The sequence below is a fragment of the Sphingobium xenophagum NBRC 107872 genome, assembly GCF_000367345.1.
GTDB lineage: Bacteria > Pseudomonadota > Alphaproteobacteria > Sphingomonadales > Sphingomonadaceae > Sphingobium > Sphingobium xenophagum.
This window is the reverse complement of the sequence record NZ_BARE01000017.1, coordinates 57672-111577: the sequence shown is the minus strand read 5'-3', so window position 1 is coordinate 111577 and position 53906 is coordinate 57672. Positions and strand designations below refer to the sequence as shown.

The 53906-nt window shown below is 63.8% G+C and carries 64 protein-coding genes (2 of these 64 cut by a window edge); 25 read left to right on the top strand and 39 right to left on the bottom strand.

Going from position 1 to position 53906, the window contains the following annotated elements; translation table 11 throughout:
• The 4 genes from tuf to rpsL all read right to left on the bottom strand — a co-directional run.
• Positions 1–136: the beginning of an elongation factor Tu gene (tuf, locus tag SX1_RS10205; RefSeq protein ID WP_017184028.1), read on the bottom strand. The gene continues 1055 nt to the left of window position 1, outside the view; the window shows 136 of its 1191 coding nt (coding positions 1–136); its start codon is at positions 134–136; the stop codon falls past the left edge of the window.
• Between the two features lie 131 nt (positions 137–267).
• Positions 268–2340, bottom strand: a complete 2073-nt coding sequence (fusA, locus tag SX1_RS10200) for an elongation factor G (RefSeq protein ID WP_019052930.1) — start codon at positions 2338–2340, stop codon at positions 268–270.
• Between the two features lie 160 nt (positions 2341–2500).
• Positions 2501–2971 carry a 30S ribosomal protein S7 gene (gene rpsG / locus SX1_RS10195; protein WP_017184026.1) on the bottom strand — a complete coding sequence of 157 codons (471 nt, stop codon included), beginning with the start codon at positions 2969–2971 and terminating at the stop codon, positions 2501–2503.
• A gap of 14 nt (positions 2972–2985) precedes the next feature.
• Positions 2986–3357 carry a 30S ribosomal protein S12 gene (rpsL, locus tag SX1_RS10190; RefSeq protein WP_026002556.1) on the bottom strand — a complete coding sequence of 124 codons (372 nt, stop codon included), beginning with the start codon at positions 3355–3357 and terminating at the stop codon, positions 2986–2988.
• Positions 3358–3725: 368 nt separating this feature from the next.
• Here rpsL and SX1_RS10185 point away from each other — a divergent pair, with 368 nt between their 5' ends.
• From SX1_RS10185 to SX1_RS10175, 3 genes are all read left to right on the top strand, one after another.
• Positions 3726–6014, top strand: a complete 2289-nt coding sequence (locus SX1_RS10185) for a putative bifunctional diguanylate cyclase/phosphodiesterase (protein WP_026149654.1) — start codon at positions 3726–3728, stop codon at positions 6012–6014.
• A gap of 261 nt (positions 6015–6275) precedes the next feature.
• Entirely contained in the window at positions 6276–7361 is a 1086-nt protein-coding gene (locus tag SX1_RS10180) for a M23 family metallopeptidase (RefSeq protein WP_019052929.1), read from the top strand.
• Complete coding sequence (locus tag SX1_RS10175) at positions 7342–7722, top strand: bactofilin family protein (RefSeq protein WP_017184024.1); 381 nt, start codon at positions 7342–7344, stop codon at positions 7720–7722. Before SX1_RS10180 ends, SX1_RS10175 begins: the two co-directional genes overlap by 20 nt.
• A 204-nt stretch (positions 7723–7926) precedes the next feature.
• On the opposite strand, the gene SX1_RS10165 is transcribed toward SX1_RS10175, so the two are convergent.
• Genes SX1_RS10165 through SX1_RS10150 form a run of 4 tightly spaced genes read right to left on the bottom strand, consistent with a single transcriptional unit; the run spans position 7927 to position 11689 of the window.
• Positions 7927–8295: a YkvA family protein gene (locus tag SX1_RS10165; protein ID WP_019052927.1), complete on the bottom strand. Its 369-nt coding sequence runs from the start codon at positions 8293–8295 to the stop codon at positions 7927–7929.
• Between the two features lie 7 nt (positions 8296–8302).
• Positions 8303–9811 carry a YifB family Mg chelatase-like AAA ATPase gene (locus SX1_RS10160; protein ID WP_019052926.1) on the bottom strand — a complete coding sequence of 503 codons (1509 nt, stop codon included), beginning with the start codon at positions 9809–9811 and terminating at the stop codon, positions 8303–8305.
• A 41-nt stretch (positions 9812–9852) separates the two neighbouring features.
• Entirely contained in the window at positions 9853–10557 is a 705-nt protein-coding gene (locus tag SX1_RS10155; protein WP_019052925.1) for an RlmE family RNA methyltransferase, read from the bottom strand.
• 10 nt (positions 10558–10567) lie between these two features.
• Positions 10568–11689, bottom strand: a complete 1122-nt coding sequence (locus tag SX1_RS10150; RefSeq protein ID WP_017184019.1) for a Ppx/GppA phosphatase family protein — start codon at positions 11687–11689, stop codon at positions 10568–10570.
• A gap of 284 nt (positions 11690–11973) precedes the next feature.
• On the opposite strand from SX1_RS10150, the gene lgt reads away from it, so the two are divergent.
• Positions 11974–12840 carry a prolipoprotein diacylglyceryl transferase gene (gene lgt / locus SX1_RS10145; RefSeq protein ID WP_026149652.1) on the top strand — a complete coding sequence of 289 codons (867 nt, stop codon included), beginning with the start codon at positions 11974–11976 and terminating at the stop codon, positions 12838–12840.
• Positions 12830–13888 (top strand): class I SAM-dependent methyltransferase, encoded by a 1059-nt coding sequence (locus SX1_RS10140; RefSeq protein ID WP_019052923.1) that lies wholly within the window; start codon positions 12830–12832, stop codon positions 13886–13888. Before lgt ends, SX1_RS10140 begins: the two co-directional genes overlap by 11 nt.
• Positions 13889–13901: 13 nt before the next feature.
• Here the strand turns inward: SX1_RS10140 and gmk are convergent, their stop codons facing one another.
• Entirely contained in the window at positions 13902–14567 is a 666-nt protein-coding gene (gene gmk / locus SX1_RS10135) for a guanylate kinase (protein ID WP_019052922.1), read from the bottom strand.
• A 51-nt stretch (positions 14568–14618) separates the two neighbouring features.
• Between gmk and SX1_RS10130 the strand changes: the two genes are divergently transcribed.
• Positions 14619–15188, top strand: coding sequence for a DUF2585 domain-containing protein (locus SX1_RS10130; protein WP_043145546.1), 570 nt, complete (start codon positions 14619–14621; stop codon positions 15186–15188).
• Here the strand turns inward: SX1_RS10130 and SX1_RS10125 are convergent.
• From SX1_RS10125 to SX1_RS10110, 4 genes are all read right to left on the bottom strand, one after another.
• The gene (locus SX1_RS10125) at positions 15185–15529 is read right to left on the bottom strand and encodes a hypothetical protein (protein ID WP_019052920.1); all 345 of its coding nucleotides are present in this window, start codon (positions 15527–15529) and stop codon (positions 15185–15187) included. The two genes, SX1_RS10130 and SX1_RS10125, sit on opposite strands and share 4 nt — an antisense overlap.
• A 49-nt stretch (positions 15530–15578) precedes the next feature.
• Complete coding sequence (fumC, locus tag SX1_RS10120; RefSeq protein ID WP_019052919.1) at positions 15579–16964, bottom strand: class II fumarate hydratase; 1386 nt, start codon at positions 16962–16964, stop codon at positions 15579–15581.
• A 339-nt stretch (positions 16965–17303) separates the two neighbouring features.
• Entirely contained in the window at positions 17304–17849 is a 546-nt protein-coding gene (locus SX1_RS24225) for a hypothetical protein (RefSeq protein ID WP_157410175.1), read from the bottom strand.
• A gap of 354 nt (positions 17850–18203) precedes the next feature.
• On the bottom strand, positions 18204–18680 hold the full coding sequence (locus tag SX1_RS10110; protein WP_019052917.1) for an SspB family protein: 477 nt from the start codon (positions 18678–18680) through the stop codon (positions 18204–18206).
• A gap of 98 nt (positions 18681–18778) precedes the next feature.
• On the opposite strand from SX1_RS10110, the gene hisB reads away from it, so the two are divergent.
• The 3 genes from hisB to hisA all read left to right on the top strand — a co-directional run bounded on the left by hisB (position 18779) and on the right by hisA (position 20823).
• Positions 18779–19366: an imidazoleglycerol-phosphate dehydratase HisB gene (gene hisB / locus SX1_RS10105; RefSeq protein WP_026002551.1), complete on the top strand. Its 588-nt coding sequence runs from the start codon at positions 18779–18781 to the stop codon at positions 19364–19366.
• Positions 19363–19980 (top strand): imidazole glycerol phosphate synthase subunit HisH, encoded by a 618-nt coding sequence (gene hisH, locus SX1_RS10100; RefSeq protein WP_019052915.1) that lies wholly within the window; start codon positions 19363–19365, stop codon positions 19978–19980. Before hisB ends, hisH begins: the two co-directional genes overlap by 4 nt.
• A gap of 105 nt (positions 19981–20085) precedes the next feature.
• Positions 20086–20823, top strand: a complete 738-nt coding sequence (gene hisA / locus SX1_RS10095) for a 1-(5-phosphoribosyl)-5-[(5-phosphoribosylamino)methylideneamino]imidazole-4-carboxamide isomerase (RefSeq protein WP_019052914.1) — start codon at positions 20086–20088, stop codon at positions 20821–20823.
• On the opposite strand, the gene SX1_RS24665 is transcribed toward hisA, so the two are convergent.
• Genes SX1_RS24665 through SX1_RS23790 form a run of 3 tightly spaced genes read right to left on the bottom strand, consistent with a single transcriptional unit; the run spans position 20824 to position 21901 of the window.
• Complete coding sequence (locus tag SX1_RS24665; protein ID WP_217996411.1) at positions 20824–20994, bottom strand: hypothetical protein; 171 nt, start codon at positions 20992–20994, stop codon at positions 20824–20826.
• 36 nt (positions 20995–21030) lie between these two features.
• Positions 21031–21297 (bottom strand): PIN-like domain-containing protein, encoded by a 267-nt coding sequence (locus tag SX1_RS25050; RefSeq protein WP_370670734.1) that lies wholly within the window; start codon positions 21295–21297, stop codon positions 21031–21033.
• Positions 21194–21901, bottom strand: a complete 708-nt coding sequence (locus tag SX1_RS23790; RefSeq protein WP_081609952.1) for a DUF433 domain-containing protein — start codon at positions 21899–21901, stop codon at positions 21194–21196. The genes SX1_RS25050 and SX1_RS23790 overlap by 104 nt, the downstream gene beginning before the upstream one ends.
• Positions 21902–21958: 57 nt before the next feature.
• Here SX1_RS23790 and hisF point away from each other — a divergent pair, with 57 nt between their 5' ends.
• The 4 genes from hisF to SX1_RS10065 all read left to right on the top strand — a co-directional run bounded on the left by hisF (position 21959) and on the right by SX1_RS10065 (position 24156).
• The gene (hisF, locus tag SX1_RS10080) at positions 21959–22723 is read left to right on the top strand and encodes an imidazole glycerol phosphate synthase subunit HisF (protein WP_026149651.1); all 765 of its coding nucleotides are present in this window, start codon (positions 21959–21961) and stop codon (positions 22721–22723) included.
• 166 nt (positions 22724–22889) lie between these two features.
• On the top strand, positions 22890–23153 hold the full coding sequence (locus SX1_RS10075; protein WP_017184002.1) for a PEP-CTERM sorting domain-containing protein: 264 nt from the start codon (positions 22890–22892) through the stop codon (positions 23151–23153).
• A gap of 44 nt (positions 23154–23197) precedes the next feature.
• Positions 23198–23518, top strand: coding sequence for a phosphoribosyl-ATP diphosphatase (locus SX1_RS10070; protein WP_017184001.1), 321 nt, complete (start codon positions 23198–23200; stop codon positions 23516–23518).
• 71 nt (positions 23519–23589) lie between these two features.
• A complete protein-coding gene (locus SX1_RS10065) occupies positions 23590–24156 on the top strand; it encodes a hypothetical protein (RefSeq protein ID WP_017184000.1) in 567 nt (188 codons plus the stop codon).
• Positions 24157–24189: 33 nt separating this feature from the next.
• Here SX1_RS10065 and SX1_RS10060 read toward each other — a convergent pair whose 3' ends face one another.
• Positions 24190–25089: a histone deacetylase family protein gene (locus tag SX1_RS10060; protein WP_019052909.1), complete on the bottom strand. Its 900-nt coding sequence runs from the start codon at positions 25087–25089 to the stop codon at positions 24190–24192.
• A 71-nt stretch (positions 25090–25160) separates the two neighbouring features.
• Here SX1_RS10060 and SX1_RS10055 point away from each other — a divergent pair, with 71 nt between their 5' ends.
• From SX1_RS10055 to SX1_RS10045, 3 genes are read left to right on the top strand one after another with little or no spacing between them, the layout of a single operon-like run.
• On the top strand, positions 25161–26624 hold the full coding sequence (locus SX1_RS10055) for a L,D-transpeptidase family protein (protein WP_026149650.1): 1464 nt from the start codon (positions 25161–25163) through the stop codon (positions 26622–26624).
• A 6-nt stretch (positions 26625–26630) separates the two neighbouring features.
• Complete coding sequence (locus SX1_RS10050) at positions 26631–26939, top strand: hypothetical protein (protein ID WP_019052907.1); 309 nt, start codon at positions 26631–26633, stop codon at positions 26937–26939.
• Between the two features lie 52 nt (positions 26940–26991).
• Positions 26992–27666 carry a murein L,D-transpeptidase catalytic domain family protein gene (locus SX1_RS10045; protein ID WP_019052906.1) on the top strand — a complete coding sequence of 225 codons (675 nt, stop codon included), beginning with the start codon at positions 26992–26994 and terminating at the stop codon, positions 27664–27666.
• Positions 27667–27766: 100 nt separating this feature from the next.
• Here the strand turns inward: SX1_RS10045 and SX1_RS10040 are convergent, their stop codons facing one another.
• From SX1_RS10040 to SX1_RS10010, 7 genes are all read right to left on the bottom strand, one after another.
• Positions 27767–28540 (bottom strand): hypothetical protein, encoded by a 774-nt coding sequence (locus SX1_RS10040; protein ID WP_017183995.1) that lies wholly within the window; start codon positions 28538–28540, stop codon positions 27767–27769.
• A gap of 101 nt (positions 28541–28641) precedes the next feature.
• Positions 28642–29337 carry an ATP12 family chaperone protein gene (locus tag SX1_RS10035; protein ID WP_019052905.1) on the bottom strand — a complete coding sequence of 232 codons (696 nt, stop codon included), beginning with the start codon at positions 29335–29337 and terminating at the stop codon, positions 28642–28644.
• Positions 29334–29588 carry a hypothetical protein gene (locus SX1_RS10030; protein ID WP_017183993.1) on the bottom strand — a complete coding sequence of 85 codons (255 nt, stop codon included), beginning with the start codon at positions 29586–29588 and terminating at the stop codon, positions 29334–29336. The genes SX1_RS10035 and SX1_RS10030 overlap by 4 nt, the downstream gene beginning before the upstream one ends.
• Complete coding sequence (locus tag SX1_RS10025; protein ID WP_026149649.1) at positions 29585–30244, bottom strand: HAD-IA family hydrolase; 660 nt, start codon at positions 30242–30244, stop codon at positions 29585–29587. The genes SX1_RS10030 and SX1_RS10025 overlap by 4 nt, the downstream gene beginning before the upstream one ends.
• A gap of 11 nt (positions 30245–30255) precedes the next feature.
• Entirely contained in the window at positions 30256–31623 is a 1368-nt protein-coding gene (locus tag SX1_RS10020) for an RluA family pseudouridine synthase (protein WP_019052903.1), read from the bottom strand.
• Complete coding sequence (gene crcB, locus SX1_RS10015) at positions 31620–32006, bottom strand: fluoride efflux transporter CrcB (RefSeq protein ID WP_019052902.1); 387 nt, start codon at positions 32004–32006, stop codon at positions 31620–31622. Before crcB ends, SX1_RS10020 begins: the two co-directional genes overlap by 4 nt.
• 65 nt (positions 32007–32071) lie before the next feature.
• A complete protein-coding gene (locus SX1_RS10010) occupies positions 32072–32815 on the bottom strand; it encodes a hypothetical protein (RefSeq protein WP_017183989.1) in 744 nt (247 codons plus the stop codon).
• Between the two features lie 159 nt (positions 32816–32974).
• Here SX1_RS10010 and SX1_RS10005 point away from each other — a divergent pair, with 159 nt between their 5' ends.
• Positions 32975–33196: a hypothetical protein gene (locus SX1_RS10005; protein ID WP_019052901.1), complete on the top strand. Its 222-nt coding sequence runs from the start codon at positions 32975–32977 to the stop codon at positions 33194–33196.
• Positions 33193–34095 (top strand): EamA family transporter RarD, encoded by a 903-nt coding sequence (rarD, locus tag SX1_RS10000; protein WP_081609953.1) that lies wholly within the window; start codon positions 33193–33195, stop codon positions 34093–34095. Before SX1_RS10005 ends, rarD begins: the two co-directional genes overlap by 4 nt.
• A gap of 248 nt (positions 34096–34343) precedes the next feature.
• On the opposite strand, the gene SX1_RS09995 is transcribed toward rarD, so the two are convergent.
• Entirely contained in the window at positions 34344–35675 is a 1332-nt protein-coding gene (locus tag SX1_RS09995) for a dihydroorotase (protein WP_026149647.1), read from the bottom strand.
• Between the two features lie 149 nt (positions 35676–35824).
• Between SX1_RS09995 and ygfZ the strand changes: the two genes are divergently transcribed.
• Both ygfZ and SX1_RS09985 read left to right on the top strand, forming a co-directional pair.
• Positions 35825–36565, top strand: coding sequence for a CAF17-like 4Fe-4S cluster assembly/insertion protein YgfZ (gene ygfZ, locus SX1_RS09990; RefSeq protein WP_019052898.1), 741 nt, complete (start codon positions 35825–35827; stop codon positions 36563–36565).
• A complete protein-coding gene (locus SX1_RS09985) occupies positions 36562–37308 on the top strand; it encodes a glutaminyl-peptide cyclotransferase (protein WP_019052897.1) in 747 nt (248 codons plus the stop codon). Before ygfZ ends, SX1_RS09985 begins: the two co-directional genes overlap by 4 nt.
• 118 nt (positions 37309–37426) lie before the next feature.
• Here the strand turns inward: SX1_RS09985 and SX1_RS09980 are convergent, their stop codons facing one another.
• The 10 genes from SX1_RS09980 to coxB form a co-directional block, all read right to left on the bottom strand.
• Complete coding sequence (locus SX1_RS09980) at positions 37427–38296, bottom strand: class I SAM-dependent methyltransferase (RefSeq protein WP_017183983.1); 870 nt, start codon at positions 38294–38296, stop codon at positions 37427–37429.
• Positions 38297–38407: 111 nt separating this feature from the next.
• Entirely contained in the window at positions 38408–39808 is a 1401-nt protein-coding gene (thrC, locus tag SX1_RS09975; protein WP_019052896.1) for a threonine synthase, read from the bottom strand.
• 44 nt (positions 39809–39852) lie between these two features.
• A complete protein-coding gene (locus SX1_RS09970) occupies positions 39853–40488 on the bottom strand; it encodes an SURF1 family protein (RefSeq protein WP_019052895.1) in 636 nt (211 codons plus the stop codon).
• Complete coding sequence (locus SX1_RS22600; RefSeq protein ID WP_052310907.1) at positions 40485–40883, bottom strand: DUF983 domain-containing protein; 399 nt, start codon at positions 40881–40883, stop codon at positions 40485–40487. Before SX1_RS22600 ends, SX1_RS09970 begins: the two co-directional genes overlap by 4 nt.
• 87 nt (positions 40884–40970) lie before the next feature.
• Complete coding sequence (locus SX1_RS09960; RefSeq protein ID WP_017183979.1) at positions 40971–41801, bottom strand: cytochrome c oxidase subunit 3; 831 nt, start codon at positions 41799–41801, stop codon at positions 40971–40973.
• Positions 41802–41845: 44 nt separating this feature from the next.
• Positions 41846–42421: a cytochrome c oxidase assembly protein gene (locus SX1_RS09955; protein WP_019052893.1), complete on the bottom strand. Its 576-nt coding sequence runs from the start codon at positions 42419–42421 to the stop codon at positions 41846–41848.
• Positions 42421–42558, bottom strand: coding sequence for a cytochrome c oxidase system small membrane protein (locus tag SX1_RS24500; protein ID WP_017183977.1), 138 nt, complete (start codon positions 42556–42558; stop codon positions 42421–42423). The genes SX1_RS09955 and SX1_RS24500 overlap by 1 nt, the downstream gene beginning before the upstream one ends.
• Positions 42555–43463 carry a heme o synthase gene (locus SX1_RS09945; RefSeq protein ID WP_019052892.1) on the bottom strand — a complete coding sequence of 303 codons (909 nt, stop codon included), beginning with the start codon at positions 43461–43463 and terminating at the stop codon, positions 42555–42557. The genes SX1_RS24500 and SX1_RS09945 overlap by 4 nt, the downstream gene beginning before the upstream one ends.
• Positions 43464–43553: 90 nt before the next feature.
• On the bottom strand, positions 43554–45248 hold the full coding sequence (gene ctaD / locus SX1_RS09940) for a cytochrome c oxidase subunit I (protein WP_017183975.1): 1695 nt from the start codon (positions 45246–45248) through the stop codon (positions 43554–43556).
• Between the two features lie 18 nt (positions 45249–45266).
• On the bottom strand, positions 45267–46283 hold the full coding sequence (coxB, locus tag SX1_RS09935; protein ID WP_019052891.1) for a cytochrome c oxidase subunit II: 1017 nt from the start codon (positions 46281–46283) through the stop codon (positions 45267–45269).
• A gap of 284 nt (positions 46284–46567) precedes the next feature.
• On the opposite strand from coxB, the gene pyrE reads away from it, so the two are divergent.
• The 5 genes from pyrE to SX1_RS09910 are packed head-to-tail and all read left to right on the top strand — an operon-like array spanning position 46568 to position 50303.
• A complete protein-coding gene (gene pyrE, locus SX1_RS09930) occupies positions 46568–47149 on the top strand; it encodes an orotate phosphoribosyltransferase (protein ID WP_026149645.1) in 582 nt (193 codons plus the stop codon).
• Between the two features lie 3 nt (positions 47150–47152).
• Positions 47153–47890, top strand: a complete 738-nt coding sequence (locus SX1_RS09925) for a pyridoxine 5'-phosphate synthase (RefSeq protein ID WP_019052889.1) — start codon at positions 47153–47155, stop codon at positions 47888–47890.
• The gene (gene acpS, locus SX1_RS09920; RefSeq protein ID WP_019052888.1) at positions 47887–48288 is read left to right on the top strand and encodes a holo-ACP synthase; all 402 of its coding nucleotides are present in this window, start codon (positions 47887–47889) and stop codon (positions 48286–48288) included. The genes SX1_RS09925 and acpS overlap by 4 nt, the downstream gene beginning before the upstream one ends.
• A 35-nt stretch (positions 48289–48323) precedes the next feature.
• Positions 48324–49196 carry a signal peptidase I gene (gene lepB, locus SX1_RS09915; protein WP_026149644.1) on the top strand — a complete coding sequence of 291 codons (873 nt, stop codon included), beginning with the start codon at positions 48324–48326 and terminating at the stop codon, positions 49194–49196.
• 24 nt (positions 49197–49220) lie between these two features.
• Positions 49221–50303, top strand: coding sequence for an AI-2E family transporter (locus SX1_RS09910; protein WP_019052886.1), 1083 nt, complete (start codon positions 49221–49223; stop codon positions 50301–50303).
• 23 nt (positions 50304–50326) lie between these two features.
• On the opposite strand, the gene SX1_RS09905 is transcribed toward SX1_RS09910, so the two are convergent.
• The 4 genes from SX1_RS09905 to SX1_RS25015 form a co-directional block, all read right to left on the bottom strand.
• Positions 50327–51682: a sensor histidine kinase gene (locus SX1_RS09905; protein ID WP_019052885.1), complete on the bottom strand. Its 1356-nt coding sequence runs from the start codon at positions 51680–51682 to the stop codon at positions 50327–50329.
• Positions 51682–52401 carry a response regulator gene (locus tag SX1_RS09900; RefSeq protein WP_017183967.1) on the bottom strand — a complete coding sequence of 240 codons (720 nt, stop codon included), beginning with the start codon at positions 52399–52401 and terminating at the stop codon, positions 51682–51684. The genes SX1_RS09905 and SX1_RS09900 overlap by 1 nt, the downstream gene beginning before the upstream one ends.
• 135 nt (positions 52402–52536) lie before the next feature.
• Positions 52537–53160 (bottom strand): EF-hand domain-containing protein, encoded by a 624-nt coding sequence (locus SX1_RS09895; RefSeq protein ID WP_019052884.1) that lies wholly within the window; start codon positions 53158–53160, stop codon positions 52537–52539.
• Between the two features lie 126 nt (positions 53161–53286).
• Positions 53287–53906 carry the 3' portion of a methyl-accepting chemotaxis protein gene (locus SX1_RS25015; protein ID WP_303620896.1) on the bottom strand. Its footprint extends 34 nt past the window's final position, so the window shows 620 of its 654 coding nt (coding positions 35–654); its start codon lies off the right edge, out of view; the stop codon is at positions 53287–53289.

The window sequence follows — 53906 nt, the reverse complement described above, 5'->3', positions numbered from 1 at the left end:
AGGTGAAGGTCGCACCGCCGGTTTCGGCCAGCACCTTCGTGATCGCTGCGGTCAGCGAGGTCTTGCCATGGTCGACGTGACCGATGGTGCCGATGTTGCAATGCGGCTTCGTCCGCTCAAACTTAGCTTTCGCCATTTTATCCTACCTTCTAATCAAATCCGATGGGTTTGACCGCTCGGCCGCGCCTTGCGAAGGCGCGTCCATAGCAGCAAATTTGCATAATGAAAGCCCTAACCGCCCCGTTCGCACAGGGCGGATCAGGATTTTCAGGCCATCTTGGCCTTCACCTCGTCAGCGACATTCTGCGGCACTTCGTCATAGTGCGAGAACGACATGGAATAGCTGGCCCGACCCTGGGTGAAAGAGCGCAGCGTATTCACATAACCGAACATGTTGGCCAGCGGGACCATGGCATCGACGGTCTGTGCGTTGCCACGGCTGTCGGTGCCCTGAATCTGGCCACGACGGCTGTTCATGTCGCCGATGACGTCGCCCAGATAATCTTCCGGGGTGACGACTTCGACCTTCATGATCGGTTCCAGCAGCTTGATGCCCGCCTTCTGAGCCGCTTCGCGCATGGCACCGCGGGCGCAGATTTCGAACGCCAGAGCCGACGAGTCGACGTCGTGATAGGCGCCGTCATAGAGATGGACTTCAAAGTCGATGATCGGGAAGCCAATTAGCTGACCGGTCAGCGCGGTTTCACGGAAGCCCTTTTCGACCGAGGGGATATATTCCTTGGGAATATTGCCGCCCTTGATCTCGTCGAAGAACTGATAGCCCGAACCACGCTCGCCAGGAATGACGGTCGCCTTGATGCGGCCGAACTGACCCGAACCACCCGACTGCTTCTTGTGGGTGTAGTCGATGTCGACCTTCTTCGCGAGATATTCGCGATAGGCCACCTGCGGCGCGCCGACATTGGCTTCGACCTTGAATTCGCGACGCATGCGGTCGACGAGGATTTCCAGGTGAAGTTCGCCCATGCCCTTGATGATGGTCTGGCCCGATTCATGATCAGTCGACACGCGGAAGCTGGGATCTTCGGCCGACAGGCGATTGAGCGCGATGCCCATCTTTTCCTGGTCCGCCTTGGTCTTGGGCTCCACCGACAGTTCGATAACCGGTTCAGGGAATTCCATCCGCTCCAGCACGATCGGCTGGCGCTCGGCGCACAGCGTGTCGCCAGTGGTGGTTTCCTTCATGCCGGCCAGCGCGATGATGTCGCCTGCAAATGCCTCTTCAACGTCCTTACGTTCGTTGGCGTGCATTTCGAGCATGCGCCCGACCTTTTCCTTCTTGTCCTTCACCGAGTTCAGGTAAGTGCCCTTGACGAGCGTACCCGAATAGATGCGGATGAAGGTGAGCGAGCCCACGAACGGGTCGTTCATCACCTTGAACGCGAGCGCGCTGAAGGGCGCATCGTCGGTCGCGGGACGGCTGTCGGGCTCGTTGCTGTCCATCTTGACGCCCTGCACGTCCTCAATGTCGAGCGGGCTGGGCATGTAGTCGACGACGGCGTCGAGCAGGGGCTGAACGCCCTTGTTCTTGAACGCCGAACCGCAAACGACCGGTACGAACGACTGGTTGAGCGCGCCCTTGCGGATCAGCGACTTCAGCGTCGCCGTGTCGGGCTCAGTGCCTTCGAGATAGGCTTCCATCGCCGCATCGTCCTGCTCGACGGCCAGCTCGATCAGGTCGCTGCGATATTTCGCCGCCTTGTCGGCCATGTCGGCGGGGATTTCTTCAAAGAAGAATTCAGCGCCCAGCGACTCATCCTTCCAGATGATCGCGCGGTTCTCGACCAAGTCGACCAGACCCTTGAAATCGCTTTCCGTGCCGATCGGCAGATACAGAACGGCAGGACGCGCGCCCAGACGATCGATGATCGACTGCACGCAATAATAGAAGTCGGCCCCGGTGCGGTCGAGCTTGTTGATGAAGCACATGCGCGGAACTTTATACTTGTCCGCCTGGCGCCACACGGTTTCAGACTGCGGCTCAACGCCGGCAACGCCGTCGAAGCAGGCAACCGCGCCGTCGAGCACGCGCAGCGAACGTTCGACTTCGATCGTGAAGTCGACGTGGCCGGGGGTGTCGATGATGTTGATGCGGTGGCCGTTCCAGAAACAGGTCGTCGCAGCCGAGGTGATCGTGATCCCGCGCTCCTGCTCCTGCTCCATCCAGTCCATCGTCGCGGCGCCGTCATGGACTTCGCCGATCTTGTAGGACTTGCCGGTATAATAAAGAATACGCTCGGTCGTCGTCGTCTTGCCGGCGTCGATATGGGCCATAATGCCGATATTGCGATACAGTTTGAGCGGATGGCTGCGGGCCATGATGCTTCTCCGTTGCCGGCGCACCGGCGGTTGGGGATTCGTGTTCTTGCGTGGCCCCTAAACCAATCCGTCCGCCATGGGTAGGCCCACGACGAACGGATGGATTTTTAAGAGCGATAGGCGGGGCAGCGGCCGATTGAACGCCGCCCCGCCAATCTTTTTACCAGCGATAGTGCGAGAAGGCGCGGTTCGCTTCCGCCATGCGGTGCGTGTCTTCGCGCTTCTTGACCGCGTTGCCGCGGTTGTTGGCTGCATCCATCAGTTCACCCGACAGGCGGGCGGCCATGGTGGTTTCGCTGCGGTTACGCGCTGCGGCGATCAGCCAGCGAATGGCCAGGGCCTGCGAACGCTCAGGACGCACTTCGACGGGAACCTGATAGGTCGCACCGCCAACGCGGCGGCTGCGAACTTCGATGCCCGGCTTGATGTTGTTCAGCGCGTCATGGAACATGCCGATCGGATCCTTCTTGGCGCGGGCCTCGACGGTTTCCAGGGCGCCATAAACGATCGATTCAGCAACAGCCTTCTTGCCGTCCTGCATGATGGAGTTCATGAATTTCGACAGAACCTGATCGCCATATTTGGGATCGGGCAGGATGATGCGCTTTTCGGGGCGACGACGACGTGACATAGGTTGTTCTCCCCTTACTTAGGACGCTTGGCGCCGTACTTGGAACGGCTCTGCTTGCGATCCTTGACGCCCTGGGTATCCAGAACGCCGCGAAGAACGTGGTAACGCACGCCCGGAAGATCTCGCACACGACCGCCGCGGATCAGTACGACGCTATGTTCCTGAAGGTTGTGACCTTCACCCGGAATATAGGTGATGACTTCGCGCTGGTTGACCAGGCGAACCTTGGCAACCTTGCGGAGCGCCGAGTTCGGCTTTTTCGGGGTCGTGGTATAGACGCGGGTGCAAACGCCACGCTTTTGCGGGTTCGCATCCATGGCAGGGACCTTCGATTTGGCCTTCTGCGGTTCGCGGCCCTTGCGGACCAGCTGGTTGATTGTTGGCATGAAGCCCTTCACCTTTTTCAGTTACTTTACCGCAACATCCCTGCGTTTCAGTGCGGCCGGGAAACATGTCGCTTCCAAACAGCAAAGGCCCCGGCGGGTGCAATACCCCCCTGGAGCCGCAAGAGCATCCGGTAATGTTCAGCTCTGTATTGCCCGCGTGGGATGATGCGAGGAGACGAGTCTCGACGCGGCAGACCGCTGGGCAGGCGGGCCTATAGCGATGCCGGGGCAAAGGGTCAAGCCGATCGCCGACCGCCTGGCCATCCCGTTGATCTGGCAGGGTCAAAGGACGCTAGTTAGGGAATTACTAACCGTGCCTGCCCTATTTTAGCCCCCGGCACCAACGGGGCGCCTTGACTGGACTGGACGTGAACGGGCTTTCGACAATCAGCGGCGAATTTCGCTTGGCCGAGCGGGAGTCGGCGTTCCAGTCCGAGCGCCTGCCCGAATCGCGGCGTCATGCCCGCAATCTTTTCATTCTTTCCACGATTCTCAACACGCTGTTCCTGTTGAGCGACTGGCGCTTTGCCGGGACCGCGCATTTCTGGGTCGCCGTGCCCGCACGATTGGCCGTGATTATCTGGTCGATCGTCAGCCTGTGGCTAACCCGTCGGATGACAAGCTTTCGGGCGGTTGAACGCATCTGCTTCGCCTGGCAGGTCGTAACCGCCATCGGCGTCGCCTTTCTGGTGAGTTCGCGCAGCGACATCGCCATCTTCGTCCTCGTCATGCTGCCGCTGGTTTTCTACCTGGTCGTCCCAACCAGTTATCGCGGCAATGTCGGCGGCGGGCTGGCCTGTGGCATCGTGCTGCTGATCGGCTATCTCGCCCCTGCCCCGCTGTCCTCCACCATGCCGGGCATGGTTCTGGCCATGCTGATACTCCATTGCGGCATGTGCATCGCGATCGCGCGCAACAACCGGCTTCAGCGGCAGGAATGGACCGCCGGGCAGGTCGCGCAGGCCGTACAGCTGGAACTGGCCAACAGCCGCGATACGTTGCAGCGCATGTTCATGGCTGTGCCGTTACCCTTGCTGGTCACGCGCTATGACGGTCAAATCCTGCATCTAAACCGCGCGGCTATCGACGCCTATGGAGCGGGACATGACGTCCGGCTCGACAATGTCGAGCAAACCTATGTGGATTTGCCAGTGCGCGACGAGCTGTTCGCTACGCTTCAGCGTGGCGGCGCGGTGGACAATTTCGAGTGTCGGCTGCGCCGCGCCGACGGGGCCATCCGCCATGCAATGCTGTCCGCCCGCCCGATCGTGATCGACGGCGAACCCTGCTTCATGACCAGCGTGGTCGACATTACCGAACGCAAGCAGGCCGAACGGCATCTCGAACGCCTCGCCATGACGGACGCGCTCACCGGCCTTGCCAACCGCGCGCATTTCATCGCCGCCGTGACGCAGGCGACCGCGGCATCGAACGACCGGACGCAACTCGCGGTCCTGCTGATCGATCTGGATGAATTCAAGCGGGTCAATGACACGGCCGGGCATGATGCAGGCGACGCCCTGCTATGCGCCGTGGCCGGACGGCTGCGCCAAGCATTGCGGCCGGGTGATCTGGTCGCGCGGATGGGTGGCGACGAATTTGCCGTGCTGCTGACCCGCCTGCCCGATGCCGACGCGCTTCAGTCGATCCTGACACGCATCGCCGATCATCTGCACGCGCCGCTCGACTATCGCGGCCGACCGATCGAATCTCGCGTCAGCATCGGCGTGGCGCTGTTCCCCGACCATGGCGAGGATGTGACCGCGCTGGTCAAACATGCCGACATCGCCCTTTATCATGCCAAGAATAACGGCCGGGGCCGCGCAACCATATTCGGGCCGGACCTGCTGGAAAGCTGGGACCGGGAGACAGCGATGCTCGACCGTGCCCGGCATGTTCTGGCGCAGGAACACCCCTGCCCCTGGTATCAGCCCAAGATCGCGCTCGACACCGGCACGATCATCGGGTTCGAAGCGCTGTTCCGCTGCCCGACCGGCAATGGAACGGTCATCATGCCGGCCGACATCGCCGCAGCGTTCGAGCATCCCGAACTGGGACCGGCGATCACCAATCAGATGATCGCCGGCATCATTGCCGACTGCACCCGCTGGCGCGATGCCGGGCTGGACGTTGGTCATGTCGCCCTCAACGTGTCGGGCGCGGACCTTAGCGATGACAATTTTACGGGTCATTTGCTGGAGCGGCTGGCGCAGGCGGGCCTGCCGCCGACGATGATCGAGCTGGAGGTCACCGAGTCGGTCTTTCTGGGTCGCAATGCGGACCGTGTCGGGCAGGTGCTGCACCGCCTGAGCAAAGCGGGCGTGTCCATTGCCCTTGATGACTTCGGGACGGGCTACGCATCCCTCTCCCACCTCAAGCAATTTCCGATCGACATCATCAAGATCGACCAGCGCTTCGTCCGCGATCTGGAGACGGACCCGGACGACGCCGCCATCGTCCGCACGGTGCTGAACCTGGCCTATAGCCTGGGCATCCGTACCGTGGCCGAAGGGGTGGAGAATAGCAGTCAGGTCGATTATCTGCGCGCAGGCGGATGCCATTATGGCCAAGGTTATCATTTTGGCGCAGCCATGCCTGCGGCGACCATAACAGAGCTGCTGGCAAAACAGAGACTCGCCAGCCCAGCCCTCAAATAGATTGAAACAGCGCTGAAAATTGTTTTCGACGGCAAGGAACAAATAAAGGTCCCAATCATTTCACCGCGCTGAGGCTTCGACTCGTCACGACTCCGCAACGACGGATTCGCCTAGTTCGCAATGCTTTGCTATCGGCCCGACTCGAATAAGAGTGCGGGGTCGCAATTGTCGCAGAACAGCAAAACGGGAGCCGCCGCTCTCCGCGCGCGGTTGAACGCGCTTTGCCCTGAGCGGGAGATTTTTCTCCGCTCCGGGGGGCAGGTGAAGTTCCTGCGAATCTCGCGCCGGGCGCAGCTTGCCGCTATTGCCATCGCCTCCACCGCGTTGATCGGCTGGGGCGGCGCAACCATCTCGATGCTCGCTGGCAAAGCCGCTGTGGCGCAGGAGCGCGCACGGCTCGCCGAGCAGGGCAAGGCCGTCGCCAGCACGGCGGACAAGGTCGCGGACTATCGCAAATCGGTCGAGGATCTGGCGCAGGACTTGGAAGCGCGCCAGGATTTCATGGATGAACTCTACAAGACGCATTTCGGTGCGGAGGACGGCAATGCCGCGGGCGCCGATCTGGTCGGCCCGGCCAAGAGCGGCGAGAAGGGCAAGCTGACGGCCAAGATCAGCATGGCCCCCGAAGCCGCGCCTCTCGTCCGATTGGCCCAGCGGCAGCGTCAGTTCGCGATGATGCTGACCAGCGCGGTCGAGCGGCGCGCAGACAAAGCCGCCGCCGCGATCCGCAGCTTTGGCCTGAACCCCGACAGCCTGACCCGCAACACCGCCCGCGCGCAGGGTGGCCCCTTCGTGCCGTGGAAGGGCGACAAGGGTGCGATGACCGGCGAGCTGGAAGAGCTGGCCAGCGCGCTCAACCGCATGGAATTGCTGGAGCGCAGCCTGCTCACCATCCCGTCGGGCAAGCCCACCACGGCACCGATGCAGACCAGTTCCTATGGCTATCGCCGCGATCCGTTTAACGGCCACGCGGCTTTCCATGCCGGAATCGACTTTCCCGGCCGCTATGGTCAACCCATTCACGCTGCCGCTGGCGGCAAGGTCAGCTTCGTGGGCCAGCGTCAGGGCTATGGCAATGTCGTAGAGGTCGAACATGGCAATGGTCTGATGACCCGTTATGCTCATCTTTCCGGCTTCGTCGGTCGCGTGGGCGAGTCGGTTTCACGCGGCGACACGATCGGCCGCATGGGATCGACTGGCCGTTCGACCGGCACCCACCTGCATTTCGAGGTCCGGCTGAATGGCCAGGCCATCAACCCGCGCCGTTTTCTGGAGGCCCGCCAAGATGTTCTCCAAGTCCAGCAAATCGCAAAAGCGCGTTTCGCCGATGTCGGCAACCGGGGCTAAAAACACCCCCTTTTCGCTGATCGGCAGTGATGTGACCATCAGCGGCAATCTGACCGCGTCGGTCGACCTGCATGTCGACGGCACGGTTGAAGGCGACATCAGCTGTGCCGCGCTGGTGCAGGGTCCAGACAGCCGCATCGTCGGCCATGTCACCGCACAAAGCGCGCGCCTGGCGGGTCTTGTCGACGGATCGATTGCCGCGCAGGAACTGGTGGTTGAGAGCACGGCCCGGATCACAGGCGACGTGCGCTATGAACGGATAACGATCGAGCCGGGCAGCCGGATCGAAGGACATTTCGCGCATGAGGACCATAGCCCGGTCACGGAACTCAAGCTGATCGCTGGCGACGGCGCGGCCTGATCGGCCCCTCCCCTAACCATATTTGTCACTGGTAGCAGCCGCATCGCAGCGATACCCCTCCCCCGTCATCGACATGGGGAGACGACACCATGGACACGCCCGATTATTGGCCGGATATTCGCCGCTTTCTGGTCGGCTTCGCGATTGGCGGTGTCGCCATCGGCCTTTTCACGCTGATGAGCGTCCAGCCAATCCCCTGATCCGTCAGCCGGCCAGCCAAAGCACACAGGCGCCCAGCCCCACGCCCCACAGAAACAGCACAATGAACATGCCCGCGCGGCTCGATGGCCGGTCGGCGCGCGCCGTCGCCTCGATCCGATAGCGCGCCATCAGCGCGGCCGGGATGCAACGGACCGCCAGCGCGATACCGAGCGGCACGATCAGCAGATCGTCCAGCAACCCCAGGACCGGAATGAAGTCCGGGATCAGGTCGATCGGGCTGAGCGCATAGGCGGCGACCAGCAAGGCGATCAGCCTTGCGGGCAATGGCGTATCGGGACTGCGCGCGGCAATCCACAATGCCAACACTTCCCGCTTCAGCCGCCCGGCCCAGGCTTTGAGCGCGGCGAGCATCGCTGCGTCAGTTCACCGGCGCGCGCCGGCGATAGCTGAGCGCTTCGGCGATATGGACGCGCCCGACCTTTTCCGCCCCGGCCAGATCGGCAATCGTCCGCGCGACCCGCAATACGCGGGTATAGCCGCGGGCCGACAACTTCATCGCGGCGGCGGCCTGCGCCAGCAACTGCCGGCCTGCCTCGTCCGGCCCCGCGACCTGCTCCAGCGCCTCGCCATCGACTTCGGCGTTGGTACGCACCTTGCCGTCGCCATAGCGCACGGTCTGGACCGCGCGGGCAGCGGCGACGCGCGCGGCGACCTCAACGGAACCTTCCGCCGGCGGTGGCAGCACCAGATCGGCAGCGGTCACCGCCTGCAACTCGACATGCAGGTCGATCCGGTCGAGCAGCGGCCCGGAAACCTTGGCCTGATAATCCGCCGCACAACGCGGCGCGCGCGAACAAGCGAGCGCCGGATCGCCCAGATGCCCGCAGCGGCAGGGATTCATGGCGGCAATCAATTGCACTCTTGCCGGGAAGGTCACATGAGCATTGGCGCGTGCCACCGTCACCTCGCCCGTCTCCAGCGGCTGGCGCAGCGAATCCAGCACGGCGCGCTGAAACTCTGGCAGTTCGTCGAGAAACAATACGCCCAGATGCGCCATGCTGACCTCCCCCGGTCGCACGCGCAGCCCGCCGCCGACCAATGCCGCCATCGACGCGCTATGATGGGGGGTACGAAACGGCCGGGCGCGGCTGATCCGCCCACCCTCCAGCGTCCCCGCGACGCTTGCCACCATCGACGTTTCGAGCGCTTCGCCCGGTGTGAGTTCAGGCAATATGCCCGGCAGGCAGCTTGCCATCAGCGATTTGCCCGCGCCCGGCGGCCCGACCATCAACAGATTATGACCGCCTGCCGCAGCAATCTCTATGGCTCGCTTGGCCGTTTCCTGCCCTTTGACCTGTTTCAGGTCAGCGGTGCGAACCGGCGCGTCGACGGCGCCCGGTTGCGGCGGCGACAATGCCGAAGTGCCCTTGAAATGATTGAGCAGGCTCAGCAGATCGGGGGCAGCAACTACCTCTACCTGCCCTGCCCAGGCGGCTTCGGCCCCCTGCGCTACCGGGCAGACCAGCCCCATATCCTGTTCGCCCGCATGCAGCGCGGCCAGCAACACGCCGGGCGATGGCGCAGTGCGGCCGTCCAGACCCAGTTCGCCGACGACAACATAGCCCGACAGCGTTTCGGCATCGATCACCCCCATCGCCCCCAGCAGCGCCAGCGCGATCGGCAGGTCATAGTGCGACCCTTCCTTGGGCAAGTCGGCGGGGGAAAGGTTGACCGTGATCCGCTTGGGCGGCAGCGAAAGGCCGATGGCGGCGATGGCATTGCGCACCCGTTCGCGGCTTTCGGCCACCGCCTTGTCCGGCAGGCCGACGACGATGAAATTGGGCAGGCCGGGAACCAGCTGGCACTGTACCTCGACGCCCCGCGCCTCCAGACCCAGATAAGCGACCGTCGATACCGTTGCGACCAAGTGACCCCCGATTCTTTCCGCTATGCGTCAGCCATCCGGCCCTATTCGGCGATCGGCGCGCCTGTCCGGTCCCGCGCCGGTTCATCGGGTCGCCCCTTGAACCCTTGCGCCACGACATACCATTCCACGCTGCCCTTGCGGCTGGCGGGGGGCTTGGCATGCTTGATCGTTGTGAAATTCTTCTTGAGCAGCACCAGCAGTTCGCCGTCGGTCCCGCCTGCAAAGACCTTGGCTACGAACGTGCCACCCTTGCGCAGATTTTCAACCGCGAACCAGGCCGCCGCCTCGACCAGCGCCATAGTACGCAGATGGTCGGTCTGGGGATGGCCCACGGTGTTGGCCGCCATGTCGGAAATCACCAGATCCGGCGCGTCCCCCAGCGCATCGCGCAGAAGCTGCGGCGCCTTGTCATCCATGAAGTCCATCTCGAACAGGGTGACACCGCCGATCGGATCGACCGGCAGCAGGTCGATACCCACGACAGCCGCCTTGGGCACCAGCTTGCGCACCACCTGCGACCAACCGCCCGGCGCGACACCAAGATCGACAACCGCGCGCGAGCCTTTCAGGAAATGGAATTTCTCGTCCAGTTCGATCAGCTTGAACGCGGCGCGGCTGCGCCAGCCTTCCGCCTTGGCCTTATGGACATAGGGGTCGTTCAGATGGCGTTCGAGCCAGCGCACCGACTGCGCGGTGCGGCCCTTCGCGCTCTTGACCCGCACCTTGCCTGCGCCAGATCCTCTCATATGGCGCCCCTCACATCATTCTCCCGTCGCGGTCCATCAGCCCGCGCAAAATGCCTTCCCTGATACCCCGGTCGGCAACGCCCAGCCGCTGCGCAGGCCAGATGTCGAGGATCGATTCCAGTATCGCGCAACCCGCCACCACCAGATCGGCCCGTTCGGTGCCGATGCAGGGCAGCTTCTGCCGTTCGCCCAGCGTCATGGTCGACAGCCGCTCCGAAATGGACCGCATGGAGGTGCAGGGTACGATCAGCCCGTCAATCGCCTGCCGATCGTAGCGCGGCAGGTTGAGATGCAGGCTCGCCAGCGTCGTCACCGTGCCGGACGTGCCGAGCAGGCGGATGTCCTCTGCAGCCTGCGGCAGGCGGCGCGCGAGCGGCGCGAATGCATCGCTGACCCGCGCGCGCATCCTGCCATAAGCGGCCAGTCGCGCATCGGCATCGTCATGCTCAAACGCCTCGCTTTCGGTCAACGATACGACGCCCCATGGCGCGCTTACCCAATCAACAATGCGCGGCGCGCCCGACGAGCCCTGAGCATCGACCAGCACCAATTCGGTCGATCCACCGCCAATGTCGAAGATCAGGGCCGGGCCGTTGCCCGGTTCCAGCAAGGCATGGCACCCCAGCACGGCAAGTCGCGCCTCTTCCTCCGCGCTGATGATGTCGAGCGCTATGCCGGTTTCGCGATAGACGCGCTGGATGAATTCCGCGCCGTTGCTGGCACGGCGACAGGCTTCGGTCGCTACCGATCGCGCCAGCGTGACATGGCGGCGGCGCAGCTTGTCCGCGCAGACAGACAGGGCAGCAATCGCCCGGTCTATCGCCGCGTCGCTGATCCGGCCAGTGGACGCCAGCCCCTCGCCCAGACGCACGATCCGCGAAAAAGCATCGACGACGATGAAACCGTCAGCCGACGGCTTGGCGATCAAAAGGCGGCAATTGTTGGTGCCAAGGTCGATCGCGGCATAGGATCGCCGTTCGCGCGCGCCATAAGGCGCAAAGCCCCGCTGCGTTGACGGGGGAGGAATGGCCGCAGCCCTGCTCCCATCGCCCGGACCGGAAGCGGCGCGCTTGCCCGCATAACGGCCGGTCGGGCCGGAACTCTGCGGCGATGGGCGGCTTTGCTGCACCATGCCGTAACTCGCTTCACATATCGCCAGCCCCAATGCGGAGCCAGAACTTGGGAACCATGCTTAAGCAGATACGCGACAATGCGCAAGGCGCGCGCCCCGCCCTCCACGAAATGCGGAACGGATCAAGGATGAGGCGCGCCTATCGGGCGAAAAGAGCAACGTCCCCCCATACTGTCCGGCCTGTCGGGGATTTTTGGATTTCCGTGATTTGAGTGCCATCAGATGATTCCATCTGGCTGAAAATCCTTCTATGGCCACAATCCTATTGCCAAGAGGAAGCCGAATTGATCCTGGACATTGCCGCTGCCGCTTCGGGCGCGATCCGCTTTGACGATCTGGGCGTCGGCCCGGTTGCGCTCGACCTCGGCTTCTTCACGCTCAAATGGTACAGTCTCGCCTATCTGGCGGGGATCTTGATCGGCTACTGGTACCTGCTCAAGCTGATCGCCCAGCCGGGATCGCCCATGGGTCGCCGCCATGCCGACGACATGATCTTCTACGCGACGCTAGGCATCATCATCGGCGGACGGCTGGCCTATGTGATCTTCTACCAGCCGGAAATTCTTGCGCATCCGCTCGACATCTTCAAGCTGTGGAATGGCGGCATGTCCTTCCATGGCGGCGCGGCAGGTGTGTCACTCGGTATTCTCTACATGGCGCGCAAGGAGAAGCTCAGCTGGCTGCGCATCCATGACTATGTCGCCTGCTGCGTCCCTTTCGGGCTGTTCTTCGGGCGCCTCGCCAATTTCGTGAATGGCGAATTGTGGGGCAAGGAAACCGATGTTCCCTGGGGCATCATCTTCCCGACCGGCGGCCCCTATCCCCGTCATCCCAGCCAGTTGTACGAAGCAGCGCTGGAAGGGCTTGTCCTGTTCGCCATCCTGGCCTTCGCCTTCTGGCGCACGCGCGCGCGCTATCAGCCGGGGAAACTGGTGGGCATTTTCCTGCTGGGCTATGGCATTTTCCGGTTCGGCGTCGAATATGTGCGGGAAGCGGACGCGCAGTTGATGGAATTTGCCGCGCGTACCGGCCTGCATATGGGCCAGTGGCTGTGCCTGCCCATGATCTTGGGCGGCCTCTACCTGATCGTCACGTCGAAGGGGCGTCGCGCGCGGGTGGAGTCCATCGCCGGAAACGCGAGTGTCAGCTGAGCCGCTGACCCTGGCTGAACGGCTTTCGCGCCAGATTGCCGCGGGCGGGCCGATCTCCGTCGCGCATTTCATGGCGGAGGCGAACCAGCATTATTACGCCACCCGCGACCCGTTGGGCGCGGATGGCGACTTCACCACCGCGCCGGAAATCAGCCAGATGTTCGGCGAACTGGTGGGGCTGTGCCTGGCGGATGTGTGGATGCGGTCGGGGCGCAAGCCTGGACCGCTTTATGCCGAGCTGGGGCCGGGACGCGGCACATTGGCCGCCGACGCGCTGCGCGCGATGGAGAGCTCCGCCCTCGCGCCGCGGGTTCATTTCGTCGAGACCAGCCCCACCTTGCGCGAACGGCAGCGCGCACTGCTGCCCCATGTCACCCATCATGACAGTATCGAAAGCCTGCCTGACGACGGGCCACTGCTGGTCATCGCCAACGAATTTTTCGATGCGCTGCCGGTGCGCCAGTGCATTCGCGTGGGCGAGGAATGGCGCGAGCGGGTCGTCATCCGGCGCGAAGAAGAAGGGCGCTTTGTCGCCGTTCCTGGCTATCGCCGTATCGAATCCGGCTTGCCACCAATCGCGGCACAGGCGCAGGACGGGGCGATCATCGAAACACCGATCGTGGGCGCGGGGATCGCCTATGCACTGGCGCAGCGGATCGCCAAGCAAGGGGGCGCAGCGATCATCATCGACTATGGCTATAGCGGGCCGTTGCTGGGCGATACGCTGCAAGCGGTGAAGGCGCATGAATTTGCCGATCCCTTCGCCGATCCTGGCGAGGTCGACCTGACCACCCATGTCGACTTCACCATCATCGGCAACATGGCGCGGCAGGCGGGATTGCGGGTGTCAGGCCCGGTCGATCAGGGGCCGTATCTGCGCGATCTGGGCATTGACGCCCGCGCCGAGCAACTGGCCCGCACACATCCTGCGCGCGCCGCCGAAGTGGAGGCCGCACGCGCCCGGCTGACCAGTGCCGATGCGATGGGCAGCCTGTTCAAGGCGATGGCCTGGGTCCATCCCGACTGGGCCGACCCGGCAGGCTTTTGACGGCGGATTGCCCTCAATCGTCCTGGTGATAACGGCCCAGCTTGCGGATGAAGCCAATCAGGCCGGTCTGGCGGCTGCGCTTCATCCGTTCGGCATGGAGGATGGTCTGCACGCGGCTGAAGCAATCATCTGCATCGACATTGCACAGCACATAATCATAGCCGTCCCAATGCGCGATTTCGCCCGCAGCGCGGGCCATGCGACCGTCAATGACTTCATCGCTGTCCGTCGCGCGGCCGCGCAGGCGGCGCTCCAGTTCCTCCATCGAGGGCGGCAGGATGAATACCCGCACTACGTCGCCCCCGGCAATCTGATGCAATTGCTGCGCACCCTGCCAGTCAATGTCGAACAGCACGTCCTGCCCGCTTTTGAGCATGGCCTCCACCGGCGCGCGGGGGGTGCCGTAGCGCTGGCCGAATACATGGGCCCATTCCAGAAATTCCTGATCGGCGGTCATCCGGCGGAATTCCGGCAGGTCGACGAAATGATAATCCTTGCCGTCGACTTCGCCCGGCCGCATCGGTCGGGTGGTTGCCGACACCGACATGGACATATCCGGTTCGGCGGCGAGCAGCTTGCGCGCAATGGTGGACTTTCCCGCGCCAGAAGGCGAGGAGAGGACAAAGAGGACGCCGCGCCGCTTGAAGTCGGGCGTTTCGATCAGGATGCTGTCGGCCATGGCCGCTAGTGCCGCTTGATGCGGGCTTTTGCAAGAGGGGGAAATGGCAGGATGCGCAGCAGGCGGATGGTCCATCGCAGGGGGTTGATCGCAGCGGGGTTGATCGCCCTCCTAAGCTGCGCCCTGCTGCTGCTGATGGACAGGCCGCCGATCTGCACCTGTGGCCGGGTCGAATTGTGGCACGGGGCGCTGGACAGTGGCAACAGCCAGCATATCACCGACTGGTATAGCCTGAGCCATGTCATTCACGGGCTGCTATTCTATCCCGCCACCCTCTGGCTGTTGCGCAAGCGCCCGATGGGGGTGCGGTTGGCGCTGGCCGTGGCGGTGGAGTCGGCGTGGGAGATATTGGAGAATTCCCCGGTCATCATCGACCGCTACCGCACGGCGACCATTGCGCTTGGCTATAGTGGCGATTCGGTCCTCAATTCGATGAGCGACATTGGCATGATGACGCTGGGCTTCCTGTTCGCTTCGCGCGCGCCGGTCTGGCTGTCGGTCGCGGTTGCGATCGGGTTCGAATTGCTGGCGCTCGCGGTGATCCGCGACAATCTGACGCTCAACATATTGATGCTGACCTTTCCGCTCGACGCCGTGCGGACGTGGCAGGCCGCGCTTTAGGGCTTGGCCACCTTGCGCGCGGTAGTGATCGGCACCGGTTCCTTGCTAAGGTCCGGGAGGGCCTTGATCGCGCGCTTGCGGTCAACCTCTCGCTTGGCCTCATAAAGCTTGCCCGCCATATAGGCGCCGGTGACGACCAGCGCGCCGACCGGATAGCGCATGATGATCCGCTTGGCCCCCATCCCGGCGAGCAGGCCGAACACGCCCTTCTTGCCGGTATCGGCCGCGACGCGCGTGGCCACGACGGTCGCGCCGACGCGCGCTGCCTTGCGCAGCAGGCCGGTCTTTTTGGGAGCGGTGACGGAGACGCGCGGGGCTTTGGGGGCGAGAGGCTTTTTCATACTGGGTCAATGTATCGGACGGCGCGCGGTTCCGCCATGCCGATGTCGATCATGTCATATTTTCCGGCCGCACCAGCGCGTCGAAGGTCGCCGCGTCCACCAGCCCCAGTTCAAGCCCCGCGGCTTTGAGCGTCTGGCCGGTCTTGTGCGCGTGCTTGGCGATGGCGGCGGCGTTGTCATAGCCGATCGCGGGCGCCAGCGCGGTGACCAGCATCAGCGAGCGATCGACCAGTTCGGCGATGCGCGTCTCGTTGGCCTCCAGCCCCTCGACACAGCGTTTGGCAAAACTGTCCATCCCGACGGCCAGCAGATGGATCGAGCGCAGCACTGCCGCGCCGATCATCGGCTTGAACACGTTGAGTTCTAGATGGCCCTGCATCCCGCCCACGGTCACGGCCTGATGATTGCCGATGACCTGCGCCGCCACCATGGTCAGCATTTCGCACTGGGTCGGATTGACCTTTCCCGGCATGATCGAGCTGCCCGGTTCGTTGGCGGGCAGATCCAGTTCGCCAAGGCCAGAGCGCGGACCGGAACCAAGCAGCCGGATGTCGTTGGCGATCTTGGTCAGCGCGACGGCCAGCGTGGCGAGGGTCGAGGACAGGTGAACCAGCGGATCGTTGGACGCCAGCGCTTCGAACTTATTATCGGCGGTGCGGAACGGCAGGCCGGTGATGGTGGCGATTTCCCCCGCGACCGCGACATCGAACCCCTTGGGCGCATTAAGGCCGGTGCCGACCGCCGTGCCGCCCTGCGCCAGCGCCATCATGCCGTGCATCGCGGCGGGTTCGATCCGCTTGCGACTGCGATAGACCTGATGCGCGTAACCGGAAAATTCCTGGCCCAGCGTCAGCGGGGTCGCGTCCTGCAAATGGGTGCGACCGATCTTGACGATATGATCCCATGCCTTCGCTTTCGCGTCGAGCGCGGCATGGAGCCGGTCTAGCGCGGGAAACAAGGCTTTGGTGACGGCCAGAGCCGCCGCGATATGGAGCGCTGTAGGGAAGCTGTCGTTGGAGGATTGGCCGAGATTGACATGGTCATTCGGGTGAACCGGATGCTTGCCGCCGCGCGTGCCGGTAAGCGCTTCATTGGCGATGCCGGCAATCACTTCATTGACGTTCATGTTGGACTGGGTGCCGCTGCCGGTCTGCCAGATGACGAGGGGGAACTGATCGTCATGATGGCCAGCCGCCACGGCGGCGGCGGCGGCTTCGATGGCGTCGGCCTGGGTGGCGTCCAGCCCATGATGGCGGTTCACCCGCGCCGCGGCCTGCTTCACGATGGCCAGCGCATGGACAATGCCGATCGGCATCCGCTCGACCGGGTCGAACGGGAAATTCTCGATGCTCCGCTGCGTCTGCGCACCCCAATAGGCGTCCGCTGGCACCTCTATGGCGCCGATACTGTCACTTTCGGTGCGGGTCGCGGGCATTTGGGAGCGCCTTTCAGTTAAGAGTCATTCGCAAATCTGAAGCCGATTTAGGATGAGCAGAAGGAAATCCAAGGGGTTGTGAGTAGAGCGGTGACCGGGGCGGGTTGGTCGGATAGGATGCCGTGTGAAAATTCGTTAAGTTCGCCCATGTCGCATATGGAGAGTTAGCGCCGGGTGGCGATGTAGGACAGGGGGAATTGGGGGGAGCGAGGCTGCGCCAATTACTGCGATTTTTCTGCTCTCGGAAGCAGACTCAAATTATGACCGAGGTTGGGCCACTTTGCTCGATCCAAGACCCCCTTTTAGCGATTAGGAACCAATCTGCACGATGTCGATTGCCTAAAGCAGCCCAAAGCATAGCCCAATCACCACTACACATCCTGCGAGCAATACCGCCGCCATCGCAACATCCATCGAATGATGGAGAAGCTTGCCAGCTTCTTCTGCCCATTCAACGTTATCGCAAATCTGCTTTTCAAGCGTATGAGCCTGTTCAAGGCGAGCTTGCTTTATGTCGAGCGTGCCAACCCCATTGCCGTGCCAGTTTTCTGGTAACCAATTTGCTGGCCGGTTCCCTGGAAAGCAGAACTTATTTGGTCGCACAGCCTTCGCCGCGAGGAAGGTGGATAGCAGAAGCATCGCCGCTGCTCCGAGGCTGGTAATGGCTAAGATTATATGGCCGCCTGAAACGACAAGGCTGGCAGCCGCCGCCAAGGCAGCCGTCGTAGAAGCAATCATAAACCCAGCCCATGCCATACCGCGCTGATCTGAAGCACCAGCAGCCGTAAATTGTGCTTGGAGATACAACTCCGCTTCCCGCACAATTTCATCAAGGACTTCCTGATCAAATGATCGCAGAGCTTCAAAGTCGTTGCGGATGGCCATGCAGTTTGTCTAAACTCATATGCATGGCAAAAGAACCCGAAAAGCAGACGCGCGTGAACAACGATCAAGCGAGCGTCCAGAAGCGCGACGGTGAGCGCCACCCCACGCCGACCCCGACGCCTCGCCCCACCCCGAAGGACCGGCCAAAGGGTAATTAAGTCGGACTAACAATAATACCGTCGGTATAGCAATCTAGCAAAGTGATGATCTCATCTCGTCTAGCCATGATCACTTTGCAGTGAGTATAACAACCACTGCTGGCCCCCGAAAGAAGCAAAGTTCCGGAGCAAGTCCGGAGTGATGAGGGGTTAGGGAGGGTCGTGCGAACAGGCGCGGCCTAGCCGTCGCCCGCGCCTACTTCTTCTTGCCGAAGTCCACCGTCACCACGTTGGAGCCATCTTCCGCCACGACTTGCGGGCCGTCATTTTCGGCTTCGTCATGGGGTTCGGGCAGGGCGTCGCCCGCGACCTGGAATTGCAGGGCGAAGTTGACGGCGGGGTCGACGAACGCCGTGATCGCCGCGAAGGGGATGATGAGGTGGGCGGCGACCTGGTTGAAGGTCAGGCTGACCTCGAAATGATGGTCGCTGACCTTCAAGTCCCAATATTTATTCTGGAGGACGATGGTCATTTCGTCCGGGAAGCGCTCGATCAGTCGCTTGGGGATGTCGACGCCGGGGGCCTGGGTCTTGAAGGTGATGTAGAAATGGTGGCTGCCGGGCAGGCCGCCGCTGGCCTGCACCTCTCCCAGCACGCGGCCGACGACGGCGCGCAGGGCTTCCTGCACGATTTCGTCATAGGGAATCAGGCTGTCGGGCAGGTCATCGCTCATGGCGCAATGTCCTAACGGCGCGAAACAGGGGGTCAACCCCCGCGCCTCAGATTGCAGGTCCAGATTGCATGACGCGCGGCACGCGCTATAGGGCCAGCATGCGCACGGCCGAGATTCACCGCAACACGGCGGAAACCCAGATCGACGTAACCGTCAACCTTGACGGCACGGGTCTTTATACGGTGTCGACGGGCATCGGCTTCCTCGACCATATGATCGAGCAATTGTCTCGCCATTCGCTGATCGACATGAGCGTCAAGACCGTGGGCGACCTGCATGTCGACCAGCATCACACGACCGAAGACAGCGCAATCGCCATTGGCGAGGCGGTGGCCAAGGCGCTGGGCGACAAGCGCGGGATTTCGCGCTATGGCTCCGTCTATTCACCGATGGACGAGACGCTGACACGGGTGGCGCTCGACATTTCGGGGCGGCCATGGCTGGTGTGCAAGCTGCCCTTCACCGTGCAGAAGATCGGCGAGTGGGACGCGGAGATGGTGGAGCATTTCTTCCACAGCTTCGCGCAGGCCGCCGGCATCACGCTGCACATCGAATGTCTGTATGGCAGCAATAATCACCATATCGTCGAAAGCGCGTTCAAGGGGCTGGCCCGCGCGCTGCGGCAGGCGGTGGAGATCGACCCGCGCAAGGCGGACGCGATCCCGTCGACCAAGGGGATGTTGTGAGCGGGGTCGCCCTGATCGATTATGGCGCGGGCAATCTGCATTCGGTCTATAATGCCCTGCGCAAGGCGGGGGCGGGCGATGTCGTCATTACCGCCGACGCCGATGTGGTGGCGCGGGCCGACCGGATCGTGTTGCCGGGCGTAGGCGCGTTCCGGGCGTGCCGCGATGCGCTGGTGGCGATCCCCGGCATGGTCGAGGCGATGGGCGAGGCCGTGCATCGGCGCGGCGTGCCGTTTCTGGGCGTGTGCGTGGGCATGCAATTGCTGGCCGACGCGGGCGAGGAATTCGGGCGGCATGAAGGGCTGGGCTGGATCGGCGGCACGGTGCGGCTGATGCAGCCGGACGACGCCAGCATCAAGGTGCCGCATATGGGGTGGAACGATGTCGTGCTGAACGGCGCGCCGCCCCTGATCGAAGCGGGCGAGGCCTATTTCCTGCACAGCTATCATTTCGAGGCGACCGATCCGGCGCATGTCGCGGCCGTGACCGACCATGGCGGCCCGCTGGTCGCGGCGGTCGCGCGCGACACGATTATCGGTTGCCAGTTTCACCCGGAAAAGAGCCAGACCTATGGCCTTTCCTTCCTGTCGCGCTTTCTGGAGTGGAAGCCGTGATGATGCCGATCCGTGTTCCCGCGAAGGCGGGAACCCAGTTGAAACGTCGGAGCTGGGTTCCCGCCTGCGCGGGAACACGCTGCCCCAATATTGTCTGGTGAGCCCATGTCTCTAATCGTCTTTCCCGCCATTGATCTGAAAAACGGGCAGGTCGTGCGCCTGGCCGAGGGCGATATGGATCGTGCGACCGTTTATGGCGACGATCCGGCGGCGCAGGCGGCGCTGTTTGCCCAGGCGGGGGCGCAGCATCTGCATGTCGTCGATCTGGACGGGAGCTTTGCGGGCCATGCGGTGAACGCCGCGGCGGTCGAGCGGATTGTCGAGACTTTTCCGGGCCATGTCCAGCTGGGCGGCGGCATCCGCAACCGGGAAGCTGTGGAACGCTGGTTCGACCTTGGCGTGTCGCGCATCGTCATCGGCACGGCGGCGCTGAAAGATCCGGCCTTCGTCAAGCTGGCGGCGCGCGATTTTTCCGGCGGGATCGTCGTGGCGGTCGATGCGCGCGACGGGTTCGTCGCGACCGATGGCTGGGCGGAAAAATCGGACATGCCGGTGATCGACCTGGCCCGGCGGTTCGAGGATGCGGGCGTTGCCAGCCTGCTCTTTACCGATGTGGGCCGCGACGGGATGCTGAAAGGCTGCAATGTCGAGGCGACGGTCGATCTGGCGCGGGCGACCGACATTCCGGTGATCGCGAGCGGCGGCGTGGCGGGGATCGCCGACATCAGGATATTGAGCCTGCACGCCGACGACGGCATCGAGGGCGTGATTACCGGGCGGGCGCTGTATGACGGGCGGCTGGACCTGAAAACGGCGCTGGCCGTGGCGCAGGCGGCGGCGTGATCAAATTTGCTTGAGTCTACCGCGTTCACTGATTTCAAACAGCCCTCTGGAAACCAATTCGGACTGTCCCACAATGTCAGGCCAGATATACAGCAGCCGAGCAATCTGTTGATGAAGGGGCTTTTTCCTGAGCGACGGCGCCAATACAAAGCCAACCAGATTGTTACGCAAAAATGCGTCTCTTTCGATCGCATTACGGCCAATCCGTCAATCCGCTGTCAAAACTGACCATCGGCCTTCATTGCCCAGCGCCTCTATCCACTCCTTATCCGAAATGCCCGGTCGCCCAAATTTCTGACGCAGCGCTACAATCTCATGCTCCTCGAAAAGAGCTTGAAGACTACGGGCCGCGCGCGGCGGCAAATTCTCATCAAGTAGAAGCCGCACGCTTTTGGGAAAGTCCTCGTTCAAATTCGATTGCGGATCGCACCACCGATACCGGAACTTCAAATTGTCGAGCGACAATCGCTTCATCTCTCTCAGCTTCATATGCCTCGAGAATACGAAAGGTAGGAATACCCGTATCATCAATAACAGGCTGGCCAAACGCTACTGCTGGTGCAATGGATATGCGCCTGCGCCGCCCAACGACATGCCATTTCGATACAATTCCATGATCAAAATCCAAATCCTTGAAAGTAGGACTGATCAGCGATCTGAACGCATGTTGCCCATCTCGAACATCAATAGTGTGGCCTACCTCACCATCCCGCTCATGGTCCCAAATTTCCAGAAACAGTGTTCTGCCATCGGTTTGGAATTGCCGGGTCGAAAGAGGATAATCATGACCAACCAGCACCCGCGCCTTCGACAAAAGTGAACGCACAGAATTTTTGCCTAACCCTGCGCGCATAAATGCGATCACAAAGCGAATTTCGATTAAATCCCGAAATCCGAGATAGATATCATCCAGATTGGAATATTCCGAGGTCCATAACGGTGCCTGTTCGACGATCCGATCACCCCGCCGATATTCATATCCGCCTAACCAGCGCTTGATCTTGGCCGGTTGCACGCCCAAAAGCCGCGCAGCCTCGCCAGGCTGATAAACTGCGAAATCTTGATGGCGTTGGAACATATCAAGGGCCTAACACATGCTCAGAGCGTTGAGAATCCGAAAAATGGGATGGCAGCCATGACCGTCCGCACCCGCGTCATCCCCTGTCTGGACGTCGCCAACGGGCGCGTGGTCAAGGGCGTGAACTTCGTCGATCTGCGCGATGCGGGCGATCCGGTCGAGCAGGCGAAGCTGTATGACGCGGCGGGCGCGGACGAACTGTGCTTTCTGGACATTACCGCGACGCACGAGGCGCGAGGGACTATCCTCGACGTGGTGCGGCGCACGGCCGAAGTCTGCTTCATGCCCGTCACCGTCGGCGGCGGGGTCCGCACGCCCGACGATGCGCGCGCGCTGCTGCTGGCAGGCGCGGACAAGGTGGCGGTGAACAGCGCGGCGGTGGCGCGGCCCGAACTGGTGGCGGAGATTGCCGATCGTTTCGGCAGCCAGTGTATCGTGGGATCAGTGGACGCGCGCAAAGTCGGCGAAGGGCGTTGGGAAATCTTCACCCATGGCGGGCGCAAGCCGACCGGGATCGACGCACTGGAGCATGCGCTGCGACTGGCGCAGCTGGGCGCTGGCGAATTGCTGGTGACGTCGATGGATGGCGACGGGACGAAAGCGGGCTATGACCTGGCGCTGACGCGGACCATTGCCGACGCGGTATCGATCCCCGTCATCGCCAGCGGCGGCGTGGGGACGCTGGACCATCTGGTCGAGGGCGTGACGATGGGTCATGCCAGCGCGGTGCTGGCGGCGTCGATATTCCATTTCGGGCAGCACAGCATCGCGGAAGCCCATCGCGCGCTGGCGGCGGCGGGCGTGCCGGTGCGGGCGGCCTGACCCCGCAAAAACGTCGATTTACTTTACAGTAACCATATTTCCGGAAGCGTCGTTAACCCTGAAAATGGCGGAAATCTGCCGGATGGCACCATCCGGCATGAAGGCTGCATTAACCCTGGCGGGTCGCGTTCGACCATATCGGTTCAACGGAAACAGGGTGACATTCATGAAACTCAACAAGATGCTTTTGGCGGCAGGGGCCGCTGGCCTGATCGGTGCGGCGACGCCGGCGCAGGCGACATGGTGCTGGTTCGGCAAGTGCGGCGGCGGCACCAGCAGCGGTGGCACGACCAGCAGCGGCGGCACGACGTCCAGCTCAGGCGGCAGCACTCCGACTCCGGTGCCTGAACCCGAACAGATGGGCCTGTTTGCGATGGGTGTGGCCATTGTCGGCTTCCGCCTGCTGCGCAGCGGCCGCAAGCGGAAATAATTTTCCCATTGACGGGTGGCGCGCGCGGCGCTTGATGCGCAGCCATGCGCGCCACCCTCTTTACACTTGAACAGACGATACGCCAGCGGCGGTCGGCTGACCCGTCCACATCCTATGTCGCCAAGCTGACGGCGCGGGGACGCGGCAAGATTGCGCAGAAGGTCGGCGAGGAAGCGGTCGAGGCGGTGATCGCCGCGATGGCGGGGAACCGCGACGAACTGGTCGGCGAAAGCGCGGACCTGCTGTTCCACCTGCTGCTGCTGCTGGCCGATTGCGACATTTCGCTGGATGCCGTGTGCGACGAGCTGGAGCGGCGCGAGGGCGTATCGGGCATCGCGGAAAAGGCATCGCGCCCTACCGATTGACAATTACCGGATAGATTTTGCCTCCGCTGCGTTCTGGCCTAGCCTTATGGGCGGGACAGGGAGTGGAGAGCATGATGATACGGACGGTAATCGGCGGCCTGCTGGGCGGCTTTGCAATGTTTATCACAGGCTTCCTGTTCTGGGGCACGCCATTGAGCGCGCTGGCGATGAGCCGCGCGGAGGGACAGGCGAGCGCCAATTTGCAGGCGGCGCTGGCGCAGGCGCTCAACACGACCGGCACCGGCGTCTATACTGTCCCCGATCCGGCGACGGCGGAGGGCACGATCCTGTACGGCAAGGGGCCGATAGCGCAGATTTTCTACAACAGCAGCGGCTTTCCGGTGACGGACAGCGCCAGCCTGATCGGCGGGTTGATCCTGTCGCTGGTGGTGGGCGTGCTGATTGCGCTGGCGCTGCGGTTCGTGACGACCGGCTTTGCCGAGCGGGTCCGGGTCGCCCTGATCTTCGCGCTGGCGGGGGTCTTGTGGATGCATGTCGGGCAATCCGTGTTCAACCATGCGCCCTGGGGCTATATTCTCTATCTGGCGTTCAGTGACTTTGTGGCGCTGGCCGTGGCCGGACTGATCGCGGCGAAGATCATGGACCGGGCGCAACCCACGGTCGGGACGGTGCATTAAGCCGCGATGCCGTCAATCTGACCCGTTGGAGCTTCAAACCATCGCTTCCTGCGCCATGCGGATCATGCAGGCGGCGTGGCGATGGGCGACGGCCATGCGGTCCTCCCCATAACCGCCGCCCATGGTGCTGGCGACCGGGATGGCGCGGGCGCGGGCCTGGCGCATAACATAGCGGTCGCGCGCATCCAGCCCCGCGTCGGTCAGGGCCAGCCGCCCCAGCCGGTCGTCGCCATGGGGATCGACCCCGGCCTGATAGAGAATGAGGTCGGGCGCGAAATCATCCAGCACGCGCGGCAGCGTGTCATGGAGGATGGCGAGATAGGCCGCATCCTCCACCCCGTCGGGCAAGCCGATGTCCAGCGTCGAACGCGCCTTTCGCACCGGGAAATTTTTTTCGGCATGGATCGACAGGGTGAAAATATCCGCCCGGCCCGCCAGCAGCGAAGCCGTGCCGTCGCCCTGATGCACGTCGAGGTCGAGGATGAGGATACGATCCGCCTCCCCTTCCGCGATCAGCCGGTTGGCGGCGATGGCAAGATCATTGAACACGCAATAGCCCGCCCCGCTATCGGCCAGCGCGTGGTGGCTGCCTCCTGCGGCATTGGCGGCAAAGCCGTGGATACGCGCCAGCCGCGCCGCCGCCCAGGTGCCGCCGGGCGACAGGGTGGAGCGAAGCATGACCCGCTGGGTCACCGGAAAGCCGATCCGCCGTTCCTTGGCCTGCGGGACGGTGAGGGTCAGCACTTCTTCCACATAGGCGGGATCATGCACCGCCTCTATCCAGACGCGCGGCATCGCATCGGGCGTGTGGAGCGTCATGGCGGGCGCGACTTCGCGCAACGCCTCCATCACCAGCCCATATTTGTCGAAACGAAAGCGGCTGCCGGGTGTTGCGGGAGAGACATAGGCAGGATGGTGAACGACGTGCAGCATGATCTTTTCCGCTATCGTGATTTGAACGGTGGCCGCTTTGCGCTATCTGGTCCAGCATGAACCGTCCCGATATGATCCGTTTTTCGACGCTGGCCCTGTTTGGCGCCAGTGTCCTTAGTGCCAGCCCCCTGCCCGCTTACGCCCAGACGCCGGTAACACAACCCCCGGCCGTGGCGCCGACACTGCCCCCCGCAATGGTGCAGCCATTGCCGCCCGCGCCATTGCCTGCCCCCATTCCGCCGCTGTCGGCCATGCAGGAAGCATGGGCGAATGACTGGTTGCGCAGCGGAGCCGAACAAGGGTTGACGGCGCGGCGCAAGGCGACCGCCACGCTGACCGGCGACGCGCTGGTCAGCGCGCTGCTGGACCGGGCGAAGGCGCTGTCCACCGGACGGGTCGATGCCGCCGATTTTCTGGAAATCTGGGCGCTGCGCCCCGAACCCTATGACCCGCGCCCAGGATTGGCGAAGGCCGTGGCCGAGGACCGGCTGGCACAATGGGCCAATGCGCTGACGCCGCCCTATGCGGGCTATGAAGGGTTGCGCAAGGGGCTGGCGACCTATGAGGCGATCCGCGACAAGGGCGGCTGGCCGGTGCTGACCGCGACATCCGCGCCCATGGTGGTGCGCGCGCGCATCGCGCTGGAGGACAAGAGCGTCACGCCGACGGAAAATCTGACCGACGTGCTGCAACGCGCGCAGCGGCGCTATGGCCTCAACCCCACAGGGTTGCTCGACACGCGGACGCTGGCGGCGCTCAATGTCAGCGTGGACGACCGGATCGCCGCGATCATGGCCAATATGGAGCGGTGGCGCTGGATGCCGCGCCGCCTGCCGGTCAACCGGGTGCAGGTGAACATCGCCGCCGCCGTGCTGACCGTGTTCGAGGGCGACCAGCCGGTCACGTCGATGCGCGCCGTCACCGGCAGCCCGCAAAATGCAACGCCGATGCTGTCGTCGAACATCCATTCGATCGTGGTCAATCCGCCCTGGAACGTGCCGATGTCGATCGCCAGGCGGGAATTGTTCCCCAAGGGACGCGCGACGCTGGCCAAGCAGGGCTACAAGATCGTCAAGACGCCCGAAGGCGGCGAACGGATCGTGCAGCCCGCAGGCCCGAACAGCGCGCTGGGGCGGTTGAAGTTCGATTTCGCCAACCCGTTTGCCGTCTATCTGCACGACACGCCCGCACGCGGGAAATTTTCAAGCTATGACCGGCTGGCCAGCCATGGCTGCGTCCGGCTGGAAAAGCCGGTGTCGCTGGCCGAACTGATGGTGGCGAGCGACCCGGACCTGAACGGCCAGATCCAGACGCTGATCGATAGCGGCAAGACGCAGCGCGTATCCCTGCCGCAGGAAGTGGCGGTCTATCTGCTCTACTGGACCGCCTTTGCCAGCAGCAACGGCACGATGAGCTTCCGCGCCGATCCCTATGGCTGGGATAAGTTGCTGGCCGAAAAGATCGAGGCGTCGAGCAGCCGGGCCGACCCGACCGCCGCGCCCGCACCCACCCCAACCATCGCATCGAAGGACTGATCACCCATGCGCAAAATTGCCCTGTTCGCCCTAGCCGGTGCCCTGGCCCTGTCCGCCTGCGGCAAGAAGGAAGAAGAACCGGCAGCGACCAATAATCTGGTCGAGCCGCCGGTCGAGAATGTCATCATCGAGGAACCCGATGCGGTGATGCCGCCGCCGTCGAACAATGCGGTCGCGACTCCCGCGCCACCGCCGTCGGTTTCCGAACAGCAGCAGATTCAGGATGATGCCGACGCCAGCGGCATGACCGCGCGCCTGCCGCAGGAAGGCGAAGAGAGCCAGCCTGCGGACGAAGCGAGCCATTCCGCGCCATAAGGCGCATCGCCCCGCTCTTGGAGCGGGGCGGCGACTTTGCTATATTCGCGCCATGGATCGCCGCAATTTCACGAAGTTCGCCATGAGCGGACTCGCTTTTTCGTTTCTATCCGACAGCATCGGCCGGGCGGCCGTGCCGGTAACAGCGCCCCTGCCCGCCGCCGCGCCATCGCCTGCCAAGCTCATCGTGCAGCCGATCGCCCCCAAACCCTATGCGTCGCTGCTGGAAAAGGCCAAGGCCGCGCTCGACCGGCATGGCGACGCCTTCACCCTGCGCGACCGCGTGGCGATCGCCGATTTTGCGGCTCCGTCAAAGGAATTGCGCTTCCACGTCGTCGACCTGATCGGCGGGCAGAGCAGCAGCTACCTGGTAGCGCATGGCCGCGGATCGGACCCGGCGCATAGCGGCTGGCTGCACAGTTTTTCCAACGAACCCAATTCGCTGGCCAGCAGTTCGGGCGCGTATGTGACCGGCGAGCAATATGTCGGCCAGCATGGCCGGGCAATGCGGCTGATCGGGCTGGACCCGCAGAACAACAATGCCGAACCGCGCGCCATCGTCGTCCATGGCGCGGATTATGTGGGCGAGGATCATATCGCCGCCTGGGGCAAATGCGGGCGGAGCGAAGGCTGTTTCGCGGTCGCGCCGCACATGCTGCCGCAATTGCTGGGGCTGCTGGGCAGCGGGCGGCTGCTCTATGCGGACAAGATCGGGGTCGAGGCGTAAGGGCACGCCCGTTCCGGCTCCGCATGCCTGCGGATCAACTTGTAAGGGTCGTGCGCCCTGAGCCTCCCAAGGGCAGGCTCAGGGCGCACGCTGTGGGGTATCAGCCCGCCTTGGCAGCGCCGGTCAGCGCTTCGGCCGCAGGCTTGTTCGTTGCGTCGACCGTGCCATTGGCCAGCATCGTCTTGCTGAGCGTCACCGCTTCGGTCTTGAGCGCGGGGTCGCTGCTGGTCTGGCTGGAGCCGATAAGGGCCGAGAGAAGAATATTCTTCGTCACCTTGTCGTTCGCATTTTCGGACGCGGACTTGCGGGCGAGGGTCAGCGCTTCGGCGTAGAGCGGCGCGGACCCGACCTTGTCCTGGGCAGCGAGCTTCTGGTTGCCCATCTGGATCAAGATGCCCGCCAGGATATTGCGGCTGGCGGCGTCAGCAGGCTTGGCCTCCACGACCTTGCGCCAATAGGGCAATGATTCGCCGTAAAGGGCGATCACCTTGTCCATCTGGCCCAGGGCGCCATAGGCAGCGGCATCAGCATAGAGGGCGTTGGCGAGGAAATTGACATTCTCGATCTTGGACGGGTCAACCTCTACCGCGGTCCGGATGGCGGGCAGCGCCGCATCATATTTCGCAACGGCGCCGGCATTGTCGCCAGCCTGCTGGGCGGCCTGCCCGGCCGTGAAAGCCGTGACCGCGCTGTTGAAGGCGGTGATCTGTTCCGGCGTCATTTCCGCAGCAGCCGGGGTCGCGGATTGCGTGGCAGCTTCCGTGTCAGGGGTAGCAGCGGCGGGGGCGGCGGGGGCGTCCTGCGCCATTGCGGGGGTAGCCAGCGCCAGCGGCGCGGACAGGCTCATCAAAGCGATCAGGGCGGACTTTGCCAATGTTAGGGTCTCCTTGGTCGTTATTCCATAATGTCGAACGGGCGATTGCTACGCCTTTCAACATGAATAATGAACGAAGGAGCAGGCTGGTTCCCAGCCTTTCAGGGGCGGCTCATCCCGCAAAAGGCTCCGGCCACGGCAAAATCGGCCGCGCGCCGTGCATTACGCGCGGCGGCCTGCGCATCTTCGCCCCATTGTTCGACCTGCCAGGCTTCGTCGATTTCCGCCGCCTGCCAGATGGCGTCAAGATCATGGCCGCCATCGACAATGGCGAGGCCGCAGATCAGCGAACCGCTGAGATTAACGAGCGTGGACAGCCCCGCGAGTAGGAATGGATCGAAGGCTTCGACCACCGCGCCGAGACGGGTGAGGGTCTGAGCGGGCTGCGCGACCGGCAAGACACCCTGCGTGACGACGAAGGCCACGTCATAGCGGGCGCGCGCCCAGTCAAGCAGCGGGTCCCACGCCGCCGCCTGCCGCTGCACCAGCGTTTGCGGCGCTTCGGCACGATAGCAAAGCAAGTCGCTTTCGCCATAGCGGGCGATCCCGGCGGCAAAGCTCTTATGATTGGCGATAACATGGTCGATCGCAGCGTTGGCGAGGCCGGTAAAGGGCATCGTCGCGGGATCGACGCTCTCCCCCTGCGCGCGCCATTCGGCAGCCACCGCATCGGCCAAGGCAGGCGTAGGCAGCGCCAGCAGCGCACGGGCGGGGGTGCGGACCGGGCGGGCATCGAGCTGGACGGCAAAACCCTGATCGGACGCGATCACGGCGATGTCCTTGTAAAAGCGCTTCATGGCTTCGTGCGCTTGAACAGGGCCAGCATCAGGCGGGGCACGATGACGAACTGGAACAGGCCGACGATGACCATGATCGCGCCGAACGCCTTGGCCTTGTCCCCCTGCACCCAGGTGAAGCGCTGCATGATGGCGAGGAAGCCGAACATGACGATCAACGCACCCGACAGGCGGAACAGGCCGATGGCGAAATGCCGCTGGCGGGCGATCTTTTCGGGATCAACGGGGGGTGGAGGCGGAAAGTCGGTCATGGCGCGCCGATATGGCCGCGCAATTCGCCGCTGTCCATGGCCACTGCCTGCGCGCCTGCCGCGATCAGTTCGTCAGGGGCATGATAGCCCCAGGCGACGCCGATGCTGCGCACGCCTGCCGCCAGCCCCATGTCGATGTCGAAACTGGTGTCGCCGATCATGACGGTCGTGTCCGGGGACGCGCCGGCTTCGGCCATGGCGGTCAGCAGCATGGAGGGATGCGGCTTGGACGGGTGGCGATCGGCGGTCTGGAGCGTGACGAAGCGGTCGATCAGGCCATGATGGGTCAGGCAGAGCGCCAGGCCCCGATCCGATTTGCCCGTGGCGACGCCCAGCAGCCAGCCTGCGCGATCCAGATCATGCACCAGATCGGCCATGCCGGGATAGAGCGGTTCGGACACCGCATTTTCGCGTCGCAGCGCCTGAAAGGCCAGCTTGTAGCGTTCCGCGAGATGCGCGTGGAAATCCGCATCCGCATCCGGAAGCAGCCGGGCCATGGCATGGGGCAGCGAAAGGCCGACCGCGGAGAGGATGGCCAGCCGGTCGGGCGCGGCCAGACTGGCTTCCTCGAACGCGCGGGCCATGGCGGTGCAGATGCTATGCTGGCCATCGACCAGCGTGCCGTCGCAATCGAACACGACTAACGGGTTGGCCATAGACGCTGTCCCTATCCGCCTCCGCCCCGCGAGCGCCGTTCGCCCTTGCGATCCTTGCGTATCTGCTTGGCATGCTGGCGCGCGAATTTCTTTTCATCCTCGCGCGTGGGGCTGCGGTCGATCTCGTCATCCAGCGGCATGTCGCCCAGGCTGATGTCGAAGCCGAGATCGGCAAGGCTGGAGGCGAAATGGGCAGGCAGGTCCGCCATCACGTCGACGCGGCCACCATCGGGATGATCGACACGGATGCGGCGGGCATGAAGGTGCATCTTGCGGCTGATCGTGCCGGTCAGGAAGCTGTCCTTGCCGCCATATTTGCCGTCGCCGACGATGGGATGGCCGATCGCCGCGAGATGGACGCGCAACTGGTGGGTGCGGCCGGTATAGGGTTGCAGTTCGACCCAGGCGGCACGATTGCCCGCACGTTCGATGACGCGATAGCGGGTGCGGGCGGGCAAGCCTTCCGCTTCGTCGACATGCATTTTTTCGCCGCCAGTGCCTGGTTGCTTGGCGAGCGGCAGTTCGATCATGCCGTCCGCGATGGAGGGCACGCCGATGACCAGCGCCCAATAGACCTTGCGCGCGGTGCGGCTGGAAAATGCCTTGGCGAAATGGGCGGCGGCGCGGCTGGAACGGGCGAGCAGCAACGCACCCGACGTGTCCTTGTCCAGCCGGTGGACCAGCTTTGGCCGCGATTCGGCGTTGAAGATCAGGCCGTCGAGCAAGCGGTCGACATGCTCGTCCGTCTTGGTCCCGCCCTGCGTGGCGAGGCCGGGCGGCTTGTTGATGACGATAGCCTGCGCATCGCGATGGATGACCATTTCCTGCGCATAGGCGATTTCGTCCGGGGTCAGGTCTATGACCGGGACACGCCGGGCGGGGCGTTCGGACGGGGCGGCCTTCGCTTCGGCGGGCGGGACGCGGATCATCTGCCCTTCGGCGATGCGATCCCCCGGTGCGGCGCGCGCGCCGTCGACCCGCAACTGGCCGGTGCGCGACCAGCGCGACACGATGTTGAAGCCGACATCGGGCAAGTGGCGCTGGAACCAGCGGTCGAGGCGGATGCCGTCATCATCCGCATGAACCCGATATTGGCGCACGTCGAGCGAGACGCCCTTCGCGGCCGAAGGCTTGGGCGCAGCGGCCTGAACCACTGGCGCAGCCTTGGCAGCGGCTGGTTTGGCAGCGGGCTTTTTCGGGCCGGACTTGAAGGGTGGTTTCGATGCGGGCTTGCCACCCTCCCCCTTGCGCGCAGTGGCCGCCTTTGCGCCGCCACGGGCGCGACCGGGTGCGCCGGACGGCTTGCCGAAGGATTTGCCGGGGGGTGCGGGTTTGCGACCGCGCGGCGCGTCGCCCTTGCCGGGAGGACGGCCCTTCATGCGACGATGCTCCGCATCAGCGACAGGCCCAGCGCCAGCGCGACGATCGCCCCGATCACCGATGCCAACGCATAGGTCAGGGCGACAAGAAGCTGGCCCCGCTCAATCATCAGCAAGGTTTCCAGGCTGAAGGCGGAGAAGGTGGTGAAACCGCCCAGCAGGCCGACGCCCAGCAACAGCCGGATCGGTTCACCCGGCATCGTGCTGCCACGCGCCAGCCAGCCTGCAAGCAGGCCCATGGCGAAACCGCCGAGCAGATTGGCGGCGAACGTGCCCCATGGCCATGCGGCGCCGGGCACCATGGCGCCCAGGAAGCGGCCCAGCTGGTAGCGCAGCGCAGCGCCCACCGCGCCCCCGCCCATAACAAGGAAAATATTGGTCATGCCGCTGCCCCTACAGGCAAATGGCGATCAGGGGAATGGGGCGGCGCGATTCGCCGCCTTTGCCCCTATTTTCCGTTGTCGGCGATGATGTCTATGTTGGTCTTGCCGCCCGGCGCGTCGGTGAAGAGAATGAAATAGGCGCTGCCATCCGCCTTGCGCGTGCCGCCCAGCACATGATCGCCGCCCAATATCTTATGTTCGCCATCATAGCCCGCGCGGCGGGCGAGCGTATAATAATAGTCCATCACCCCCTGACGCGGGACAGGCGTGACGAAGCTGACGGCGCGCAGGGTGCAGCCATCACGTTCCGCGCCGGCCGCTTCGACCAGTTGCGCACCGGGATACACAGTGAAGGGATCGGGCAGGCGTTGCGCCCATTCCATGCCATAGACGAGCTGCTTGCTGCAATTGGCGTTGCCGCCGTTGCGGGACGCCTGTTCGCGCGCGACCGCGCCCAGGGTGACGGTCGATGGCATCGCATCACCCGCGCTGGGCGCTGGTGCGCTGAGCAGCTTGCCGCCCGCCTGTTGCAGCGCGGCCGCCTGCGCCTTGCCCGCATCGCCGCCAAGCAGCGGCACCGCGCCATTGGCCGGACGATCGGCCGTGCGCACGGCGTTGCGGTTGGACTGGCCGACCAGTTGGGGATCGACCACGATCGGGTCGGCAAGCGCGCCTTTCAGCGCGGGGTCGACCGCATTGTTGGTGAGTTGCGCATCGAGCGCCGCGAGGCTGGCATCCTTGTCCCCCTTGCCACAGGCGGCGAGCGCCAATGTAAGCGCGATAATGGAAACGGGCCGGAAAAACGCCATGCTGCACTCCTTCGTAAACAAGGCATGAAGAGTGCGGGTTAATTTTTCGTTAGGACATTTGGTGAATCGCGGGAAATTTCCGCATCATCGGGCCAGTTTCTGGTCACTGGCCTGCACGCCCGTCTTGTCGCCATGCGGCGAAACCGCCATCTAGACTGCATGCTGAACATATTATCCGGCTTTATCGGCCTGGTCACCCTGGTCCTGATGATTCCCGCCTTCATACCGCTGTTGGGGGCGCTGAACTGGCTGCTGGTCCCCATGGCGCTGTTCGGCGCGGTAATCGGCGCCATCTCTTCGCGCAATGGCGGGCGCAATTTTTGCCTGATCGTCGCGGCCTTTGGCGCGCTGCGGCTGTTTCTGGGCGGGGGGATATTCTGAGCCTGGCGCAAAATTATACGCGTAATGGGCTGATCGCCGCGATCTTCGCCTATGGCTTTTGGGGGCTGCTGCCGATCTTCTTTCGGCTGCTCCATCATGTCGATCCGATCGAGATCGTCACCCAGCGGATATTATGGTCGCTATTGCTGATCGTCACGCTGCTGGCGGCGCGCCGGACTTTGGGGCCATTATTGGTGACATTGCGCGACCGTCGGCTGGTTCTGCCGCTGGCAGGGTCTGCGCTGATGATCGCGATCAACTGGCTGACCTATGTATGGGCGGTCAATGATGGCCATGTCGTCGCGGCAAGCCTTGGCTATTTCCTGAACCCGCTGGTCAATGTCGCGCTGGGCGTGATGGTGTTGAAGGAAAAGTTGCGACGGCCGCAATTGATGGCGATCGGCGTGGCGGCGGTGGGCGTGGCCATATTGGCGGCGGCGGCGCTGACGACATTGTGGATCAGCCTGACGCTGGCGTTCAGTTTCGCCTTTTACGGCCTGCTGCGCAAAGTGACGCCGGTGGCGCCGATGACCGGCCTTGGCGTCGAGACGCTGCTGCTGACGCCGCCTGCAATTGCCTATCTGATCTGGGAAGCGAGCCATGGCGGGGTGAGTTTCGGACAGGACGCCGCGACCACCGCGCTGCTGGTGACATCAGGCGCGGTGACGACAGTGCCGCTGGTGCTGTTCGCCATGGCGGCGCAACGGCTGCCGATGGCGACACTGGGCATATTGCAATATCTGGCCCCGATGCTGCAATTTTTCTGTGGCATCATGCTGTTCGGCGAAAAGCTGAGCCATGGCCAGATGCTCAGCTTTGGCCTGATCTGGATCGCGCTGATCCTGTTCGCGACCGACGGGGTGCGGATGGCCCGGCGGAACCGGGCGGCGACGGTCTAGTGGTCCGAAAAGATTCTGACATTTGAACACGCCTTATCCCATAAGGTAGCAAATGTCAGAATCGGACCACTAGTATCAGCGTTGCGTCGTAACTGATCCTCCCCTTGCAGGGGAGGTGTCGGGCCGAAGGCCAGACGGAGGGGTATCGCGCTATCGAGAGGGTGACACCCCTCCGTCAACGCTTTGCGTTGCCACCTCCCCTTGCAGGGGAGGATGCATGGTGGCATGCAGCCTTGATCGAATGTGAATCAGGAAAATTCGGTCGCCTCGAAACGCACCGGCTCTCCGACCGCTTCATTGGCCAGCGCATCTTCCCACATCACGCGGTGGCCGCGGATGATGGTGCCGACCGCCTTGCCGGTCAGGTCCATCCCCTCGAACGGCGACCAGTTGCAGCGGGACGCAAGCCAGTCGCTGCCAACGGTCCAGCGCTTTTTGAGGTCGACCACGGTGAAGTCGGCGTCATAGCCGAGCGCGATCCGGCCCTTGCCGACCAGCCCGAACACGCGCTGTGGACCGGAGGAGGTCAGTTCGATGAAGCGGCGCAGCGTCAGCCGCCCTTCCGCGACATGATTGAGCAGAAGCGGCACGAGCGTCTGGACGCCGGGCATACCGCTGGGGCTGGTCGGATAGGGCTTGGCCTTTTCCTCGATCGTGTGGGGGGCGTGATCGCTGCCCAGAACGTCCGGCACGCCCTGGTTGAGCCAATGCCACAGCCCGTCGCGGTGCGCGCCCGACCGGATCGGCGGGTTCATCTGCGCATAGGTGCCAAGGCGCGGATAGGCATCCTCCCCCGCCAGCGTCAGATGCTGGGGCGTCACCTCGCAGGTCGCGATATCCTTGTTCTGGCCGATATAGGCGAGTTCGGCCGGCGTCGTGATGTGCAATATGTGGATACGGCGGCGCGCGGCGCGGGCCAGGCCGATGATGCGTTTGGTGGCGATCATCGCGCTTTCATCGTCGCGCCATACCGGATGGGTGGACGGGTCACCCGCCAGCGCCAGGCTCTTGCGCGCATTCATCCGCGTTTCATCCTCGGCATGGATGGCGACGCGGCGCGTGCCGCTGGCCAGCACGCGGGCCAGCGCATTGTCATCGTCCACCAGCAGGCTGCCGGTCGACGCGCCCATGAATATCTTGACCCCTGCGGTGCCGGGGATGCGTTCAAGCTCTTTGAGCTGTTCGGCATTGTCGGCGGTCGCGCCGACATAGAAGGCATGGTCGCACCACATGCGGTGATGCGCGCGGGCAAGCTTGTCCTGGACGCGGTCGGCCGTGTCGGTGTTGGGATTGGTGTTGGGCATTTCGAACACGGCGGTCACGCCGCCCAGCACCGCCGCCCGGCTGCCCGATTCGAGATCTTCCTTATGCTCCAGCCCCGGCTCGCGGAAATGGACCTGGCTGTCGATGCAGCCGGGCAACACGTCCAGCCCGGTGCAGTCGATCACTTCCCCCGCGTCGCCAAGCCCCGTGCCGATCGCGACGATCCTGCCGCCGCGCACGCCGACATCGGCCTGCTCCGCGCCGCCCGGCGTGTGGATGGTGCCGTTCTTCAGGATCAGGTCGAAAGTTTCGGACATGGTGCGCTCCGTGAAAAACCGTTCGCCCTGAGCGAAGTCGAAGGGCCATGCCGAACGCAGTGAGGCCTTCACGATGTTCAGGCAAGGGCTTCGACTTCGCTCAGCCCGAACGGGTTGGTAATTGGGTGCATCTGTCCTACCTAAAGCCGATGACCGGCACCACCCTCACCGACCGCGCGATCCTCAGAATTTCAGGCGAGGAGGCGCGGCCCTTCCTGCAAGGCCTGCTGACACGCGATGTTTTGACACTGGCACAGGGCGTGCCGCGCTGGACCGCGTTGCTGAGCGCGCAGGGGAAAGCGCTGTTCGACATGATGCTGTGGGCAGATGGCGACGATGTGCTGATCGATTGCGAGGCGGCGCAGGCCGATGCGCTCGCCAAGCGGCTGACGCTGTACCGGCTCCGGCGCAAGATCGTGATCGCGCGGGACGAGTCGCTGGCAGTGCATTGGGCGCTGGATGCAGCGGACAGGCCGCATGATCCGCGCTTGCCTGCCCTTGGGCATCGCTGGATCGCCGCGCCGGGGGATGGCGACGCTGCGGCGGCGTTCCGCGCGCACCGGCTAAGCCAGGGCGTGTTCGAGGGCGCGGGTGAACTGGGGCAGGACCAGACGCTGTGGCTGGAAACCAATGCCGGGGAGCTGAACGGCGTCGATTATGACAAGGGCTGCTATGTGGGGCAGGAGAATACCGCCCGGATGCATTATCGCGCCAAGGTGAACCGGCGGCTGGTCGCGGTACCGCTGGCCCAGGCGGAGGAGAAGCGCCAGCGCGCGGCGCTGCCGGACATGGACCTGTCGATCGAATTGCGGCGGGTGGAGGATCTGGACCCGGCGCTGCTGCCCGACTGGCTGGCGACGGCGATTGCGGCGCAGGCAGCAGCGGAATGAAGCGGCTTCTGTTCGCGCTATTGGGCGCGCTGGCGTTCGCGCCCCCCGCTTGGGCCGACACGCCCTGGACGCTGGTTAAATCCTATCCGCACGATTCCGCTGCCTTTACCGAGGGGCTCTTTTTTCAAGACGGGGCGCTTTATGAAAGCACCGGGCTGGAGGGGCGGTCGGACATTCGCAAGGTGCGGCTGAAGGACGGCAAGGTCATCCAGCGGCGCGTGCTGGAGCCGCGCTATTTTGGCGAGGGGATCGTCAATTGGGGCGACCGGCTGATCAGCCTGACCTGGCGGCATGGTCAGGGATTTGTCTGGAAGCTGGCCGATTTCGCGCCGGTCGGCGATTTTCGCTATGTTGGCGAAGGCTGGGGCCTGACGCAGGACGGGCGGCATATCATCCAGAGCGACGGCAGCGCGCAATTGCGCTTCCTTGATCCCGACACCCTAGCCGAGCAGCGCCGCATCACCGTGACGTGGAACGGGCGCGCGGTCCAGCGGCTGAACGAGCTGGAATATGTGCGCGGCGAGATTTGGGCGAATATCTGGTACGAGACGAAGATCGCCCGGATCGATCCCGCGACCGGCGCAGTGATCGACTGGATCGACGTCGCGCCGCTGGTCAAGGCAGCTGGCGTGCGGGACAGCGAAGCGGTGGCCAATGGCATCGCCTATGATGCCGCGCGAGACCGGGTGTTTATCACCGGCAAATATTGGCCAAAGCTGTTCGAGATTCGGGTGGGGAAGTAAACGGGGTTGAGCGCTTACCCCCTTTCCGTTCGCCCTGAGCCTGTCGAAGGGTCGTCCTTTCTTTCAAGAAGGACAAGGCTTCGACAAGCTCAGCCCGAACGGATGTTGGGGTTCGGCGCTATCGCTTCCAGCGCGCCCAGATCGCCGTGGGGAGCAGCAGCCCGCGCGATTCTTCACGGACGGCGAGTTCGCCCGCTTCCACCTCGCCGGGAAGGTCGGCAAAGGCCTGACGCAGCAACTCACCGATCGCCAGCGCCGACATGCGGACGGCATAGACGGTCAGGAACAGGAAGCGACTGTCGGCATCGAGCAGCTGACGGCAATTGGCGATGAGCGCCGGGAGGTCTTCCTCCAGACGCCAGACTTCGCCGTCAGGGCCACGGCCATATTTGGGCGGATCGAGCAATATGCCGTCATAGCGGCGGTTGCGCCGGACTTCGCGCGCGACGAATTTGGCGGCATCCTCCACGATCCAGCGGACAGGCCGGTCCGCCATGCCAGACAGATCGGCATTGGCACGAGCCTGGGTGACGGATTTTTTGGAAGCGTCGACATGGACCATGCGCGCGCCGCTGGCCGACATGGCCAGCGTTCCGACGCCAGTATAGCCAAACAGGTTCATCACCTCCGCGTCGGCTTTGTCGGCGGTCCGTTCGCGCATCCAGTCCCATACCGGCGCCATGTCCGGAAAGAAGCCCAGATGGCGGAAGGGGGTGCAACTGGACTGGAAGGTGACTTCCTTCCAGCCAAGCGGCCAGCCTTCGGCAGGGACGGGCTTGTCGTAGAACCAGCGGCCCCCGCCCTCCTCGTCCGAACCGGGCACGAATTCGCCGTCCGCCGTCCAGTTTTCGGTCGCGGGCGCCCACATCGCCTGCGGTTCGGGGCGGATGAAGCGGAAGCGGCCATAGCGCTCCAGCTTGCGGCCATGGCCCGAATCGATCAGGCCATAATCGGCCCAGGGTTCGCCGATGAGGGTTTGAAGGATCATAGCAACTCTCCGTTCGGGCTGAGCGAAGTCAAAGCCCCCGCCTGAGCGACAGCGAAGGCCTCACTGTGTTCGGCCGAGCCCTTCGACAGGCTCAGGGCGAACGGACAATATCTAGCCGCGGGGCGTCGCGCGTTCGGCGACATAGGCCGTCACCGCCTCGTACGTGCCGGGCAGCTTCACATAATGTTCCTCACGCGCGAACAGATCGCCGACGCGCGCAGGGAGCGGCGGGCGGGTGCCGGTGGCGCGCTCGACCGCGTCGCGGAACTTGGCGGCGTGGGCGGTGGCGAGCGTGACGACGGGGATCGACGGGTCGAGATCGGTCGCCTGCGCTGCGGCTAGCCCGATGGCGCTGTGCGGGTCGATGATCTGGGCCGCCGCATCATAGGCCCAGCGCATCGCCATGGTCATGCCGTCGGCGTCGATCCGGGCCGAGGTGAACAGGCCTGCCGCCCCTTCCCGCTGCGCATTGGTGAGGCGCATCGCGCGGGTCGCTTCAAAGCCGCCCATCTGGGCGGCGAGCGCCAGCCCGTCCCGTCCGCCCGCGTCGAACAGCAGCCGCTCGAAATTGGAGCTGACCTGAATGTCCATGCTGGGCGTCGCGGTCGATACGACCTGACCCTGGCTGTAATCGCCCTGCGACAGCGCGCGGTGCAGAATGTCGTTGACGTTGGTGGCGACGATCAGTTTGGCGACCGGCAGGCCCATTTTCGCCGCTACATAGCCAGCGAACACATCGCCGAAATTGCCGGTGGGGACGGAAAAAGCGACCGGACGTTCGGGCGCGCCCAGGCGCACGGCGGCGTAGAAATAATAGACGACCTGCGCCATCAGCCGCGCCCAGTTGATCGAGTTGACGGCGGACAGGTTGAAGCGACGCTTGAAATCCGCGTCGTTGAACATCCGCTTCACCATCGCCTGCGCGTCGTCGAAACTGCCGTCGATCGCGATATTATGGACGTTGGGGGCGCGCACGGTGGTCATCTGACGCCGCTGAACGTCGGACACGCGGCCTTCCGGGTGGAGCATGAAGATGTCGACCTTCTCGCGCCCCGCCACCGCGTCGATCGCGGCGGACCCGGTATCGCCCGACGTCGCGCCGACAATGGTCAGATGATCGTCGCGGCGCGACAGGAAGCGTTCGAACAACTGGCCGAGCAATTGGAGCGCGACATCCTTGAACGCCAGCGTCGGGCCATGGAAGAGTTCGAGCAGCCAGTTGCGATGGTCCAGCTGAACCAGCGGCACCACCGCCTGATGGCTGAAGCGGCCATAGGCGGCCTGGCACAATTCGCGCAGTTCAGCCTCATCCAGCGACCCGGCGACGAAGGGCGTCATCACCCGGACGGCGGTTTCGACATAGGAGAGGCCCGACAAAGCGCGAATATCATCGGGCGAAAAGGACGGCCAGCTTTCCGGCACGTACAGCCCGCCATCGGACGCGAGGCCCGCCAGCGTGACATCCTCAAAACCGAGCGCCGGTGCGCTACCCCTGGTGCTGACATATTGCATGATGGGGAAGCGCGGTAGCGATGCGCGCGCCCATGGGCAAGCGTTTAGGGCGATTTGGGCGCGCCGCGACGGCGCAGGGCGAGAATATAGATGATCGTCGCTATGCCAGCGAAGAAGAACCACTGCACCGCATAGGCGAGATGATTGTTGGGGACATCGGCGGCGCTGGGCGGCGCGGAGGGTTTGAGGCCATCCGGCGCGGCGCGGGCGATCAGCATCGGGCGCAGCGGCATCGCCTTGCCCCCGATGCGGGTCAGCAGGGCGCGATGATCCGGCTCCTCGCTGATCCAGCCCGCCACCTGCCCGCCGGTCCAGGCCGGTTTCGCGTCGGGCCGCTCCGTCACGCCCAGTGCGACGAGGGCGCCTGGCCCCTCCGCGCCGGTCGCGCATTGCGCGATATGGCGATAGCCGGTGGACCCATCGGCCGCGCGCCCCGCCTCCACCTGCCAGCCGATGACGCGCAGGCAGTGGACCGACGAGGGGCGGAACAGCTGTTCGGGCGACACGGGGGGTAGCTGCGGAAAGGCGACCGGGGGGAGGGTCGGGTTGCTGGCGGCGAGTTGCAGCGCCTGCGCCTTTTCCCCGCGACGCTGCAATTGCCAGATGCCAAGGCCGATCATCACCAGCACCGCAAAAGCGACGAGGATGGTCGGGATGAGCGGAATGAGCGCCTTGTTCATGCGTCCGGGCCTTTTTTCGCGATACGGCCTTCGCGCGCACGGTTGCGATATTCCAGCGTCAGCAGCGCGCCCTTGGCAACGCGCAGGCTGGCGACCACGGCGATCGTCGTCAGCGGCGTCCAGAGCAGGATATGGACCCAGAGCGGCGGGTGCAGATTGAGTTCCAGCACGAGCGCCAGCACGACCATCACCGTGCCGACAATGAGCGTCAGGAAGGCCGCAGGGCCATCGCCGACATTGAACTGGACATAGTCGAGACCGCAGGCGCGGCAATGAGAGGCGAATCGGACCGGGCCGTCGAACAGCGTCGCCGCGCCGCATCGGGGGCAGGCACCCCGCGCCGCATCGACCAGAAGTGGCGCGGCGGGACGGGCGGGTTCGGTGGGCGGGTTCATGGCCATGACATAGCGGGCGGCGGCCCAAAAGAAAACGGCCGGGGACAAGCCCGGCCGTTATTCATGATGTCAGGGATCGACCGGCGATCAGCCGCCGTGGACCGGCGCGCCCCACCCGCCCCATACATAGATGGCGACGAAGAGGAACAGCCACACCACGTCGACGAAATGCCAGTACCAGGCAGCAGCTTCAAAGCCGAAATGCTGGCGCGGGGTGAAGTCGCCCTTATAGGCGCGGATCAGATTGACGGCCAGGAAGATCGTGCCGACCAGAACGTGGAAACCGTGGAAGCCGGTCGCCATGTAGAAGGACGAGCTGTAGGGGTTGCCGCCGAAATCGAACGGGGCGTGGGCATATTCATAAGCCTGCACGCAGGAGAAGATCGCGCCCAGGATGATCGTGCACCACAGACCCTTGATCAGGCCGTCACGGTCGCCATGGATCAGCGCATGATGCGCCCAGGTCACGGTGGTGCCGGAGCAGAGCAGGATCAGCGTGTTGAGCAGGGGCAGCTCAAAGGCGTTCATGACTTCCACGCCCTTGGACGGGAACAGGCCGTCGATCGGCGGCAGCGCGCTGGGGAACAGCGAGAAGTCGAAAAAGGCCCAGAACCAGCCGACGAAGAACATCACTTCCGACGCGATGAACAGGATCATGCCGTAGCGCAGGTGCAGCTGAACCACCGGGGTATGATCGCCCGCATGGGCTTCCGCGATGACATTGGCCCACCAGCTGTAGAAGGTGAACAGCACGCCGCCCAGACCGAGCAGGAACACCCAGCCGCCGCCGGCGGGCAGCGCGTCGGGATGCATCCACATGACCCCGCCAAAGGCCATGACCAGCGCCGACATGGCGCCAAACAAGGGCCAGATGCTGGGCGGGAGAATATGATAATCGTGATTCTTGGCGCCTGCCATGACTGCTCTTCCCTGTTCGCTTGTCCGTGTTTTCAACTCGTGCCTTAGCTTGGCTTCTTGTCCTGCTCAACAGGGTAGAAGGTGTAGCTGAGGGTAATTTGCTGCGTATCCTTGTTATCCGGGTCATCGAGGATCTTGGGATCGACGAAATAGAGGACGGGCATCCGCACCTCCTGCCCCGGTTGCAAGGTCTGCTGCGTGAAGCAGAAACATTGGATCTTGGTGAAATAGGCACCCGCCTGGCTGGGGGTGACATTGAAACTGGCCGTGCCGGTGACCGGCCTGTCCGACATGTTCTTTGCGATGAAGATCGCCATGTCCTTGCGCCCCACGGTCACCGTGTCGGTGCGATGTTCGGGGTAGAATTGCCAGGGCATGCCCGGCTGGACGTTGGAATCGAAACGGATCGACATGGTGTGGCCCACCGCTTCGCGCACCTGAACATCGGCCGATGCGCGCTTCGTCGTGCCGCCAAAGCCGGTCTGTTCGCAGAAAATGCGGTAGAGCGGCACCGATGCGAAGCCGAGCGCCAGCATCGACAGGCCCACGCCCGCCATGGCCATCATCGTCCGGCGGTTGCGCCGGTCGCGGTCGAACGGAGAAGGCGGGAGCGTCGCCATCAAATCGCGCTGCTCGCGCCGATCTTGGCCATGGTGATGGCGTAGAACAGAATCACCAGCGCCGCGAGGATCAGGCCGGTGACAAGAGCGCGCGACTTTTGCCGGGCACGGATCAGCTTTTCTTCATCCGGGGTCATGCAAGCAACCAGCGGTCCACGACCACTGCTCCAAAGAGAAGGAAAAGATAGAGGATCGAATATTTGAACAGGCGCCGTTCCGGGCCCATCTTCGACGGATCATTTTCGCGGCGGCGATAGACCTGGAAGGCGAAGACGGCGAACAGCAATGTGCCAAGCAGCGCGACGGTGCCGTAGAGCAGGCCGGTAAGGTGCAGCAGCACCGGGGCCATCGCCGCGACCGCCATGATCGCGGTGTAGAACCAGATCTGGCGACGGGTTGCGACTTCGCCCGACACGACCGGCAGCATCGGGATGCCAGCGGCGGCGTAATCGGTTTTGACGAACAGGGCGAGCGCCCAGAAATGGGGCGGCGTCCAGAAGAAGATCAGCATGAACAGCGCGATCGGCAATGCCGTGACATCGCCTGTCACGGCCGCCCAGCCGATGACCGGCGGGAAGGCCCCCGCCGCACCGCCGATGACGATATTCTGCGCCGTCCGGGGCTTGAGCCAGATGGTATAGACGAACACGTAGAAGAGGATGGAAACCGCCAGCACGGCCGCCGCCAGCCAGTTGGTCGCCATGCCCATCAGAATGACCGAGAAGAAGGACAGGCCGACGCCGAAATGCAGCGCCGCTTCACGGTCCATCCGCCCGGCGGGCAAGGGACGGTTCGCGGTGCGCTTCATCTTCGCATCGACGTCCACCTCATACCATTGGTTGAGCGTGGCGGCTGCGCCTGCGCCCAGCGCAATGCAGAGGATGGCGGTGAAAGCGAGGACGGGATGGATATGGCCAGGCGCCGCAAGCAGGCCGCAAAGGCCGGTGAACACCACCAGCGTCATGACGCGCGGCTTGGTCAGCGCCAGGAAGTCGCGCCAGTCGGCCGTGATCGGTGCGGTGGTCAGCATAGCGGTCGTCATATCGGTTCCAGCCCCGTCAGGTCGAGGCATATAGCATAAGGGGGCGGGCTTTATCACCCGCCCCCTCTATCATGTCACTGTGTCTGGCGATCAATGATGCGCGGCATCGTCGATCACAGGCAGGGTTTCGAACTGGTGGAATGGCGGCGGGCTGGACAGGGTCCATTCCAGCGTGGTGGCGCCTTCGCCCCAGGGATTGCCGACCGCCTTCTTGCCAGCGGCCAGCGACCAGAACACGTTGATGAAGAAGATCACCATGCCGACGGCCATGATTTCATAGCCATGGGTTGCGACCGAGTTCCACTTTTCAAAGGCGGCAGGATAGTCGGGGTAACGACGCGGCATGCCCGACAGGCCCAGGAAGTGCATCGGGAAGAACAGCATGTTCACGCCGACGAAGAACACCCAGAAGTGCAACTGGCCGAGGAATTCATTATACATGCGCCCCGACATTTTCGGGAACCAGTAATAGAAGCCCGCGAACAGCGAGAACACCGCGCCCAGCGAGAGCACATAGTGGAAGTGCGCGACGACGTAGTAGGTGTCATGCAGCACATCGTCGACGCCGCCATTGGCCAGCACGACGCCGGTGACGCCACCCACGGTGAACAGGAAGATGAAGCCCAGCGCCCAGACCATCGGCGTCTTGTAGCTGATCGAGCCACCCCAGATGGTCGCGATCCACGAGAAGATCTTGATGCCGGTTGGCACCGCGATGACCATGGTGGCGGCAGTGAAATACATCTTCACATTCACCGACATGCCGGTGGTGAACATGTGGTGCGCCCACACGACGAAGCCGACGACGCCGATCGCAACCATGGCGTAGGCCATGCCGAGATAGCCGAACACGGGCTTTTTCGAGAAGGTCGAGATGATCTGGCTGACGATGCCGAAGCCGGGCAGGATCATGATGTACACTTCGGGGTGACCGAAGAACCAGAAGAGGTGCTGGTACAGTTCAGGATCGCCGCCACCCGATGCGTCATAGAAGGTGGTGCCGAAATTGCGGTCGGTCAGCAGCATGGTGATAGCAGCGGCCAGGACCGGGAGGGCCAGCAGCAGCAGGAAGGCAGTGACCAGCACCGACCAGACGAACAGCGGCATCTTGTGCAGGGTCATGCCCGGCGCGCGCATGTTGAGAATGGTGGTGATGAAGTTGACCGCGCCCAGGATCGAGCCTGCGCCGGCAATGTGCAGCGACAGGATCGCCATGTCGACCGCCGGGCCAGCCGAGCCGCTGGTCGACAGCGGGGCATAGACCGTCCAGCCGGTGCCGGCGCCATAGCCGGTGCCGCCGGGGACGAAGGCGGAGCCGAGCAGCAGCGCGAAGGCGGGAATGAGCAGCCAGAAGCTGATATTGTTCATGCGCGGGAAGGCCATGTCCGGCGCGCCGATCATGATCGGCACGAACCAGTTGCCAAAGCCGCCGATGATGGCGGGCATGACCATGAAGAACACCATGATCAGGCCGTGCGCGGTGATCAGCGCATTCCACAGATGATAGGCCTGATCCAGCGAGGCCGGTTCAGCGCCCAGCATCGCATGCTGGATATTGGCCCAGCCCTGAAGATACTGGATGCCCGGCTGCGCCAGTTCAGCGCGCATCAGGCCGGAAATCGCCCCGCCTACGACGCCCGCGAAAATCGCGAAGATGAGGTAGAGGGTGCCGATGTCCTTGTGGTTGGTGGACATGAACCAGCGCTGGAAGAAGGCTGGCTTGTGATCGGCGTCATGATGATCATGCGTATGATCGCTATGATGATCGGCGGTAATGGTGGTCATGGCGGTTCTGCCCTTACATCAAAGCTTGGCGTCAGCGACGGGCGCGGCGGCAGGCGCAGCGGCCTGGGCCGTTTCGGCGGCGGCTGGCGCTGCACCGGGCAGCTTGCCACCCTGCGAAAGCACCCACTGGTCGAATTGCGCAGGCGGCAGCGCTTCGATCGCGATCGGCATGAAGCCGTGGCGCGCGCCGCACAGTTCCGAACACTGGCCGTAATAGACGCCCGGCTTTTCGATGGTGAAGCTCTTTTCGTTCAGGCGGCCGGGAACGGCATCCATCTTCACCCAGAGCGACGGCACGGCAAAGCTGTGAATCACGTCTGCGCCGGTGATGATCAGCTTGATCGGGCGGCCCACGGGCAGGACCAGCCGGTTGTCGGCAGCCAGCTGATGCGGTTCGCCGCTGGCATTGGCCTGCTCTTCGGTCAGCATGTTCGACACGAATTCGGGGATGCCCGCATCGGGATATTCATAGCCCCAATACCATTGATAGCCGGTGACCTTGACGGTCAGCGCATCCTTGGGCGCGGGCTTGTACTGGTCGGCCAGCAGGCCGATGGAGGGCACGGCGACGACCAGCAGGATCAGCACCGGCAGCACCGTCCACACGACTTCGATCAGCGTGTTGTGCGACGTCTTGGACGGGATCGGGTTTGCGCTCGCCCGGAACTTCCACATGGCGTAGAGCATCAGGGCAAGGACGAGGATGGAGATCGCGAAGATCAGCGGCAGCAGCATCTTGTCATGCAGCCAGCGCGCGGTGTGTCCCGTCGAGGTGAACTGTTCCTGCAACGTGACTTCGCCAGGCTTGGGCATGCCAATGCCTTCGGTCGGCTTCATGCGCGGCGGCGCGGCGACCTTGGCCACAGGCGCAGCCTCGGTGGCGTTGGCAGCCGAATCAGCCGGAGCGGCTGCATTGTCGGCAGCCGGCGCAGCAGCGGCGGCGACATTGTCCTGCGCCAGCGCCTGACCGTTCATCGCGATTGATGGCGCGAAGGCCAGCAATCCGGCGAGAACGAGCGATTTCACCTTGTTCATAGCGTGTTCTTACCCCGTAACCCCTTGGCGCCGCTGCAACGAAGACGCGCGTCTGCGCATCGCCCCCGCCCGGTCGGTTCTGCCGCGGCTTATAGGCATGGTTTTTTCATGCCTCAAGCTTCCATGACCAGATTTTCTTCACTGTTGCAACGCCCCCTTTGGCCGCCTATTTCGCAGCAGCGCGCACAGGGGCGCGATCATGGCGCGTCTTGTTGCGTCATGTTGACAGGGATTTGATGGGGGTCAGAGCGCCCGGATGGCCCGCGACAGGATTGATGAACGGCATGAACGACGAAGAGGTATTGGCGGAATTCCGGGCAGCAGGGGCATTGCTGGAAGGACATTTCATTTTGTCGTCGGGCCGCCGCAGCGCCAATTATCTGCAATGCGCCCGCGTGCTGATGAATGCAGAGCGCGCCGGCAAGCTGGCCCGCGCCGTGGTGCAGAAGCTGCCGCGCGAATTGCGGCAGGAAATCGACCTGGTGGTTTCGCCAGCCATGGGCGGGCTGATCGTGGGGCATGAAGTCGGCCGTGCGCTGGGCAAGGATGCGGTGTTTCTGGAACGGCCCGAAGGGACATTCGAACTGCGCCGCGGCTTTGCCATAGCGCCGGGCCAGAAAGTGCTGATGGTCGAGGATGTCGTGACCACCGGCCTGTCGTCGCGCCAGGCGATCGAGGCGGTCGAAAAGGAAGGCGGCGTGGTCATCGCCGAAGCCGCGCTGGTCGACCGCTCGGCGGGCGAGGTGGAACTGGGCGTCCCCTTCTATCCGCTCGTGTCGATCAATTTCCCGGTCTATGAAGCCGATGCAGTGCCGCCCGAACTGGCGGCGATCCCGGCGATCAAGCCCGGCAGCCGGAAGATATAGGATATGCCGCACTCCCCCGCCCCACTGCGACTGGGCGTCAATATCGACCATGTCGCCACCATCCGCAACGCGCGCGGCGGGGATCATCCCGATCCGGTCAAGGCGGCTTTGCTGGCGGTGAAGGCGGGGGCGGACGGCATCACCGCGCATCTGCGCGAGGACCGGCGGCATATTCGCGACGAAGATGTCGCGACGCTGATGGCGGCGCTCAGCGTGCCGCTCAACCTGGAGATGGCGGCGACGGCGGAGATGCTGGACATCGCGCTGCGCTACAAGCCCCACGCCGCCTGCATCGTGCCGGAAAAGCGCGAGGAGCGCACGACCGAGGGCGGGCTGGACGCAGCGGGCCAGTTCGAGACTCTCAAGCCGATCGTGGAGGCGCTGGGGGACGCGGGTATCCGGGTGAGCCTGTTCATCGAGGCGGACACGGCCCAGATTGACGCGGCGATCCGGCTGGGCGCGCCGGTGGTGGAATTTCATACCGGCGCCTATGCCCATCTGGGCGGCGAGGCGCGGGCGGCGGAATTGCGCAAGATTGCCGATGCGGCTGCGCTGGCGGCCAGGAACGGGATAGAGCCCCATGCCGGGCATGGCCTGACCTTCGACAATGTCGCCCCCATCGCCGCCATCCCGCAGGTCGCCGAACTCAATATCGGCCATTTTCTGATCGGCGAGGCGATCTTCGGCGGGCTGGAAGGCAGTATCAGAGAGATGCGGCGGCAGATGGATCTGGCGCGGTGATCATCGGCCTCGGTTCCGACCTCTGTAACATCGAGCGTATCCAGAATTCTCTCGACCGCTTCGGCGTGCGATTCGAACAGCGCGTATTTACAGATGTCGAGCAGGCCAAGGCCAATCGCCGCCCCTTCACCAAGGCAGGGACGCTGGCCAAGCGGTTCGCCGCCAAGGAAGCCTTTTCCAAGGCGGTCGGGACCGGGTTCAAACGCGGCGTGTTCATGAAGGACATCGGCGTCGTCAACGCGCCATCGGGCGCGCCGACGCTGGCGCTGACCGGCGGGGCGCTGGCGCGGCTGGAGAGCATGATGCCAGCAGGTCACAAGCCGGTCATTCATCTGACGCTAACCGACGATCATCCATGGGCGCAGGCCTTTGTCATCATAGAGGCGGTGCCGCTGTGAGCGCCCTGCCCCCCGATCCCAGCGAGCAGACCCCCATGACGGCAACCGACCTGCACGACGACATGCCTGCACCGGAAGCAAAGGCGCCCGCGCCCTGGGTCAATTGGTGGCAGGAAGTCAAAAGCCTGTCGCTGCTGATTCTGGCGGTGCTGGCCTTTCACAGCTTCGTCGCCAAGCCTTTCTATATCCCGTCCGAATCGATGATGCCGGTGCTGCTGACCGGCGACCGGCTGGTGGTGAGCAAATTCCCCTATGGCTGGTCCTATGTCTCGCCCAGCTTCCACCCCCTCCCCTTCCTGAAAGGGCGTTTGTTCGGGCGCATGCCCCAACGCGGCGACATCGTCATCGTGTCGCCGCAGAACCGGCGGGAAGATTATATCAAGCGGGTGATCGGCCTGCCTGGCGACATTGTCGAGGTGCGCGGTGGGCAGGTGGTGCTGAACGGCGTGCCGGTGAAGCAGAAGGCCCTGAAAACGCTGCGTCTGCCCGTCGATGCCAACGCGCCCTGTTCGCCGATGCAATTCCCCGGCGCGCGGGTCAGCGGCCCGGACGGCAAGGACTATTGCGAATTGCCGGTGCGGCAGGAAATCCTGCCCAATGGCAAGACCTACCTCACGATCGACATGGGGCCGAGCGCGCTCGACTGGTATGGGCCGGTCAGGGTGCCCGCCAACCATGTGTTCCTGATGGGCGACAATCGCGACAATAGCGCCGACAGCCGCGCACCGCTGGAAGAAAATGGGTTGGGCGGGCCCGTGCCATGGGAGGCGATTGGCGGGCGGGCCGAATTCATCACCTTCAGCCTGGACGGCGACACGACATGGAACCCGCTGAGCTGGGTCCGGTCACTGCGTAGCGGCCGGGCCGGGAACAGCCTGCGGCCAGCGAGCGTTACCGACCCGAAATAGTCAAAGACCAAAGGGGTATCGGGTTTGAGCGACACGCAACATCATGTCGAGGCGCCCGGTCCCAGCGAAGTGCGCAGCCCGCTGGTCGCGCATGAATTGCAGCGTGCGGGCGTATGGTTTGCCTTCGCCATCGTCATAGGGCTGATCGCCCTGCTGGCCCAGCCGATCCTGCTGGTTCTGGGCGCGCTGGTGCTGGCGACGATGATGGATGGCGGGGCGCGGCTGTTGAACCGCATATTGCCGATCGCGCGCGGCTGGCGCTTGACGATCGTGCTGCTGGGCGCCGTCGCCTTCATGGCCTGGACCTTCTACCTTACCGGATCGAGCCTGATGGAGCAGGCGCAGGCGATGCGGAGCATCGTCGAAGCGCAGGTCGCGCGGGTGGGCGGCTGGATGCAGCAGATGGGCGTGTCGACGACGCCGGAGGATCTGAAGAGCCTGGCCAGCCAGGCGATGAGTTCCATGGGCCGGGTGACGGCAGCGGTCGGCACCGCGGTCGGCGCGATCACCAGCGGGGTGATGATGCTGGTGCTGGCGATTTTCATCGCGGTCGATCCCAAGCTGTACGAACGCGGGGTCGCCTGGATGCTGCCGATGGACAAGCGCAGCCATTTCTACGCCATCGCCGACAAGATGGGCTGGACGTTGCGACGGCTGATGGCCGGGCGGCTGATCGGCATGACGGTGGAAGGGGTCGGTACCTCGCTGCTGCTATGGGCGGGCGGCGTGCCGATGGCGGGGCTGTTGGGCATATTGACCGGCCTCTTCGCCTTTTTGCCCAATATCGGATCGATCATTTCCGGCGTGCTGATCATCCTGGTCGGCTTTTCGGGCGGGACCAACACGGGCCTTTATGCCTTTGGCGTCTATCTGGCGGTGCAACTGGTCGATGGCTATCTGATTGTGCCGATGGTGGCGAAGAAGGCCACCGATCTGGCCCCGGCGCTGGTGCTGGCGGCGCAGATTTTGTTTGGCGCGCTGTTCGGGATCATGGGGCTGTTTCTGGCCGATCCGATCGTGGCGATGATCAAGGTCTATCTGGAGGAACGATCCAAAAGACTGGAAGAGGTGCGGGCCAGGCAGGTGAAGGACAGGCTGGCGGTTTGATGGACAGCCCGCCCTATCGAGCCTCAACCCGGCAATAGGAGACTGGCTTCCAGTCCGCCGCCCGGTCGGTTCGCCAGCCGCAATTGGCCCTGATGCTCCGCCATGATCGCGCGCACCAGCGCCAGCCCCAGCCCGGCCCCGCCGGTTTCCCGATTGCGTGACCCTTCCAGCCGGGTGAAGGGTTCGAGCATTTCGTCCATGCGATCCGCGGCAATGCCCGGTCCTTCGTCGGCCACAGCGATGCGGATCATCGCCCCTTCGCGGCTGACCGACACATGCGCGCGATCGCCATAGACGATGGCGTTTTCGATGAGGTTGCGGAGCGCGCGGCGGATCTGCTGCGGGCGGACGAAGGCGACGGCGCGATCGCTGTCGGTCATGGCGACCGGCGACCCCAGTTCGATGAAATCTTCCACCACCGCGTCGGCGAGGCTGGCGAGATCGACCTTCTGCGCGGCTTCGGTACTGCGCCCGGCGCGGGCGAGCGAGAGGATGTCCTCCAGCATCCGGTTCATTTCCTCGATGGTTTCGGACATGCGCGCCCGTTCGCCATCATCTTCGACCGATTCGGCGCGGACCCGCAGCGAAGCGAGCGGCGTGCGCAGGTCATGGCCGATCGCGCCCAGCATCCGGTCTTTCTCGTCCAGCATGGCGATGATGCGCGATCGCATGGCGTTGAACGCCATGGTGAGGTCGCGCACGTCGCCCGGGCCGCGTTCATCGACCGGATCGGCCGCGCCGGTGCGGGCAAATTGCAGGGCAGAGCCGGTGAGCTGCTTCAACGGACGCGCCAGCCGGCTGCCGACCCACAGCAGCGGCAGCAGGACGATGACGTAGAGGATGAGCGTCTGACCGACCAGCCAGCCGCCAAAGCGTTGCGGCCGGTCACCGGTGCGCGCCTGCGTCACCACCCATTTGCCCGTTTCATATTCCGCCGCCAGCGTCAGCCGCGCGACGCGATGGTCGTGCGGACGATCGCCATTGGCGCGAATGCGGATGCGTTCCCAGCGGCGCAGGGGCATGATGGCGTCATCCTGCACCACGCGAACATTCAGGATATTGAGGCCAATATCATCGAACATCGCCATCGCGCGCCGTTCGATGTCCGGGCGCGGCTGTCCTTCCAGCGTCGGCGTGCCCTGGACGAAGCGCGCGCGCATGCGCGGCGGGGCGGGACGGTCGGGCCGGTTGTCGAGCGCATCGATCACGCGATAGACGGCAGGGGCCGTCTGGCCGGTCAGTTCCAGCCGGGTCCGTTCACGAAACAGCAGCGTGAAATTGATCGCCTGCGCGACAAACAGCGCCAGCGCGACGATCAGGATGATCTGGCCCACCAGACTTTGCGACCATAGGCGCAGCCGCCGCCACCCCTGCGCCATCACAATTTGCGGACTTCCGCCGACAGGGTGTAGCCGCCGCCCCACACGGTCTTGATCAGCGTGGGGTTTTTGGGGTCCGGCTCGATCTTCTTGCGCAGGCGGCTGATCTGATTGTCGATCGCCCGGTCGAAGGCATTGGCCTCACGCCCCTGGGTGATGTCGAGCAACTGGTCGCGGCTGAGTACGCTGTTGGGGCGCGTGGCAAAGGCCAGCATCAGATTATATTCGGCGGTCGAAAGCGGCAGCGACACGCCCTCGCTATCCACCAGCGTGCGCTCCTGCGTCTTGAGCAGCCATCCGGCGAAACTGTAATTGGCGCCATCGGGCGCGGTGACGCGCTGGCCGCCGGTGGCGACGCGGCGAAAGATCACCTTGATCCGCGCGACCAGTTCACGCGGCGAAAAGGGTTTGAGCACATAATCGTCCGCGCCCATTTCCAGCCCGACGATGCGGTCGGTCTCCTCCGCGCGGGCGGTCAGCAGGATCACCGGGATCTCGCTGGTTTCGCGGATATGGCGGCACAGCGACAGGCCATCCTCGCCAGGCATCATGATGTCGAGGATCACCAGGTCGATCGCGTTCGCGTTCAGCCGGATGCGCGCTTCGGCCGCGCTGTCGACGGCGGTGACGCGGAAGCCGTTGCGCGAGAGATATTGCGCCAGCGGTTCGCGGATCGAACGTTCGTCATCGACGAGGAGGAGATGGGGTTTTTCGCTCATGCTGCCTGTCTGTCACGGCTGAACAAAGGTTGGAAGGGCGAAGGCGCAAGGGGGGACGCCTTCGCCCTTCCAGGTGTCGCGACCGGGTTCAGGGACATCAGGGGAAATGCCGGGCCGGACGCGAATGGGGAAAGGTCAGCCTGCGGGTGGCGGCGGAGCCTTGCGGTCCTTCCATGCGCCACGCATCGCCTGGCGGGCTGCCTTCATTTCATCGGCGGTCACCTTGCCATCCTTGTTGGCGTCCGCCTTGTCGAACATCGCGGTCGGCGCGGCCATGAATTCCGCCTTGGTGATGGTGCCGTCCTTGTTCGCGTCGGCGCGCATGCCCATCATGCCGTGACCGCGATGATGGCCGCGACCCTGCCATTTGCGGCCTTCGCCACGCTCGGCGCGCTTGTCGGCGCGGGCTTCGTGGGCGGCGGCAAATTCCGCCTTGCTGACCTGGCCGTTCTTGTCGGTGTCCAGCATGGCAAAGCGCTTGTCGAGTCGCTGGGCGCGCATGGCGTCGCGATCGGCCTGGGTCAGCTTGCCGTCCTTGTCGACGTCCATCTTCGCAAAGCGTCCTTCGAGCGCTGCGGTCATTTCCGCCTTGCTGATCGCGCCATCCTTGTTGGTGTCGGCCATTGCCATCATGCCGCCGCGACCGCCCCGATGGCCGGGGCCATCAGCGCCCGGCTGGGCAAAGGCGAGATGCGAGGCGGCGAGACCACCGACGAAGAGCGAACCGAGCGCGACGGTGCCAAAAAATTTGCGGATCATATCCTGTTACCTTCCCAGTGATTGTCATGAACGACAAGTCGCCGTCCTTGAAATCCGTTATGGGCAGGATTTGTCCCGCAACTATGTCAGTGCAACCGGCAAACTGTCGCAATTTGTAACCGCGTATCAGCCGGCAATGAAGGCGCGGGCGTCGCGCGTGGCGGCCTGCGTATCGAGCGCTAGCTTCTTAACCTCCGCCGCGACGACGGAAAAGCCGCGCCCCGCCTCCCCCGCGCGCGCCGCTTCGATCGATGCGTTGAGCGCCAGCAAATTGGTCTGGCGGGCAATGCCGTCAATCGTATCGACAATGCCGCCGACTTCGCAGAGCACCTGCTCTATGCTGGCGCGGCGGTCGCGTTCCTGGCGATTGAGGCGCCTCTCGGCATCCTCGCGCGCGGCGATCGCTTCCTGTTCGGCGCTGATGTCGGTCGCGAATTTGATGATGCCGATCTGCACGCCCTGATCGTCGAAGATCGGGTTATAGCTGCCCCTGATCCAGATCAGCCGACCGTGCCGATCCTGCCGCCGATAGACGCCGGTGTCGAACTGTCCCGCGCGCAACCTGTCCCAGAACGCCGCATAATCGGGCGTATCGGCAAAGCCCTGTTCGCAGAACAGGCTGTGCGGGCGCAATTCTATGTCCGCAAAAGCATAGCCGAACAGGGTCAGGAAATTGTCGTTGGCGCCAATGACGCGACAATGCATGTCGAAGCTGACGATCGCCGTCGAGCGTTCGATTGCGCGAC

What these genes read in the sequence shown, in the direction of transcription:
- SX1_RS09985 (WP_019052897.1), top strand. Translation starts at nt 36,562, where the DNA reads ATGAAGCGGCTTCTGTTCGCGCTATTGGGCGCGCTGGCGTTCGCGCCC.
- SX1_RS10130 (WP_043145546.1), top strand. Translation starts at nt 14,619, where the DNA reads ATGCGCAGCAGGCGGATGGTCCATCGCAGGGGGTTGATCGCAGCGGGG.
- fusA (WP_019052930.1), bottom strand. Translation starts at nt 2,340, where the DNA reads ATGGCCCGCAGCCATCCGCTCAAACTGTATCGCAATATCGGCATTATG.
- ygfZ (WP_019052898.1), top strand. Translation starts at nt 35,825, where the DNA reads ATGACCGGCACCACCCTCACCGACCGCGCGATCCTCAGAATTTCAGGC.
- SX1_RS09960 (WP_017183979.1), bottom strand. Translation starts at nt 41,801, where the DNA reads ATGGCAGGCGCCAAGAATCACGATTATCATATTCTCCCGCCCAGCATC.
- SX1_RS10055 (WP_026149650.1), top strand. Translation starts at nt 25,161, where the DNA reads ATGATCCGTTTTTCGACGCTGGCCCTGTTTGGCGCCAGTGTCCTTAGT.
- SX1_RS25050 (WP_370670734.1), bottom strand. Translation starts at nt 21,297, where the DNA reads ATGAAGCGATTGTCGCTCGACAATTTGAAGTTCCGGTATCGGTGGTGC.
- SX1_RS24225 (WP_157410175.1), bottom strand. Translation starts at nt 17,849, where the DNA reads ATGGCCATCCGCAACGACTTTGAAGCTCTGCGATCATTTGATCAGGAA.
- SX1_RS10075 (WP_017184002.1), top strand. Translation starts at nt 22,890, where the DNA reads ATGAAACTCAACAAGATGCTTTTGGCGGCAGGGGCCGCTGGCCTGATC.
- SX1_RS09895 (WP_019052884.1), bottom strand. Translation starts at nt 53,160, where the DNA reads ATGATCCGCAAATTTTTTGGCACCGTCGCGCTCGGTTCGCTCTTCGTC.
- SX1_RS10050 (WP_019052907.1), top strand. Translation starts at nt 26,631, where the DNA reads ATGCGCAAAATTGCCCTGTTCGCCCTAGCCGGTGCCCTGGCCCTGTCC.
- SX1_RS23790 (WP_081609952.1), bottom strand. Translation starts at nt 21,901, where the DNA reads ATGTTCCAACGCCATCAAGATTTCGCAGTTTATCAGCCTGGCGAGGCT.
- SX1_RS09900 (WP_017183967.1), bottom strand. Translation starts at nt 52,401, where the DNA reads ATGAGCGAAAAACCCCATCTCCTCCTCGTCGATGACGAACGTTCGATC.
- SX1_RS10060 (WP_019052909.1), bottom strand. Translation starts at nt 25,089, where the DNA reads ATGCTGCACGTCGTTCACCATCCTGCCTATGTCTCTCCCGCAACACCC.
- SX1_RS10045 (WP_019052906.1), top strand. Translation starts at nt 26,992, where the DNA reads ATGGATCGCCGCAATTTCACGAAGTTCGCCATGAGCGGACTCGCTTTT.
- SX1_RS09980 (WP_017183983.1), bottom strand. Translation starts at nt 38,296, where the DNA reads ATGATCCTTCAAACCCTCATCGGCGAACCCTGGGCCGATTATGGCCTG.
- gmk (WP_019052922.1), bottom strand. Translation starts at nt 14,567, where the DNA reads ATGGCCGACAGCATCCTGATCGAAACGCCCGACTTCAAGCGGCGCGGC.
- SX1_RS10010 (WP_017183989.1), bottom strand. Translation starts at nt 32,815, where the DNA reads ATGGCGTTTTTCCGGCCCGTTTCCATTATCGCGCTTACATTGGCGCTC.
- crcB (WP_019052902.1), bottom strand. Translation starts at nt 32,006, where the DNA reads ATGACCAATATTTTCCTTGTTATGGGCGGGGGCGCGGTGGGCGCTGCG.
- SX1_RS09955 (WP_019052893.1), bottom strand. Translation starts at nt 42,421, where the DNA reads ATGGCGACGCTCCCGCCTTCTCCGTTCGACCGCGACCGGCGCAACCGC.
- SX1_RS10035 (WP_019052905.1), bottom strand. Translation starts at nt 29,337, where the DNA reads ATGAAGCGCTTTTACAAGGACATCGCCGTGATCGCGTCCGATCAGGGT.
- pyrE (WP_026149645.1), top strand. Translation starts at nt 46,568, where the DNA reads ATGAACGACGAAGAGGTATTGGCGGAATTCCGGGCAGCAGGGGCATTG.
- SX1_RS09945 (WP_019052892.1), bottom strand. Translation starts at nt 43,463, where the DNA reads ATGACGACCGCTATGCTGACCACCGCACCGATCACGGCCGACTGGCGC.
- SX1_RS10150 (WP_017184019.1), bottom strand. Translation starts at nt 11,689, where the DNA reads ATGGTGCAGCAAAGCCGCCCATCGCCGCAGAGTTCCGGCCCGACCGGC.
- SX1_RS10110 (WP_019052917.1), bottom strand. Translation starts at nt 18,680, where the DNA reads ATGAGCGATGACCTGCCCGACAGCCTGATTCCCTATGACGAAATCGTG.
- SX1_RS10175 (WP_017184024.1), top strand. Translation starts at nt 7,342, where the DNA reads ATGTCGGCAACCGGGGCTAAAAACACCCCCTTTTCGCTGATCGGCAGT.
- SX1_RS09970 (WP_019052895.1), bottom strand. Translation starts at nt 40,488, where the DNA reads ATGAACAAGGCGCTCATTCCGCTCATCCCGACCATCCTCGTCGCTTTT.
- SX1_RS10065 (WP_017184000.1), top strand. Translation starts at nt 23,590, where the DNA reads ATGATGATACGGACGGTAATCGGCGGCCTGCTGGGCGGCTTTGCAATG.
- ctaD (WP_017183975.1), bottom strand. Translation starts at nt 45,248, where the DNA reads ATGACCACCATTACCGCCGATCATCATAGCGATCATACGCATGATCAT.
- rpsG (WP_017184026.1), bottom strand. Translation starts at nt 2,971, where the DNA reads ATGTCACGTCGTCGTCGCCCCGAAAAGCGCATCATCCTGCCCGATCCC.
- thrC (WP_019052896.1), bottom strand. Translation starts at nt 39,808, where the DNA reads ATGCAATATGTCAGCACCAGGGGTAGCGCACCGGCGCTCGGTTTTGAG.
- SX1_RS10030 (WP_017183993.1), bottom strand. Translation starts at nt 29,588, where the DNA reads ATGACCGACTTTCCGCCTCCACCCCCCGTTGATCCCGAAAAGATCGCC.
- SX1_RS24500 (WP_017183977.1), bottom strand. Translation starts at nt 42,558, where the DNA reads ATGACCCCGGATGAAGAAAAGCTGATCCGTGCCCGGCAAAAGTCGCGC.
- SX1_RS10025 (WP_026149649.1), bottom strand. Translation starts at nt 30,244, where the DNA reads ATGGCCAACCCGTTAGTCGTGTTCGATTGCGACGGCACGCTGGTCGAT.
- lepB (WP_026149644.1), top strand. Translation starts at nt 48,324, where the DNA reads ATGACGGCAACCGACCTGCACGACGACATGCCTGCACCGGAAGCAAAG.
- fumC (WP_019052919.1), bottom strand. Translation starts at nt 16,964, where the DNA reads ATGCCCGCGACCCGCACCGAAAGTGACAGTATCGGCGCCATAGAGGTG.
- hisB (WP_026002551.1), top strand. Translation starts at nt 18,779, where the DNA reads ATGCGCACGGCCGAGATTCACCGCAACACGGCGGAAACCCAGATCGAC.
- SX1_RS10155 (WP_019052925.1), bottom strand. Translation starts at nt 10,557, where the DNA reads ATGAGAGGATCTGGCGCAGGCAAGGTGCGGGTCAAGAGCGCGAAGGGC.
- SX1_RS09995 (WP_026149647.1), bottom strand. Translation starts at nt 35,675, where the DNA reads ATGTCCGAAACTTTCGACCTGATCCTGAAGAACGGCACCATCCACACG.
- rpsL (WP_026002556.1), bottom strand. Translation starts at nt 3,357, where the DNA reads ATGCCAACAATCAACCAGCTGGTCCGCAAGGGCCGCGAACCGCAGAAG.
- SX1_RS10125 (WP_019052920.1), bottom strand. Translation starts at nt 15,529, where the DNA reads ATGAAAAAGCCTCTCGCCCCCAAAGCCCCGCGCGTCTCCGTCACCGCT.
- SX1_RS10020 (WP_019052903.1), bottom strand. Translation starts at nt 31,623, where the DNA reads ATGAAGGGCCGTCCTCCCGGCAAGGGCGACGCGCCGCGCGGTCGCAAA.
- SX1_RS10070 (WP_017184001.1), top strand. Translation starts at nt 23,198, where the DNA reads ATGCGCGCCACCCTCTTTACACTTGAACAGACGATACGCCAGCGGCGG.
- SX1_RS10005 (WP_019052901.1), top strand. Translation starts at nt 32,975, where the DNA reads ATGCTGAACATATTATCCGGCTTTATCGGCCTGGTCACCCTGGTCCTG.
- SX1_RS10165 (WP_019052927.1), bottom strand. Translation starts at nt 8,295, where the DNA reads ATGCTCGCCGCGCTCAAAGCCTGGGCCGGGCGGCTGAAGCGGGAAGTG.
- hisA (WP_019052914.1), top strand. Translation starts at nt 20,086, where the DNA reads ATGTCTCTAATCGTCTTTCCCGCCATTGATCTGAAAAACGGGCAGGTC.
- SX1_RS09905 (WP_019052885.1), bottom strand. Translation starts at nt 51,682, where the DNA reads ATGGCGCAGGGGTGGCGGCGGCTGCGCCTATGGTCGCAAAGTCTGGTG.
- coxB (WP_019052891.1), bottom strand. Translation starts at nt 46,283, where the DNA reads ATGAACAAGGTGAAATCGCTCGTTCTCGCCGGATTGCTGGCCTTCGCG.
- hisF (WP_026149651.1), top strand. Translation starts at nt 21,959, where the DNA reads ATGACCGTCCGCACCCGCGTCATCCCCTGTCTGGACGTCGCCAACGGG.
- SX1_RS22600 (WP_052310907.1), bottom strand. Translation starts at nt 40,883, where the DNA reads ATGAACCCGCCCACCGAACCCGCCCGTCCCGCCGCGCCACTTCTGGTC.
- SX1_RS09925 (WP_019052889.1), top strand. Translation starts at nt 47,153, where the DNA reads ATGCCGCACTCCCCCGCCCCACTGCGACTGGGCGTCAATATCGACCAT.